This window comes from Rheinheimera gaetbuli, assembly GCF_054781935.1.
The window spans coordinates 343,912-401,582 of the sequence record NZ_BAAGTL010000001.1; the positions used below are offsets into that span (position 1 = coordinate 343,912).

The window sequence follows — 57,671 nt, forward strand, 5'->3', positions numbered from 1 at the left end:
CAAAAGTGACATACAAGCCGTCTTTTTTCGCTTCAACTGCAGTTACCTTGGTAGATAACATGATGTTGAAGTTTTTGCTGTTGTACTTGGTGTAGGCTTTGACCAGGTCGGCATCGGCCGCTGGTACTAACTGATCAGCAAATTCTACTACCGATACTTTAGAACCCAGTGCGCGGTATACGGTGCCCATTTCCAGGCCGATAATACCGCCACCTAATACCAGCATTTCGCCCGGAATGTCTTTTAATTCCAGCGCGCCGGTTGAATCGATAACGCGGTCGTCATCTTTTGGAATAAACGGCAGCGCTACCGGCTCTGAACCGGCGGCGATAATAGCGTGTTCAAAGGTAATTTTAGTGTCGCCAACCTGTAAGGTGTTAGCACCGGTAAATTTACCGAAGCCGTTAACAACCTTCACTTTACGCATTTTCGCCATACCGCCAAGACCATTGGTCAGCTGGCCAACTACTTTGTCTTTCCAGCTACGGATTTTGTCTAAATCAATTTTCGGCGCACCAAAGGTTACGCCGTGTGATGCCATATCGCGGGCATCGTCAATTACCTTAGCAACGTGTAATAAGGCTTTAGACGGAATACAACCTACGTTTAAACACACGCCACCCAGGGTGCTGCGCGCTTCAACCAGGGTAACTTCTAAACCTAAGTCTGCGGCACGAAATGCGGCAGAATAACCACCAGGGCCTGCGCCCACGACTACTACCTGAGTTTTGATATCGTTGCTCATCGTATTACCTTTTCATTGAGTCGGTGTTCTGACAGCGTCACTTTGTAGGGTACGGCTATCAGGCGAAAAAAGTGGCAGAATTTTAACATCCTGCCCAAGCGATGTCCCGTAACTTTTCAGCACGGGACGCAAAATTCGCTGCTGGTTAAACAGTTACATAATGATCTGACGAATATCCGCCAGATAGCTGGCCAGCGTGGCAGTAAAGCGGGCAGCCAGGGCGCCGTCAATTACCCTATGGTCGTAAGATACGCTAAGTGGCAACATCAGCTTAGGCTCAAACTCTTTACCATTCCATTTTGGTTTAATGTCTGATTTAGACACACCCAAAATCGCCACTTCCGGCGCGTTAACAATAGGCGTAAACGCCGTACCGCCAATGCCACCCAAGCTTGATATAGTAAAACAGCCGCCCTGCATATCGGCCGAGGTTAACTTACCCTCACGCGCTTTTACCGAAATGTCCTGCAGCTCGCGTGACAACTCGATAATGCCTTTTTTGTTTACGTCTTTTACTACCGGTACCACTAAGCCATTTGGTGTGTCTACCGCTATACCTAAGTGCACGTATTTTTTCAGGATCAGGCTTTGGCCATCCTCTGACAACGAGCTGCAAAAGGTTGGGAACTCTTCCAGTGCTTTAGCCACCGCTTTCATAATAAACACCAGCGGTGTGTATTTAACGCCGAGCTTTTTCTTCTCGGCTAAGCTGTTTTGCTCTTTGCGGAAGTCTTCCAGGCCGGTGATATCGGCTTCGTCAAACTGGGTAACATGCGGAATACGCACCCAGTTACGGTGTAAATTATTACCCGACAGCTTTTGAATACGTGACAGCGGCTTGGCTTCTACTTCACCAAACTTGGCAAAATCGACTTTTGGCCAGGCGATCAAGTCAAAACCCATACTGTTGCCGGCAGCAGAACCTGAGCTTACCGCACCAGATTCTACCTGTTTTACCAGCTGCTTCACGTAGTTTTGCACGTCTTCTTTAACCACACGGCCTTTACGGCCTGTGCCGTTAACTTTAGCCAGGTTAATGCCAAACTCACGCGCTAAGCGGCGGATAACCGGTGACGCATGCGCATAGGCACTGTTTTCCACAAAGCCTTCGTTGCTTGTAGCAGAAGCTGAGGCAGCCGGTGCCGCTTCAGCTTTAGCTTTAGCTGCCGGAGCGTCGGTTTTTGTTTCAGCTTTTGCTTCAGCTTTTGGCTCAGACGCTGCTGCTTCTGCTGCCGGCGCAGCTTCACCGTTACCCACGGCAGACTCAAACAGCATAATCAGGCTACCGGTTGATACCTTGTCGCCAACGCTGATTTTAATTTCTTTTACCTTACCGGCAAACGGCGCCGGTACTTCCATACTGGCTTTGTCGCCTTCCACACTCAGCAACGACTGCTCTTCGGTTACCGTATCACCTACTTTGACCATAATTTCGGTCACTTCAACCGCGTCGCCGCCAATATCCGGTACTTTAACTTCTTGTACGCTGCTTGCTGTTTTGCTTTCGGTTTTGGCTTCAGTTTTGCTGTCAGCTTTTGCCTCGGCTTTGGCTTCTTGCTTCGCGGGGGCTGCGCCTTCACCTTCAAAGGTCATAATCAGGCTACCGGTTTTTACCTTGTCGCCTACTTTTACGTTAATGCTTTTTACTACACCCGGCTCGCTGGCCGGCACTTCCATAGAAGCCTTATCGCCTTCTACGCTAAGCAGTGACTGATCAGCGGCTACCTTGTCGCCAACCTTTACCAGAACTTCGGTGACTTCAACTTCGTCCGCACCAATATCCGGAACATGAATTTCAATAGTCATGTGCAATCCTCTTATGCGTAAAGCGGGTTGGTTTTGCCAGCGTCGATGCCAAATTTCTTAATTGCATCTACCACTACCGCTTTTTTCAGTTCGCCTTGTTTTACCAGCTCACTCAGCGCGGCTACCACGATGTAGCCGGCATTCACTTCAAAGTGACGGCGCAGGTTTTCGCGGCTGTCCGAGCGGCCGTAACCGTCGGTACCCAGCACCTTGTAAGATGTGGCCGGAACAAAGGCCCGCACCTGGTCGGCATAGTTTTTCATATAGTCGGTCGCAGCAATTGCCGGCGCGCTGTTCATTACCGTAGCAATGTATGGCGTTTTCTCTTTTGCATCCGGATTAAGCATGTTAAAGCGCTCGCAATCCTGGCCATCGCGTGCCAGCTCGTTAAACGAGGTTACCGAGTACACATCAGACGCTACACCGTAATCTTTGCTCAGTATTTCTGCCGCTTTGCGCACTTCATTTAAGATAGTGCCCGAGCCCATCAGCTGTACCTTACCCCGGTCGCCGTTTAAGCTTTCCAGCTTATAAATACCACGGCGAATACCTTCTTCAGCGCCTTTTGGCATCGCCGGATGATGGTAGTTCTCGTTCATTACCGTAATGTAGTAATAGATGTTTTCCTGCGCTTCGCCGTACATGCGGTGAATACCGTCATGCAGAATAACCGCCAGCTCATAGGCATAGGTTGGGTCATAGGAAATACAGTTAGGCACAGTGCCGGCCAGAATATGGCTGTGGCCGTCTTCGTGCTGTAAACCTTCGCCGTTCAGCGTGGTACGTCCTGCAGTAGCGCCTAACAGGAAGCCGCGCGCTTGCTGGTCGCCAGCCATCCATGCCATATCGCCAACACGTTGGAAGCCGAACATAGAGTAGTAAATGTAGAACGGGATCATCGGCAAATCATTGGTGCTGTACGACGTAGCTGCCGCCACCCAGGACGACATAGCGCCCAGCTCGTTAATACCTTCCTGCAGTACCTGGCCGCCGATATCTTCTTTGTAGTAACTGACTACTGAACGGTCTTCCGGGGTATAGGTTTGGCCGCCCGGGTTATAAATACCAATTTGACGGAATAAGCCTTCCATACCAAAGGTACGGGCTTCGTCGGCAATAATCGGCACTATTTGCTTACCGATATGTGCATCTTTTAACAGAATGTTCAGCGCCCGCACATAGGCCATGGTGGTAGAGATATCACGCTTTTGCTCTTCCAGCAGGCCATCGAAGGCACTTAGCTCCGGCAGTTCAAGTTTCTCAGTAAAGTTAGGTAAGCGCACCGGGGTGTAACCGTTTAACGCGGCACGGCGGTCGTGCAGGTATTTCAGTTCCGGCGAGCCTTCCGGCAGCTTAATGTAGGGTAAGTCGGCTACTGCATCTTCGCTGATATAGTCTTCCAGGCCTAAACGCTTGCGCAGTTGCAGCACGTGCGTCATATCCATTTTCTTCACCTGGTGAGCAATGTTTTTGCCCTCTGCCGCTTCGCCCATGCCGTAACCTTTTACGGTTTTCGCCAGGATAACAGTAGGTTTGTCGGTGCATTCCTGCGCGGCTTTAAAAGCAGCATACAGTTTTGATGGTTCATGGCCGCCGCGTTTTAAATCGAAAATTTCTTCGTCGGTCATATCGGCAACTAAAGCTGCGGTTTCCGGGTAACGGCCGAAGAAATGCTTACGCACATAAGCACCGTCGTTAGCTTTGTAAGTTTGGTAATCGCCGTCTACCGTTTCGTTCATCAGTTGCAGCAATTTACCGGTGGTGTCTTTGGCCAGCAGTTTGTCCCAACCACGGCCCCACACCACTTTGATCACGTTCCAGCCGGCGCCGCGGAATAAGCCTTCCAGCTCCTGAATAATTTTACCGTTACCCATTACCGGGCCATCAAGCCGCTGCAGGTTACAGTTAATTAAATAACACAGGTTGCCCAGCTTCTCACGGGCAGCAAAGCTTACCGCACCGCGTGATTCCGGCTCGTCCATCTCGCCATCGCCTAAAAAGGCGTACACACGCTGCGCGCTGGTGTCTTTTAAGCCACGGCCGTGTAAATACTTTAAAAACCGTGCCTGATAAATAGAGGCAATCGGGCCTAAACCCATAGACACCGTAGGGAACTGCCAAAACTCTGGCATTAATTTCGGGTGCGGGTAGCTGGATAAACCTTTACCGTCTACTTCCTGACGGAAGCTGTCCAGTTGTTCTGCCGTTAAGCGGCCTTCAACAAAAGCACGGGCATAAATACCCGGTGAAATATGGCCCTGGTAGTACACCAAATCGCCACCGTCTTTTTCATTCGGCGCGCGGAAAAAGTGGTTAAAACAGGTTTCATAAAATGCTGCAGAAGACTGGTAAGACGCCATATGGCCGCCTAAATCCAGTTCTTTTTTCGAGCCGCGCAGCACGATCATAATGGCGTTCCAACGGATCACCGAACGAATACGCCGCTCCAGGTTAACATCGCCCGGATAAGCCGGTTCTTGCTGCGGTGGAATAGTATTAATGTAGTTGGTAGTAACACCGGTTGGCATATCTACGCCTTCCAACCGGGCTTCTTCCAGCACTTTTTCCAGCAGGAACTGCGCCCGCTCTACCCCTTCAGTGCGAACTACCGATTCCAGTGCTTCAAGCCACTCTTTGGTTTCCAGAGCGTCGATGTCAACTTTACTGACTTCAGACATATCGAGGTTTCCTTTGGTTATGCACGCCTGTGCTATACATGCCCATGTGCGTTAAAAATATTAGCCCTGCTGGGTGCGACGCAGCGAACGCTCAATACGCGAGCGTTCTTTGCCTACTTCCAACATCGCTTCTTCAATAAAAGCCAGGTGATCATTACTGGCCTGGCGTGCCTGTTCCGGCTCACCATTAATCACTGCCTGCATCAACCGCTGCCGATGCAAATTTAACTGGCCACCAATGCCTTCCTTCTGCTGCAGGGTTTCCAGGTTTACCCGGATATTCTGCTCCACCAATGGCGTTAAGCCGCGCACCAAATGCAGCAACACCACATTGTGCGACGCTTCGGCCACTGCTAAATAAAAATTGCCTACGGCTTTGGCTTCCTGCTCTAAGTCATTTAACTGCTGCGCCGCACAAATGGCCTGGTAATGGCCTTTTATTTGCTCAAAATCGGCACCGGTGCCGCGCAGTGCGGCGTAGTAGGCACAAATGCCCTCTAAGGCATGACGAAATTCCAGTAGATCAAACTGCGATTCAGGATGGCGGGCAATTAAGGCAAATAATGGGTCGGTTAGCCCCACGGCCAGGTTATCGCAAACATAAGTACCACCGCCCTGCCGCCGGCTTAGCAAGCCTTTGGCTTCCAGTTTTTGAATGGCCTCACGTAGCGATGGCCGCGATACGGCAAACATTTGCGCTAAATCACGCTCTGGCGGCAGCTTTTGCCCCGGCGCAAAACTGCCCTCCAGCAACATATTTTCCAGTTGCTCGACAATGCGATCAGAGAGTTTCGCCGGTTTAATTTTAAAATCTGCCATGCCGCGTTGCGATATCCCGTTGGCTTAAGCGGTCATTTTAGCCGCTTGCGCTCTTTGTAAATTGGTATTACCAATTTAATTTTAGTGGCGATAAGGTAGCAGTTTCTGCCCAGCATGTAAATAAAGCAGAGATCCGTAGCAAAGGCAAAAGCGGAAAATAGTTAGAGTAATAACTCAACATTGCCAAGGTGTGACAGGTAGAGAAAGAATTGGTCTGACCACTAATCCTCCCCTAGCCATCAAATCCTCCCTTGGCCCCTCCTTTACAAAAGGAGGGGTATATTGCCCCCTCTTTAGCAAAGAGGGGGTTGGGGGAGATTTGGCGGTTGGGGAGATTTGGCGGTTGGGGAGATTTGGCGTTATCCCAACCAGCCAGTAAGGGTTAGCACCGCCGTAAAGGCCAAAAAAAACAGCATATTGCGCTTAGCCAACTGTACCATGCCGCTGCTATCATCCAGCGTATTTAAACTCTCGTCCGGTACGGTTTCAGCCGCTGTCGCCACTTCTACCACAACCTGCTCGTTGTCGGCGGTAAAATCCAAAAAGTAACTTAGCAACACATTAGACGCGCGCGAAAAATGCCCTACCAACGCAAAGCCTAAACCAAATAACCGCGCCGGAAACCACAGCGCCCAGTGCGCCATACAATTTACCTTGCTGTTATTGCCCAGCACAGTGGCGTAGTCGCTGGCCTCTTTTTCATCTACCGCTTCCTGTAAATGCCGCACCAACACATAACTCATCACGCCAAAGGCCCCCAAACCAAGCGGGCTTAGTACTAAAAACCAAAACACTACCGCGGCGTAATAACGAAAGTTAAGCCACAACAACAGCTGGCCATAACTGTGCTGTTGCGTACTGCCCATTTGCGTAGCAATTTGTTGCATGCTGATAAAGGCGGCCTCTTCGTCGCCTCTGTCCATGGCATTTAAATACTGTTTGTACAATTGGCGGTAATGCCAGGCGCCAATACCCAGCAACAACACCAGTGTATTCACTACCAGGGTAATTAAATGGCTATCCAGCAAACATAACAGCAAGGTTACCACTGCCCCCGGCAACGCCAGCCACAGGTATTGGCCCAGGCTGTGTGACGACAAACGGCCAAGTACAGACCCGGCACTAAAGCGCACATAAGCACGGCAGTATCCCGCGGCCTGCCATGTGTCGCTGCGCACGGCTAAACGCTCAATAATTAATGCCAGCAACATACTAATTAACGTCATGCAGAAAACTCCTTCGTGGCACTTTTTATCCCACTTTGTATCGCGCTGCGATAGCGCATCCAATCAAACGCGATGCCGGGGTCGGTTTTGCGCCCCGGCGCAATATCACTATGTCCGGTTATACGGTCCGGCGTGATAGCCGGATACTGCTGGCACAAAAAACAAGTAAGTTGAATAAGGCTTTGATATTGCTGCTCAGTATACGGCAAATTATCAGTGCCTTCTAACTCGATACCTATAGAAAAATCGTTACAACGCTCGCGCCCGGCAAACTGGCTAACCCCGGCATGCCAGGCACGTTTGGCAAAAGGCACATACTGAAAAATGCGGCCATCGCGCCAGATCACACAATGCGCCGACACCCGCACGCCCTGTAAACCGGCAAAGCTAATGTCTGCAGTGCAGTCAAGCGTACCCATAAACAGCGCATCTACGTAGCTGTGCTCTGGCTGGTGGGCAAATTCACCGGCGGGTAAGCTGATGTTATGGATCACCAACAAGCTAATGCGCTCGCCAGCTGGGCGTTCGTCGCAATGAGGGCTTGGGCGTTGGGTAATGGCAGGTGCAATCATCAGAAGTTTTGCCTTTAACCGTCATGGTTAGTAAGCTATAGCGCTATTGTCACTGCCGGAGCAGCGTAATGCAAGCATCACCACCGACAAACCGCTATGGTAAGACCTTTGCCATTATTGCCTGGCTAATCGTAATGGTAATGCTGTATTTGTTTTTCCAGGACACAATAGATAAACAGCTTAACCCTAATCAGCAACTTAATAGTGTACAAGGCAGCCTGGGCGAAACCCGCACTGTGCTGATACGCAATAAAAGCGGCCACTATGTTGGTACAGCACTTATAAACAACCAACCGGCCGATTTTATGCTGGATACCGGCGCCACCACCGTGGCAATTGCCCAAAGCAGCGCCGAAAAACTTGGCCTGCCGTTTGGCGCAGCTATTCAGGTGAATACCGCCAATGGCTTATCTACCGCCTGGCGCAGCCGCATCGACCGTTTGCAACTGGGTGATATAGTGCTAACCAACATCCCTGCCAGCATAGTACCCAACCTTAGTGGTACCGAGATATTGCTGGGCATGAGTGCGTTAAAGCAGTTAGAATTCCACCAACAAGGCAACCAACTCACCCTGATCCAACACCAATAATTATGCATACTGACTACCTTGATTTGCTGCAACACGAAATACAACGCGCCGTCACCAGTGCGCTGGCTGAAGATCTCGGCTTTTTGCCCGTAAACGAAGGCGACATTACTGCGTCTTTAATCCCTGCAACCCAGCTTGCCAATGCCAACATTATCACTCGCGAAGATTGTGTTATCTGTGGCACTGCCTTTGTTAATGAGGTATTTAAGCAACTGGGCAACGAGGTTAGCGTTGTTTGGCAAGTAAAAGATGGCGACACAGTAACCGCCAATGCCACGCTTTGCACCTTACAAGGCCCGGCGCGTATATTGCTTACCGGAGAGCGCAGTGCGTTAAACTTTTTACAGCTGTTAAGCGCCACCGCCACTACCACGGCGCATTATGTGCAGTTTTTGCAAGGCACTAACACCCGCCTGCTGGATACCCGTAAAACCATTCCGGGTTTACGCTTCGCACAAAAATATGCAGTCTTTGTTGGCGGTGGCAAAAACCACCGTATCGGCTTGTTTGATGCATTTTTAATTAAAGAAAACCATATTGCGGCGGCAGGCTCTATTGCCAATGCCGTGGCCACAGCGCGGCAAAACTTCCCCGGCAAACCGGTAGAGGTAGAAACCGAAAACCTGGCCGAATTACAACAAGCGCTGGACGCCGGCGCCGACATTATTATGTTGGATAATTTTTCACTGGCCGACATCAACCAGGCGGTAGCACTTAACAGCGGCAAAGCCAAGCTTGAAGTGTCAGGCAATATTACCAGCGAGCGCTTAACCGAACTGGCCGCCACCGGCGTAGATTACATATCCAGCGGCGCGCTAACCAAGCATGTGCAGGCAATAGACTTATCCATGCGCCTGACAATACAGGCCTGAATAACAAAAAATAACAACGCTTAAATCTGCAGCGGCAAAACTTCTGTATAGTAACTCAATCTCAAGGACGAGGCAGCAATACAGGAACATATAATGCAACTTAGCGGTACCGTAGTATTCTGGCGTGACGACAAAGGCTTTGGCTTTGTAAAGTGCGACCAAACCCAGCAGCAGCTGTTTTTTCATATCCGCGACCAGGCCGGCGGCAGCAACCGGCCCGAACCCGGTGATACGCTGCAATTTACTCAGGGCAGCGACAAACGTGGCCGGCCCATTGCCAGCCACTGGCAATTAGCCGCCAGCAGCAAAACCGGCCGCAACAAAACCCAAGCGCCGGCCAGCATCAGCAGCGCCGCCGATATTCAGCAAGCCAGCCAGCTTTCATTACTGTTTCGCATCACTTTTTTAATCGCCGTAGTGCTGGCCCTGCTGTTTGGCAAACTACTCTATGTGTTGCCATTGCTGTATATCGAAGCCAGCCTGATGACCTACTGGCTGTACAAAACCGACAAAGAGGCCGCCATAGCACGCCACGGCAACCGCCTGGCCGAACAAAGCCTGCAACTATACGCCCTTATCGGCGGTTGGCCCGGTGCTTACATAGCCCAGCAGCAACTGGCACACAAGCGTAGCAAGTTATCTTTCCGGCGTGAATTTGGCTTTGTTATTCTGGGTAATACCCTGTTGGTAGGCTGGTTACTGTCGCCCTGGGGCCAGGCGTTTTTGGCCCGCATGGCCTTGTGGGCGGCTTAGGCTCCGCCAGATGCGTTTAAGCACACAACAAGCCGACACTATCAGCTAGCTAACCAAGGCACTTAGCCAGCGGGGTTTATTATAGTGCTGCTACTTTTTTAATTTATCGTATGGCGCAGGTTCAGCCTCAGCCACTTTGTCCATAGCCTGCAAAAAGGCTTGCTCGCTGCCTTGTTGTTGCCGTGTTATTAAATACTCTTCAGTCAATAGCGCAGTCATTTTTTCAGCCACCGCAGATGACACAAACTGATTTATCGACACACCGTCTTTTTTCGCCAGCGCCTTAACTTGTTTATGCAAAGAATCGGGCAAACGTAAACTCAAAGTACTCATTTTTCACTCCGGTTTAGTGCTAAAAACTGTTGCGGCGTTATTGCTGTAATCCCAAACAACGCGCTTTTACTGAAATCACGAACGTTAAACGTAACAATAAACTGGCTTTGCGATTGCACAGCAAGTTCTAACACCATATCGTCTTGCGGATCTTTCAGGCATGGCCGCCATAAATAGTAAATCTGACATAATGTCGCTTTACTAACCAAATAATTCAAAATGTTATCAATATCGTCAACCTTAAGGTTAGGGATCAATCCCGGACGTTTTAACACCGCTTCATACTCGAAAAACAACGGGACAGAAACCGCTGGCTTACACCAATTATTTGTAAGCTCTGATAAAAGCTTATACGAGGCTCCCTGCTTAGACCGCAGTCCCGCAACGAGAATATTGGTATCGAGCACGATTTTTTTCATTAAGCAGTATTATAGGTGATACCATTAAAACCGCAAATAGGCTAACCAGCTGCACTATCATTAGATTTATGACTAACGGCAAACCTCCTTTCATCCCCCTCCTCTAGCAAAGGAGGGGCCAGGGGAGGATTCAAAGGCAAAACCGCTGTTGTAATCGGCGTAAAATAGCGCTAACAACCCGAAAAGTGATACGCCAGACAACCCTAAAATAGCGACAAACAGACTGGCATTAGCCGCCTAGCGGTTATTAGAGCAAAAAAACTAGTACTTTAATACTATACAGCTTGCTTAATGAACAGACGCAAATTTAAAATAAATAGTTAAATTTCAGCATTTTATGCAATATCAGAAAATTATTTAACATTTAGCTTGCGGCTTGCGTAGAAATTGCCAAAATAGCCCTTAGCCCAAGCGGCTAATTAAACATCAGGAGAAGTAAATTATGAAACGTACACAAAAAGGTTTTACCTTAATTGAATTAATGATCGTTGTAGCGATCATTGGTATTTTGGCTGCTATTGCTATTCCACAGTATCGCAACTACACAATCACTACGGCAGAAAATTCATGTTTAGCTGAAACAAGAGCTCTTGCCAGCGCCCTTGCCGTTTGGTTACACAATGGTTCACCGACAGCTGCGCCAGGCGGTCCAATGCCTACTGCTCCAACTGGTGGCGCTTGCACAAGCTTTACCGGCGTAACAGCTCCTGCCTTTGGCACTCCAGTAGTGGGTACTCCTCGGGCTCCGGGTGTTGCTACTCAATCGGTACCATTAGAGTAAGCTAATCCGCGGTCTAGCTAGGACCGAAATCAGCTCTGAAATTCAAAAGCCAGCTAGCAATGCTGGCTTTTTTCTGCACTGATACTTTGCATAGTTTTCTATTGAGACACATAATACTCACAACATTTAATTTGCAGCTAATGCAGAATTAGCCTAAAAAGGGATTTTATTCGGCATAATTAGCTTTTGGAGAAATCAAATAATGAATAAGACGAATACGAAGCTCCTTGGGTTTACCTTAGTCGAAATACTTATCGTCACAGCCATTATTGGTATTTTGTTCTCCATTGCTTTGCCTGCTTATCAAAATCACACAATTAGCTCAGCAGACAATGCTTGTTTTGCTGAAGTAAGGTTATATGTTCTTACAGCAATAACAGAATTAGAAAGTGGCAATACGCCAGCTGCAGCTACAACGTCTGCTTGTCTTACAATAGATACTGCTTTGAATATTGCAACTCCTATAACAGCATCACCAACCCCCCCAGGTACAGGCTCCATCACATGCAACTTAGCTAATAGTGGCTTTTGCGTATTAACACCAGGTACCTAAACCAATCTTCGGGGGCAGATCTAATTGGAACCTTCGGGGTCACCCATTTAACTATGGGGTCAGATCCAATTGTGGTGAATGACGACAATTGATGGTCGCACATGCCACAAGATTTTTTGCTTCACCTTTGATTCGCTCACTCGTTGCCGTAGATACCGGTACAACGGCGTTAACCAAGCTATATACTTGAATAACGCTGGTTTAGTGGCATAATCAACGGATTATGCAAAGTCTTATTAGCAAATTCAGGATGTTGTCGTTTAATGGCCGTTACCACCACCTCTACCCTGTTTAAACGCTTAGTGCAGCTGGGGCTGCTTAACGGCGAACAGGCCACTAAAATGGTTACCGACAAAGGTAGCCAGTACAAAAACCTGCCTGAGCTATTAATAAACGAAAAGCTGATAACCTCAGAAAAGCTGGCCCAGGCCGCCGCCGGCATTAGCCACGCTATTTGCCTGGATATAGAACAGTTTGATGTCGCCTACGTGCCAGAAGACCTACGCAACGAAAAACTGATCCGCAAAACCGATATGCTGCCGCTGGGTAAACGCGGCCGCAGCATGTACCTGGCGGTGGTAGACCCTACCAATATACAAACCATTGAAGACTTTGAATTTAACACCGGCTTAAACGCCGAAGTAATCGTGGTTGAGTACGACAAGCTGCATAAGCTGCTGGACAAGCTGTTTGACAGTAACTTAGGCGGTGACTTTAGCGACGGCGACTGGGATTTAGGCTCGCTGGGTATAGTGCAGGAAGAAGACGACGACGGCGCCGGCGTTCAGGCCGACAAAGAAGACCAGCCCATTATTGCTTTTATTAATAAAATGCTGCTGGACGCCATACGCAAGGGCGCGTCAGACTTACACTTTGAGCCTTACGAAAAAACCTACCGCATTCGCTTTCGTATCGACGGTATTTTGCATGAGGTGGCCAGCCCGCCGGTGGCATTGTCTACCCGCTTGTCGGCGCGGTTAAAGGTTATGTCACGGCTGGACATTGCCGAAAAACGCGTACCGCAAGATGGCCGCATAAAGCTAAAGCTGTCGGCAAAAAAATCTATCGATTTCCGCGTAAGTACCCTGCCTACGCTGTGGGGCGAGAAAATTGTAATGCGTATTCTCGACTCAGACAGCGCCATGCTGGGTATAGATGTACTAGGTTACGAAGACCACCAAAAACAACTGTATTTAGCCGCTTTGGCCCAGCCGCAGGGCATGATACTGGTAACCGGCCCTACCGGCTCGGGTAAAACAGTATCGTTGTATACCGGCCTGGCAATTTTAAATACCGAAGAAACCAATATTTCTACCGCCGAAGACCCGGTAGAAATAAACCTGGCCGGTATTAACCAGGTGCAGGTAAACCCGCGCGCCGGTTTAACCTTTGCCTCGGCGTTAAAAGCCTTTTTACGCCAGGACCCCGACGTAGTAATGGTGGGTGAAATACGTGATTTAGAAACCGCCGAAATTGCCATAAAAGCCGCACAAACCGGCCACTTGGTGTTATCTACCCTGCACACTAACTCGGCCCCGGAAACGCTAACCCGCTTACTAAATATGGGCGTACCGGCTTATAACGTGGCCAGCTCGGTGTCGTTAATTATTGCCCAGCGCCTGGCACGGCGCTTATGCAGCCATTGTAAACAGCCCGAAGTACTGCCCGAGGCCGAATTACTAAAACAAGGCTTTACCGGGCAGCAGCTGGCAACGGTAAAAATATTTAAGCCCGTAGGCTGCGACCATTGCACTAATGGCTACAAAGGCCGGGTAGGTATTTACGAAGTAATGCCGGTAAGTGGCGCCATGGCCGATATTATTATGCAGGGCGGCAACTCGCTGGATATTGCCACCCAGGCACAAAAAGAAGGCATAAATAACCTGCGCCAGTCTGGCCTGGTAAAGGCCGCGGCCGGCCTGACCAGCCTGGCCGAAATTAACCGGGTAACCAAAGGCTAAACACCTTGCTTAGTGTTGCGTGTTTAATGCTTAGTAGTGATTTTTGAAGAATAACTTATATAACAATGTAAATATTGCGCGACAGCGCAGCAACAGGACATAACACATGGCTCAAACCCAAAAATTTAAAATAAAAGAGCTGGAAGCCTACCTATACAAGGGCGTTAACCGCCGCGGCAATAAAGTAGATGGCGAAGTAAAAGGCACCAGCATTGCCGAGGTAAAAGCCTTACTGCGCCAGCAGGGTATTACGCCGTCGGGCGTTAAGCGCAAGCCCAAATCGCTGTTTAGCGGTGAAAAGCGCATTACAGCCTTGGATATTGCCATTTTTACCCGCCAGATAGCCACCATGCTGGGCGCCGGCGTACCGCTGGTGCAGTCTATCGACTTAATTGCCAATGGTGCAGACAATAAAAGCCTGCGAACCTTAATGCAAAAAATATCGGTTAAAATACAGGCCGGTTTGCCGCTGTCAGAAACCCTGCGCGAGCACCCGAAATATTTTGATGATTTATACTGCGACTTAGTAAAATCTGGCGAGGCATCTGGCAGCCTGGATGCTATTTTCGACCGGCTGGCCACTTATAAAGAAAAGGCCGAGGCGCTTAAATCTAAAATTAAAAAAGCCATGTTTTACCCTATAGCGGTATTGGTAGTGGCAGCCATTGTTACCTCTATTTTGCTGATTTTTGTGGTACCGCAATTTGCCGAAATTTTTTCCGGCTTTGGCGCCGAGCTACCGGCCTTTACCTTATTTGTTTTGGGCATATCCGAGCTGATGCAACAATATTGGTGGGTTGTACTTGCTGCAATAGCAGCTTTATTTTATGTAATCAGAAAAACCTATGCCAATAATTTGGCTTTTCGAACCTGGGCCGATGGCCGCATTATCCGCCTGCCGGTTATTGGTAATATATTAAATAAAGCCGCGGTTGCCCGCTATGCCCGTACGCTGTCTACCACCTTTGCCGCCGGCGTACCGCTGATAGAGGCGCTGGAATCCGCCGCAGGCGCCGCTGGCAACGAGGTGTACAAAAACGCCATTTTATTTATCCGCGAAGAGGTGTCGTCCGGTAACCAGATGTACCTGGCCATGAAGCAAACCGACCAGTTTCCTGAGATGGTAGTGCAAATGGTGTCTATTGGTGAAGAGTCAGGCGCGCTCGACTCCATGCTGTCTAAGGTCGCCAATATTTACGAGCAGGAAGTAGACGACGCCGTAGATGGCTTAACCGCCCTGCTCGAGCCAATGATTATGGCGGTGCTGGGGGTGGTTATAGGTGGCTTAATTATTGCCATGTACCTGCCTATTTTCCAGCTCGGCCAAATTGTTGGTTAACTTGATGACAGACTTAATCAGTTTATTACAACACTACCCGCCGCTGTTTATTGCTGCCGTATTGTTGCTTAGTTTAGTGGTGGGCAGTTTTTTAAATGTGGTTATTTACCGCCTGCCCAAAATGATGGAAAACGAGTGGCAGCAAGAGTATCAGGCCTATTTTAGCCCTGATACAGCTGATACTGCCGCGCCGGCACGCTTTAACCTGGCTGTGCCGCGTTCGGCCTGCCCGGCCTGTAACAGCCCGATACAGGCACGCGACAATATACCACTGTTAAGCTGGCTGCTGTTAAAAGGCAAATGCCGCCACTGCAGCGCGCCTATAAGTGCACGTTACCCGCTGGTAGAGCTGTTAACCGGGGTGTTGTCGGCCACAGCAGCCTGGCAACTGGGTTTTGGCCCTGCCGCTGCCGTTGTGATTGTGGTTACCTGGCTGCTCGTGGCACTTACCTTTATTGATATTGATAAAATGCTGCTGCCCGACCAGCTAACTCTGCCGCTGTTATGGCTGGCACTGCTGTTTAGCCTGAGCGATTCAGCCATGGTTAACCCGGCACAGGCCATTATTGGCGCCGCTGCCGGGTATCTTAGCCTGTGGAGCGTATACTGGCTGTTTAAGCTGTTAACCGGCAAAGAAGGCATGGGCTATGGCGACTTTAAGCTGCTGGCGGTGTTTGGTGCCTTACTGGGCTGGCAACAACTGCCACTGATTATTTTGCTGTCGTCTTGTGTTGGTGCCGTGGTGGGTATTACGCTGTTAACTGTACAGGGCAAAGATAAAGCCACGCCTATTCCGTTTGGGCCCTATATTGCTGCCGCCGGCTGGATAGCCTTGCTGTGGGGCGAGCAGCTAACTGATGCTTATTTGCGGTATCTTGGCTTGTAATGGTTAACTGTAATGACTAACTATAGTGTCTAACTATATTGTTGGCGTAACCGGCGGCATTGGCTGCGGCAAAACCACGGTAATGCAATGCTTTGCTGCGCTGGGTATAGCAGCGGTAGATGCTGATATTGTCGCGCGCGAAGTGGTATTGCCAGGCACGCCCTGCCTTAGTGCGATACAGCAGCACTTTGGCAGCGCTATATTGCTGCCAAACGGCGAACTTAACCGCCCGGTATTACGGCAACGCATATTTAGCCACAGCACAGACAAAGCCTGGCTGGAACAATTGCTACACCCGGCAATACGCGCGCAATTGCTACAACAGCTGGCGCAGCTAACATCGCCCTACGCCTTACTGGTAGCGCCGCTGTTACTGGAAAACGCACTGGATAACTATGTAAACCGGGTACTAGTAGTCGACTTACCGGAAGCGCTGCAACGGCAACGCAGCATGGCACGCGATAATGCCAGCGAACAGCAGATAAAAGCGATCATGGCAGCGCAATTATCACGCCAAGAGCGGCTGGCACGCGCCGATGATATTGTTAATAACGACGGCAGTATAGCCGCATTGCAGGCACAGGTTGAGCGCTTGCACACATTTTACCTGCAGCAGGCAGGCTTAAGCTAAATAAGCCCGGTGTGCTGCTATAACAGGATAATTAGCCCACACTAATGACACAGCTAACTTACGAGCACCCGCTAAACGAAAAGCTGCGCACCTATTTGCGCCTAGAGTACCTGTTAAACCAGTTGCAGCAGCTTACGCCGTTGCAAACAGAATGGCAGCAGCAAAGCTTTTTTAATACCCTGTTCGACCTGGTTGAGGTGCTGGATCGCAACGACATTCGCCCCGATTTAATCAAAGACTGCGAGCGCAGTGAAACGGCTTTAGTAAAATGGGCCAGCCACCCATCCGTTGCTGACGACAAACTACAGGCGTTGTTACAACAAGCGGTAAGGCTGCAAACCGAACTGCTACGCAGCGGTAAATTTGTTGCCAGCTTAAAAGATGATAAGTTTTTAGCACCGCTACGCCAGCGCTTTGCCGTACCCGGTGGCACCTGCTATTTTGATCTGCCGCAATTGCAATACTGGTTTAACCTGCCGGCAGAACAACGCCAACAAGCCGCCAGCCACTGGTGTAATGAATTTAACCTGCTGCAACAGGCATTACAGCTGGTACTGCAGTTTTGTCGCGGTAAAGGCCAGTTTAGCAACGTAACCGCCGACAACGGCTTTTATCAAAGTAATACCGAACAACACGAGTTGCTGCGCATCCGCTATCAGCCACAACACGGCGCCTACCCAACAGTAAGTGGCAATAAATACCGCTACGCCATCCGCTTTATGCTGTTATCCGACGACAGCGGCCGCTGCAGCAGCGAAAAAACCATCAGCTTCGAGCTAGCCTGTTGTTAATTTCAAGCGCTATGCCAGCGTAAAACTTTAACGGCAGAAAGCTATTAGCGCTACTACAGATGACTGGTAGAATAGCGCCCCAGAAGGAGAGTTAACGCATGAAAGTAAAATGCCCAACCTGTGACATAGATGTAGTGTGGACAACTGAATCGGCTTACCGGCCGTTTTGCTCGGAGCGCTGTAAACTAATTGACCTGGGTGACTGGGCGGCAGAGAACCACCGCATACCAGATAAAGCACCTATTAACGCCGCGTTGTCAGAAGAGTATCTGGCCGAACTGGAGCAGGAGTTTATCGCGCAGGATAATAACTTTTTTAAACACTGATGTGGTTAGCATCAGTGTAAACTTTTCAAGTGTTCTGACCGCTTGAAAAATGCTGTTGGATGCGCGCCACAATAGGCTGATTGGCATCGGGAAAGTCTAGCTTGCTAAGCTCTGCTACGCTGGCCCAGCGCAGTGGCTGGCCTTCACGGCCGTGTGGCTCGCCGCTGAAGCCGGTTACTAAATGGATGTCTAGCAACACGGTTTTTTCCGGGTAGGCGTATTGTAATTGCATAAAGGCACTGCTTTGGCTTACCTGTATTGCTACCTCTTCCTGAAGCTCGCGGCTAAGGGCCTGCTGCACGGTTTCACCAGCCTCAACTTTACCGCCGGGAAACTCCCATTTACCGCCCTGATGTTGCTTACTACTGCGAAGCGCCAGCAATATGTGCTGATCGCGCAGAATAACCCCCACCGCGACATGAATAACTTTGGCTGTCATTGTTAACTCCTACAGAAACAACAAAGCCAGCCGCAGCTGACTTTGTATTAACCTATGTCCAAGGTTATACCAACTTACCGTGGCACTGCTTATACTTTTTACCTGAACCACAAGGGCAAGGGTCGTTGCGGCCTACTTTGTCTTGCTCGCGGAACACCGGGCCACGCGGCATATCATCCGGTAATTCGCCACCAACATGTTCTGCTTCGGCGTGCTGATAATTGTGCGGCACGGCGTCTGCTTTACGGCGTTGCTCTTCTACAGCTTCAACGTCTTCTGCAGCTCGAACCTGCACCCGGCTAAGCACACCAATAACATCGGTTTTCAGGTTTTCCAGCATCGTAGAGAACAGTTCAAAGGCTTCACGCTTGTACTCTTGTTTTGGATTTTTTTGCGCATAGCCACGCAGGTTTATACCCTGACGCAGGTGGTCCATTGCAGCCAGGTGCTCTTTCCAGTGTGTATCCAGGCTTTGCAGCATAATGGCTTTCTCAAACTGGCGCAGTACCTGCTCGCCAACCATTTGCTCTTTGTGCGCGTAGGCGTTGTCTACTTCTTGCACGATGCGCTCGCGCAGCTTTTCTTCAAACAGTTTTTTGTCGTCGGCAAGCCACTGACTGATTGGCAAGTCCAGTGCGTAGTCGGCTTTTAACCGTTGCTCAAGGCCTGGAATATCCCACATTTCGTCCAGCGATTGTGGTGGAATATATTCGCTTATGACGTTGTCTACCACGTCTGAGCGGATAGCATTGATGGTTTCGCTGATGTCGGTAGCGTCCAGCAGCTCGTTGCGCTGCTCGTACACCACTTTACGCTGGTCGTTAGCAACGTCGTCAAATTCAAGCAGTTGTTTGCGCACATCAAAGTTACGCGCCTCTACTTTACGCTGAGCGTTTTCAATGGCACGGCTAACCCAGGGGTGTTCAATGGCTTCGCCTTTTTCCATGCCCAGTTTACGCATCATACCGGCCATGCGGTCTGAGGCGAAAATACGCATCAGGGCATCGTCCAGCGACAGATAAAAACGGCTGGAACCCGGGTCACCCTGACGGCCTGAACGGCCACGTAACTGGTTGTCAATACGGCGTGACTCATGCCGCTCTGTACCAATAATATGTAAACCACCGGCGGCGATAACCGCATCGTGGCGCAATTGCCAGTCGGCTTTTATTTTGTCTTTTTGCGTGTCGGTTGCCTCTGCACCCAATGCCGCCAGTTCTGACTGCAAACTACCACCCAGCACGATGTCAGTACCACGGCCTGCCATGTTGGTGGCAATAGTTACTGTGCCCGGCTGGCCGGCCTGAGCAATAATTTGTGCTTCATTGGCGTGAAACTTAGCGTTTAACACCTGGTGCTTAATTTTGGCTTTGTTAAGCAGGTTAGATAAGTACTCTGAGCTTTCGATAGACGCGGTACCCACCAGCACAGGCCGCGCTGCATCACGGTTTTTGACAACGTCGTCGATAATAGCCTGATATTTGTCTTCGGCATTTAAGTACACCAAGTCGGCCATATCGTTACGAACCATGGGCCGGTTGGTGGGGACTACGATAGTTTCTAAACCATAAATTTGCTGAAATTCAAAGGCTTCAGTATCTGCTGTACCTGTCATACCGGCAAGCTTGTCGTACAGGCGGAAATAGTTCTGGAAGGTAATAGATGCCAGAGTCTGATTTTCGTTTTGAATACGCACACCTTCTTTAGCTTCAACAGCCTGGTGCAAGCCTTCAGACCAGCGTCGGCCTTCCATAGTACGGCCAGTGTGTTCGTCGACGATAATAATTTCGCCGTCTTTTACTACGTAGTCTACATCACGTTTAAATAACTGATGCGCACGCAGCGCAGCATAGACATGGTGCAACAAGGTAATATTGGCAGCAGAAAACAGCGTGTCATGTTCGCCAATCATACCTTTTTCGCGCAGCATCTCTTCTACTTTGATCTGACCTTGCTCGGTTAGATACACCTGACGCGCTTTTTCGTCAACGGTAAAGTGGCCGTCACCATGTGCGCCCTCTTCGTCTTCTTTTTCCTGTTTCTCCAGGGTTGGCACCAGTACGTTTATCTGCTTGTACAGCTCCGAACTGTCTTCAGCCGGGCCAGAGATAATTAACGGAGTACGGGCTTCATCAATTAAAATCGAGTCAACTTCATCGATAATGGCAAAAGCCTGATCGCGCTGCACGCGGTCTTGCGGCGAAAACGCCATATTGTCACGCAGGTAGTCAAAACCAAATTCGTTGTTGGTGCCATAAGTGATATCAGCCTGATACGCTTGCTGTTTTTCAGGGTGCGCCATGCCAGGCACATTTACACCTACAGTTAGACCAAGAAAGCTGAACAACGGCGCGTTGGTTTGGGCATCGCGCTTTGCCAGATAATCGTTGACGGTAATAACATGCACGCCCTTGCCACTTAGCGCATTTAAATACGCAGGCAGGGTTGCCGTAAGGGTTTTACCTTCACCGGTACGCATTTCAGAAATTTTGCCCTGATGCAGCACAATGCCGCCCATAAGCTGTACGTCAAAATGCCGCATTGCAAATACGCGCTTACTGGCTTCACGCACAGTAGCAAAGGCCTGTGGCAAAATATCATCCAGCGTGCTGCCATTAGCAAGCGATTGCTTGAATTCGTTAGTTTTTTGTTTCAGCTGGTCGTCGGATAAGGCGCTAAACTCTGCCTCTAACGCATTGATCTGCTGGACTTGTTTTTCTAATTTTTTTAAGAAGCGGTCGTTGCGGCTACCAAATACTTTGGTAAAGAGTTTTCCAAACATTATCCAAATACCATGTTAAGTTAAAACTGCATTGCAGTCCCGGCTGCAGGTTAATACACCGGTAAATCAGAGCATAAGCCCAACATATTACGCCAGATATGGTGGCCGATGCTAATGCTTTCAAGGGGCCACATTCTCTGCTGCGACAGAAGCTGCTACACTGCGCGTTATTATTTACCGCTGCAGGCACCCAGGCACATGGCCCGCTATACGCAAAAACCTCAAGACATTAGCAAACTGCTGGCGGGCAGTAGCCTGGCATCACAGCAACAGCAGGTTACGTTGTTGCAGCAACTGAACAAGGTATTAGCTGAGGTATTGCAGCTAGAGCAACTCAGTTTTTGCCAGGTTAGCACCATCCGTGATGGCAGAGCCGTTATTCTGTGTGCCTCGGCGCCCTGGCTAACCCGGTTGAAATTGCAGCGCGACGCCATTCTAGACAATTTTCGCCGAAAAATCTTGCCTGATTTAGCCGGATTAGAAATTGAAGCCTCACCTAGTGGCCAGATAAACAAGCCACAACTGAGCATACCGCAAAAAAATAGCCACCAGTTGTCAGACAATGCTGCAGCGGCACTGCGCGCTGCAGCGGATAGCAGCGGCGGCGCATTAAAGCAGGCATTATTGAAGCTGGCAGAGAACGCCGCTTCAAAGGGTCAGGACACTTGAACTGTGTTGTTGTTTCAAGTGCTATGACCCCTTGAACGACAAAACCCGGTTTATGCCGGGTTTTGTTGCTGTTTTATGTTGTTAAGCCAGTTGTGGTGCCAGATAAGAGATGGGCATCTCGGCCTTATCTTCAAAGGTGACGAATTCCCAGTTTTCCTGGTTAGCCAGCACGGCGCACAACAGTTGATTGTTTAATGCATGGCCGGTTTTGAAGGCTTTAAACTCGCCCAAAATGCTGTAACCCGCCATATACAGGTCACCGACGGCATCGAGGATTTTGTGTTTTATAAATTCGTCTTCGTAACGTAAACCGTCTTGGTTTAACACCCTAAACTCATCTAACACCACGGCGTTGTCGAAGCTGCCGCCCAATGCCAGGTTGTTCGCTCGCAGGTATTCTACTTCGTGTAAAAAACCAAAGGTGCGGGCGCGGCTGATGTCTTTTATAAAACCTGCCGCAGAGAAGTCCATTTGCATGTGCTGAGTAGTTTCAGCTATTACCGGATGGTTAAACTCAATAGCAAAGTCGATTTTAAAACCATGGTGTGGTTTAAACTCTGCCCATTTGTCGCCATCTTCTACCCGCACTGTTTTTTTAATGCGAATAAATTTCTTCGCCAGGCGTTGTTCGGCAACACCGGCTTCCAGTAGCAGATAAACAAAGGGGTTGGCGCTGCCATCCATAATCGGAATTTCTGCAGCGTCAACTTCAACAACCAGGTTGTCGATACCCAGGCCGGCTATGGCCGCCATCAGGTGTTCAGTGGTAGATAACCGCACGCCGTTGTCATCGATTAAACAAGTACACATCACGGTATCGCCGACTAATTCTGGCGCTACTTTGAAGTCAACCACCGGGTGAAGATCAACACGACGGAACACAATGCCCGTGTTGTCCGGCGCAGGTCGGAGAGTAAGCGTAACCTTTTCGCCTTTGTGCAATCCTACCCCAATGGAGCTGACTGTTTTGCCGATGGTACGTTGTCTAATCATATTTTGTTCCTGCTCAAATAATAAGCAATCATAAAATGGCGGCGAAGCATAGCATAACGTGGCAATTATGCCAAATTTCACTGAACCGCAGCTTAAGCCTGCGGCGGGCTTGCCGGCGACTAAGTATAGCTTTAGTCAGCTTGTTTGCGTAAAAATGCCGGAATATCAAAGATATCGATATTAGCTTTGCTCTCTGGCTGTGCCTTGGCATTTAGCGCTGTTTGCTCATGTTTTGCTGGCTGCACATCGTGTTGCGGCATTAATGCTGCGCCACCATGGGTGCCATACACCGGTTTTTGTACTTCAACAGGGCGGCTGCCTGGCACCAGACTGATGTCTGGCCGACGGTCGGCACCAATGCCGGTGGCTACTACGGTAACGCGCAGTTCATCCTGCATATTCGGGTCGATAACCGCACCCACTACCACAGTAGCATTTTCTGAGGCGAACGCTTTAACCGCATTACCAACGATTTCAAACTCTTCAATGCTGATATCCAGACCGGCAGTAATGTTAACCAGAATACCCTTAGCACCCGACAGGTCAATATCTTCCAGCAACGGGCTGGAGATAGCCTGCTCTGCGGCTTCTTCTGCACGATCTGGCCCGGTGGCGCGGCCACTGCCCATCATCGCGGTGCCCATTTCTGACATTACGGTACGTACGTCGGCAAAGTCGACGTTAATTAAACCAGGACGGGTAATCAGCTCCGCAATGCCTTGTACCGCGCCCAGCAGCACATTGTTAGCCGCTTTAAAGGCGTCCAGCAAGCTGGTGCCCTTGCCCAGTACTTTTAATAGTTTGTCGTTAGGAATAGTGATCAGTGAGTCAACATGTTTAGCCAGCTCCAAAATACCTTCGTCAGCAAAAGCGGTACGCTTTTTACCTTCGAACGGGAATGGCTTAGTGACAACTGCAACAGTTAGAATACCCAGTTCACGCGCCACTTCGGCCACGATTGGCGCTGCACCGGTACCCGTACCACCGCCCATGCCGGCAGCGATAAACACCATGTCAGCACCTTGCAGGGTTTTCTTGATGGTTTCACGATCTTCTTCCGCTGAACGGCGGCCAATTTCCGGGTTTGCGCCGGCTCCCAAGCCCTTAGTCACGTGCGCGCCTAACTGCAGGGTAACATTGGCTGACGAGTTACGCAGCGCCTGGGCATCGGTATTTGCTGCAACAAACTCAACACCTTCAATATTGCTGGCAACCATATATTCAACGGCGTTACCGCCGCCGCCGCCAACACCTATTACTTTAATTACAGCTTCTTCGCTGTGGTTTTCCATTAACTCAAACATAGGTCTCTCTCCGTTTTTACGCTTACTAAATTGTTAAAACTCGCCTTTGAACCAACTGCTGATCCGTTTGACGAAACTGCCTACTGAATCACGCACATCGGCCACTTTTTTCTGCTGGTTGCGCGCGTCTTTGCCGTACAGCAACAGGCCAACGACACTGGCATAGGCGGGGTCTTGCACATATTCTTTCAAGCCACTGATATGCATTGGCTGACCTACACGCACCGGCATCTGGAAAATGTCTTCAGCAAATTCGACTGCCCCTTCCATTTTTGCCGTACCACCGGTAAGCACGACTCCGGCGGCGATTTGCTCTTCTAAGCCTGAGCTTTTAATTTCTTCCATTACCAGCTCAAACAGTTCCTGATAGCGCGGCTCAACCACTTCGGCCAGGGTATGACGCGACATAGACCGCGCAGGCCGCCCGCCAACGCTGGGCACTTCAATGCTTTCTTCTTTACCCACCATGCTGCGCAGGGCACAGGCATACTGCACTTTGATCTCTTCTGCGTGGCTTATAGGCGTGCGGAAGATTTTCGCGATATCGCTGGTTACCTGATTACCCGCCACCGGAATAACGGCGGTATGACGCAAAGCGCCATTGGTATAAATAGCAATATCGATAGTGCCGCCTCCCATATCTACTACACAGACACCCAGTTCTTTTTCGTCATCTGTCAGCACCGCAAAGCTGGAAGCCAGCGCGGTAAAAATTAGCTGATCTACCTGCAAGCCGCAGCGCTCAACACATTTTTCGATATTCTTTGCCATGTCATTAGCGCAGGTTACGATATGGGCTCTAGCTTCCATCCGCACACCGGACATGCCAACCGGGCTTTTTATGCCCTCTTGCATATCAACCGAAAACTCTTGCGGCAGCACATGCAACATGCGCCGCTCGGCTGAGATAGGCACCGACTTAGCTGCATGTATTACGCTGGCGACATCTTCAGCTGTCACTTCCGTATCGTTAATAGGTACCATGCCACTTTCATTTTGACAGCGGATATGTTTACCAGTGATGCCCAAATACACCGACGATACCCGGCAGTCTGCCATTAATTCTGCTTCGTCTATGGCCCGTTGTACTGCCTGCACTACCAGGTTAAGGTCGTTCACGCCGCCTTTGTCCATACCGCGTGACACGTGAGTACCGACACCAACAATGCTTAAGCGATCGTCTGGCGTAATTTCGCCCACCACCGCTTTTATTTGTGCGGTGCCGATATCCAGGCCTACTATCAGATCTCTATCCAACGACTTTGTCATGCTTTTCTCTTTTGTTCACTACTGTAACGCACGGCGATACCGGTGTCGTAGCGCAAATCTACTTCGGCGACAGCGTCGGCTTTATGTTCGGTTATTACCGGGTACAACTCAATAAAACGCTGCACCCGCTTTAACGTATCTTCGCGGCCCAGCTTCAGCTTTACGCCATTACTCAGACTAAGTTGCCAGGAAAACCGTTCGGTTAGCCCCAGCGACACGGCATTAAATTTATGCAGGGCTAACAAGCCCTGCATATGGCGGTACATGGTCAGTGCGTCCTGCTGGCTGCCTTGCGGGCCGGTTAGCATCGGCAGTTCCGTTTTCAGCTGCTGTAGTGGCGCGTCGAATATTTCGGCGCGGTCATTTAGTAATTGCAGTTGATTCCAGATCGCTACCGGCTGTTGTTCTGTAACAACCACAACCAGGGCGTCAGGCCATTGTTTGCGCACGGCCACCTGATACACCCAGGGTTGCTGTAACAGAAACGCTTGTACCTGATCCACGTTCACGCTAAAAAAGTTACCTACATATTGCTGCGCCAGCGTCTGGTGCAGCGCTTCGGCATTAATATGATGGAAATCACCATACAGCCTTATTTGTTTCACCGGCGCACTTTGCTGGCTATGCAGCCAGTGGCTTGCTGCTATAACGCCCCAGCTGAGCGCAGCCACAGCACAGAGGAAAAACAACACTCCGGCATAAAAAGCCGGCCGCTGTTTAAACACTATGTTGGGCAAGCGCCAGTTCATGCTGTCAGCCCTCACAGGTCTGCGTTGACGTTGTCTGGCTTAAAATAGCCAGCACCAGTTGCTGAAAACTCAGGCCTGCTGCCTTCGCTGCCATTGGCACTAAGGATTTCTCCGTCATACCCGGCACGGTGTTCACCTCCAGCAAGTAATGCTGGCCACTATGATCCAGCATAATATCTACCCGGCCCCAACCACTGGCGCCTACGGCATTAAACGCTTTTAACGCGCTGTTCTGCATAGCCGCAGCAAGCTCTGCGTCAAGCGGCGCCGGACATAAATACTCGGTACTGTTGGCCTGGTATTTCGCTTCGTAATCATAAAAAGCCCTTGGCGTGCGCATTTCAACTACCGGCAACACCTGGCCATTTAAGATGGCAATGGTAAACTCGCGACCATTAATCCAGCGCTCTACCAAAATTTCGCTGTCGTACTTTAACGCGGCCTTTATTGCCTGCTCCAGCTCTGCGGCACTGCTGGCGGCACTCATGCCGATGCTGGAACCTTCGTTGGCAGGTTTTACCATTACTTTGCCACCTAAAGCGGCCAGTAAGCCGGCAAAATCGGTATCATTACTGTGTACTACAGCAAACGGTGCTGTGGGCAGATTTTGGGCCTGAAATAACCACTTACAGCGAATTTTATCCATCGCCAGTGCTGAACCCAGCACACCGCTGCCGGTATAGGGTAAGCCCAATTGCTGCAGGGCACCCTGCATACTGCCATCTTCGCCACCGCGACCATGCAGCACAATAAATACCCGCTGTGCGCCAAGCTGCGCCAGCTGAGTCAGGCTTTGCGCTTTCGGATCAAAGGCAAAAGCATCGACACCGGCCTGTTGCAGCGCTGTTAGTACCGCGGTGCCAGAGCGCAACGAGACTTCACGCTCTGCCGATACACCGCCAAACATCACTGCAACTTTACCAAAGGCCTGCACATTACTACTCATGCTTGTTCTCCTGCACTGGCTTTTAACTGGTTAATATTCAATTGCATGGCAGCCAACTTTTTAACCAGCGCGCCTATATTGCCAGCACCTTGTGTCAGTACCACGTCGCCTTGCTGCAGAACGGCTGCCAGGCTGGGCGCCAGATCTTGTGGTGTGGCAACATATATAGGGTCTAGCGCACCACGGTTACGGATAGAGCGACATAAACTGCGGCTATCTGCACCGGCTATTGGCGCTTCACCGGCGGCATACACTTCCAGCAGCAATAAGCTGTCTACGCTGGATAACACTTTGGCGAAGTCTTCGTACAAATCGCGGGTGCGGGTATAACGATGTGGCTGATACGCCATCACCAACCGGCGCTCTGGCCAGGCAGCCCGCACTGCAGCTATAGTCGCCGCCACTTCTGTCGGGTGATGGCCATAGTCGTCCAGCAACAGTACCTTGCCATTGCCGGTATCGAACTCGCCGTATTGCTGAAACCGGCGGCCAATACCTTCAAACTGGCTTAATGCCGTTAATATTGCCTGCTCGCTAATCCCCTCATCGCGCGCCAGTGCAAAAGCAGCAGTAGCATTGAGCGCATTGTGCTTGCCCGGCAGGTTTAATATGACTTCGCGCTGGTTACCCTCGGGGTCGGTAATAGTAAAGCGGCTTTGAGTGCCATGCTGGTTAAATTCGCTGATGACAAAGTCGGCATCGTCGCTAAAACCGTAGGTAAGCACGGTGCGGCCAATTTGGCTGAGCAAACCACGCACTACCGGATCATCAATACATACCACTGCTACACCATAAAACGGCAGGTTGTGGCAAAACTCAAGATAGGTGGCTTTTAGCTTTTCAAAGTCACCCTGATAGGTGTCCATGTGATCCGCTTCAATATTGGTAATCACAGTGGCTAAGGGCTGCAGGTGCAAAAAAGACGCGTCACTCTCGTCGGCTTCTGCAATTAAGTAGCGCCCGGCACCAAGCCTGGCATTTGAGCCAGCCGAGTTAAGCAGCCCGCCAATTACAAAGGTGGGGTCGGTACCGGCCTGAGCAAAAATAGATGCCAGCAAACTGGTAGTGGTGGTTTTGCCATGGGTGCCGGCTACGGCAATACCATGACGAAAGCGCATTAACTCTCCTAGCATCTCAGCTCGGCGCACCACCGGAATACGCAGTTCTCGTGCCGCAGCTATTTCCGGGTTTGCCGGGTTAATCGCGCTGGAAACCACGATTACGCTGGCCCCGGTTACATGCTCGGCTGCATGGCCAAAGCTGACTTTAGCGCCCAACGTAATAAGACGTTCGGTAACGGCGTTGGGTGCAATATCAGAACCGGATACGTTATAGCCTTCGTTTACCAGCACTTCGGCAATACCGCCCATGCCGGCACCGCCTATACCAACGAAATGGATGCGGTCTACCCGGCGCATTGCCAGTTTTTTCTGTTGTGGTGTTGTAATCATAATGCGTGTCCTGTCTGGCCGGCCAACTGCTGACACTGCGCTACTACCTGTGCACTGGCGTTATCCAGCGCACAGGCACGCGCCCGGGCGGCCATCTGTTGTAATTCAGTTTTATCCTGCAACCAGCGGCTTAAAAGTGGTAATAGCCGCTGCTCATTCAATTCGGTTTGCGGCACTACTATTGCGCCCTGTTGCTGGCTCAGCCATTGTGCATTGGCACTTTGATGGTCATCTATAGCGCCGGGTAGCGGCACAAACAACGCGGCTACGCCGGCACAGGCCAACTCACTGACAGTTGACGCACCGGCGCGGCAAATAACCACATCGGCCCAGCTGTATGCTTGCGCCATATCATCAATAAAGGCTGATACTTCGACCGTTAGGCCAGCATGATGCAATTGCTGATATGCCTGTTCGGTTTGCTGCTGCATTGCAACACCTGTCTGGTGTTTTACCTGCAATTGGCCCTGTTGTGCCGCCGCGGCAAACAAAGCAGGCAAGCGCGCGTTTAATGCCTTGGCTCCCAGGCTACCGCCGACTACCAGCACTTTTAAGCTGCCGCTAAAATCATGCTGTGCGCCGGCACCTATTACCGCCGCTCTTACCGGGTTGCCCACCAACACCTGCTTGCTATTGCCGGCAAAAGCCGTGGGAAATGCCACCAGTACTTTGCGTGCCACATGTGCCAGCAGCCGGTTAGTACTGCCGGCTATCGCATTTTGCTCGTGTATTAACAGCGGTAAGCGTTTTAACCAGGCCGCAACGCCACCAGGACCACTGGCATAACCACCAAAGCCCAGCACCAACTGAGGCTGCACTGTGTCTATTACTGCCCGGGCCTGCATTACCGAACGCCATAACATCAACGGCGCCTTTAAAAGCGACAATACGCCTTTGCCACGCAGACCCGAAACGCTAATAGCGTAAAACGGCCAGCCAAATTCTGGCACCAGCTTCGCTTCCATTCTGTCGGCACTGCCAAGCCAGTGGATCTGCCAGCCAGCATCTTGTAATGCTGTGGCCACTGCCTGGGCTGGGAATATATGCCCACCGGTACCACCGGCCATTATCAGCGCGCGCGGTTTAGTCATGCCGGCCTCCGCTAATAGCGTGCTTACCTTTTAACCGCACTTCAAAGTCGATGCGTATTAGCAACGCCGCTGCCATCAGCATAATAATCAGGCTACTGCCACCAGAGCTGACAAAAGGCAGCGTTAAGCCCTTGGTTGGCAAGGCGCCAGTGGCGACGCCAATATTCACTGCTGACTGGAAGCCAATCCAGATGGCCATGGCATAAGCCAGAAAACCGTGAAAACTCATTTGTTTCGCCAGCGCATGCTGGCCAATCCACAAAGCGCGATACACCAGCATAAACAGCAAACTCAGCAGCACGGCGACACCAACAAAACCGGTTTCCTCGGCAATGACCGCCAGAATAAAGTCGGTGTGTGCTTCAGGTAGATATTCCAGTTTCTGAATGCTATTGCCCAGCCCCTGGCCAAACCAACCGCCGCGGCCAAACGCCATTAGCGACTGCGTTAACTGGTAACCGCTACCAAAGGGATCAGCCCAGGGATCAAGAAATGCCGTTACCCGCTTCCAGCGATATTCGCTGTAGACAATTAATACGCCGATTGCCATTAGCCCAGTAAAGATCAGCCCGAAAAATTGCCACAAACGGGCGCCGGCCAGGAACAGCAACGCCACAGCAGTGGCAAACATTACGATTACTGTGCCTAAGTCGGGTTGCATCAAAAGCAGCACTGCAAAAGCAAACAGTACCAGCAAGGGCTTTAAAAAGCCTTTCAGGTTTTCACGAACTTCTTCATGTCGGCGCACCAGATAACTGGCCAGATAAACAAAGAAAAACAATTTAGCCGGCTCTGCTGCCTGAATATTTATCGGCCCCACTGCCAGCCAGCGTGTACTGCCGTTAACATTGCGACCAAAAATTAACACGGCCACCAATAGAGCCAACGCCGCCAGTAACAGCAGCATATTATTGTTATGCCACCATTGTACCGGCAGGTTCAGTACCAGTAAGGCTGCCGAGAAACCAATAGCCAAATAGATAAGATGGCGAATAGTAAAATGTAATTCATTGTCGAATAATCTGGCAGCTACCGGTACTGAGGCACTGGTCACCATTACCACGCCAATGGCCAGCACCAACAGCAATAACGTAACAAACAGCTTGTCATAAGCGCTGCCATCGTCGGCTTGCCACCAGCCACTTAGCCGTTGCAGTGGATTATGCAGCGGATTTTTTAGCAGCTTAAGTGCCAGCTGTTTCATAGCACCTCCGCCTTGACTGCTGCTGCAAATTGCTCACCACGTTCGGCATAGCTTTTAAACATGTCCAAACTGGCACAAGCAGGTGACAACAGCACCATATCGCCTCTTTGGGCCAGCTTTGCTGCTACTTTTACCGCGTCCTGCAGCGTTTTTACCTGCACAGCATCGGCTTTTAGCGCTGCAATGGCCGGGCCATCGCGGCCCAGCGTTATCAGCGCATCTACCTGCGTATCCAATACCGGTTGTAGCTCAGACATATCAGCGCCTTTGCCATCTCCGCCGGCAATCAGGATCAGCTTGCCACTGACGCCGGGTTTTAAACCGGCAATAGCCGCCAGCGTGGCGCCGATATTGGTGGCTTTTGAGTCGTTGATCCAGCGCACGCCGCGGTTTTCTGCTACCAAAGTGCAGCGATGCGGCAACGATTGGAAACGGGTGAGCGCACTGACCAGACCATCGCGATTTGCACCCGCGGCCAGTGCCAGCGCGCAGGCGACCAGCGCATTAAATTCATTATGGGCGCCAAACAGACTCATCTGCGCTACAGGCAACAGCGGTAAGCCGGCCACGTTTAACCAACGCTCGCCATTGCACAAGCAGATACCATAGCCGGCATCAGCCAGCTTAATGCCAATACTGTGCTCGGCCTGCTGCGGAATAGTTGCCACGTCGTCCAGATTAAACACCGCCAGCGCGGTATGCTGATATACCCGCTGTTTAGCCGCTGCATAGGCCGCCATACCTTGGTAGCGGTCAAGATGATCAGCACTGACATTTAAAATAGTGCTGGCGACGCTATGCAGGCTGTGCAGTGTATCCAGTTGAAAACTTGACAATTCTAATACGTAAACCGCAACATCCTGCTGCATAACCGCATCCAGTACTGGCAAACCAATATTACCCGCCGCAAGTGCTTTTACACCACTGGCATTAAGCATGGCTTCGACCAGTTTGGTCACCGTGGACTTGCCATTTGAGCCGGTAATTGCCACCACAGGCCGGGTGTTGTAACGGGCAAACAGTTCGACATCGCCCATCAGCTCAGCGCCCTGGGCTACCGCAAAACGAATAGCCGGGTGCTGCGGTGATAAGCCTGGGCTCAGCACAATAATGTCCATTTGTGCCAGCCGGTTAGCGTCAAACTCACCGAGATAAATGCCATCGACTTTTTCTGTTGCAATCTGTTCAATACCCGCCGGTTTGATGCGGCTGTCCATCAGTACCGGCTTGACGCCCTGGTTCAGCAAAAAGCGCACCGTGGCCAGACCCGACAGGCCCAGCCCCACGACAGCAATGCGTTTTTTGTTTAAACTCAGTGTCATAAATTATCTCAGTTTCAGGGTTGCTAAACCCACCAGTACAAAAATGATGGATAAAATCCAAAACCGCACAATGACACGCGGTTCGGGCCAGCCTTTTAGTTCGTAATGATGGTGAATAGGCGCCATGCGGAAAATACGCTGGCCGCGCAATTTGTAAGAGCCCACCTGCAAAATGACCGACAGCGTTTCCATCACAAAGATGCCGCCCATAATAAACAGTACTATTTCCTGGCGAACCAGTATCGCCACTACGCCCAGCACAGCACCCAGTGCCAGCGAGCCGACGTCGCCCATAAACACTTGCGCCGGGTAGGTGTTAAACCATAAAAATCCCAGCCCCGCGCCAATCAGTGCGGCCAAAAACACCACTAGTTCACTGGCATGAGGTAAATAAGGAATGTTCAGATAGGCCGAGAAATTAACATTGCCGCTGACATAGGCAATAATGGCAAAAGCGCCGGCAACCATAATGGTAGGGACTATTGCCAGGCCATCCAGACCGTCGGTTAGGTTTACGGCATTGCTGGTACCGACGATGACAAAATAACTTAACGCCAGAAATAACAAGCCAAGCTGTGGCATCACGTCTTTCAGGAAAGGCACCAGTAAGGCCGTTTCAGCTGGTCGCTCAGCGGTTAAATATAAAAATGCCGCGGTAATAATGGCAAACAACGATTGCCAGAAATACTTCCAGCGCGCAATTAAGCCTTTTGGGTCTTTGCGCACTACTTTGCGATAGTCGTCGACAAAGCCTATCCAGCCAAAGCTGACCAACACGAATAACACAACCCATACGTACTTGTTTTCCAGGTTAGCCCACAGCAGAGTACTTATCAGTACTGCACCGAGGATCAGTAACCCGCCCATCGTCGGAGTGCCTTTTTTAGAGAAATGGCTTTCAGGGCCATCGCCGCGCACTACCTGGCCTATTTGCATGCGCTGTAAGCGGGCAATAAGCTTAGGCCCCAAATACAGGCTCAGTAGTAATGAGGTTAAAATGCCCAAAATAGAGCGGAAAGTTAAATAACTAAATACATTAAAAAAGCTGAAGTATTGGGTTAAATACTCCGCTAACCAAACTAGCATGGGCTATTCTCCTGCTGACATCTTTCTAGCAAGTCCTGCACGACTAATTCCATTTTCGCGCTGCGCGAGCCTTTCACTAGTAGGGTGACATCCTGCTGCTCTGACACTATCGGCATCAGGCGTTGCATTAACGCTTGGCGCGAACTGAAATGTGCCCCCTGACCATTAAACAAGTCACTGGCGCTCTGTGATAACACGCCAAGGGTGAACAACAGATTAATACCGGATTTTTTTGCGTATAAACCAATTTCTTCGTGATATAAACGGGCATTTTCACCCAGCTCAGCCATATCTCCCAGTAACATTACCCGGTAGCCATTGTAAGACGCCAACAGGTCAATGGCCGCTTTTACCGATTCAACATTAGCATTGTAAGTGTCGTCAATTAACCGCATGGCGCTGCTAAGCCGCTTCACATTAGTGCGGCCTTTAACTGGCTGCATTTGTGACAGCCCAAGCTGCACATCTTCAAGGCTGGCACCAACAGCAACACAGGCAGCAGCGGCGGCTAACGCATTGCTGACGTTGTGTTTGCCAGGTATGGTCAGTTGAATAAAACGGCGACCGGCTGCACAGATAAGCTCGAACCCGGCGCAGCCCTGCTCATCAAGCACAATGCCACTGGCATGATAATCGGCTGCTTGCCCGGCTGAAAACTGCACAATTTGTTTGCCTTCCAGACGGCGCAGCCAATAGTCACGGTATTCACTGTCGGCTGGAATAATAGCAACGCCCTGCGCAGACAAGCCGTTAAAAATTTCGCCTTTCGCACGCGCCACGCCATACACATCGCCAAACCCTTCCAGATGTGATGGTGCCACATTGGTGATAATGGCAACCTGAGGCAGTACCAGCGAGGTGGTGTAGGCAATTTCGCCCTGATGATTTGCGCCCAGTTCAAGCACGGCATACTCTTGCTTTGCGGTCAGGCGCAGCAAAGTGAGCGGTACACCAATATCGTTGTTAAAGTTACCCTGAGTAGCCAGCACTTCGCCACGACGGCTTAAAATAGCCGCTATCATCTCTTTTACCGTGGTTTTACCGGCACTGCCGGTTACCGCTATAGTTTTCGGTGCCAGCCGCTGCTTTATCGCTGCCGCCAACTGGCCTAAAGCCTGCCGGGTGTCGGCTACAATGATTTGCGTCACCGCTTCGTCAACCAGGTGATGCAGCAACAGCGCAACGGCGCCCTTGGCAACCACATCAGCGGCAAAGTGCGCACCGTCAAAGTTCGGCCCTTTAAGCGCGATAAACAAGGCACCGGCGCTAATATTACGGCTATCAGTGCTTACCACACTGACGTCAGCATCAGGCCCGGTCATTACACCACCCACCAACTGGCAAATTTCGCGGCAACTTAAGCTAATCATGCTGACATCTCCGTAACAAGTTGACGAAGATAGGCCCGCTCGTCGTACTCTCGTTGCTCGGTGCCTATTATCTGTATTGTTTCGTGTCCCTTACCGGCAATAAGCACGACATCGCCGGCCTGAGCACTGGACAAAGCCAGCTTGATTGCCGCTTTACGGTCTGGCTCTATCTGGTAGGCTGCATCCGGGCTCATCCCTGCGGCAATATCATTGCAAATACTCAAGACGTCTTCACTGCGTGGGTTGTCGGCAGTAATAATCACATGATCTGCTGTCAGTTCAGCCAACTGGCCCATTATCGGCCTTTTACCGCGGTCGCGGTCACCACCACAACCAAACACACACCACAGCCGGCCATAACAATGCGCCCGCAACGCCTGCAGCGCCAGTTGCAACGCATCAGGGGTGTGGGCGTAATCAATTACCGCACTAAAGTGCTGCGGAAAGTGAAATAGTTCCATCCGGCCTGGTACGGTACTAAGGTTATCCAGTACTGCCAGCACGTCTGCCAGGGCATAGCCAAGCACTAGCATGGAGCTAATCGCCGCCAGAACATTTTGAATATTAAATTCCCCCAGCAGGGGTAACGTTACCCGGTAGTCACCCTGTGGGCTATGCAGCATTAATGTATAACCATCAGGTCCGGCTGCAACGCCTGAGTAGCCCAGGTAACGGTTGAAACCACGGCAGTCTTCCATTTTGCCGTAAACCCACAGGGGTAATTCACTGCGCGCCGCCAGCTTGCTGCCAAATTCATCAGATACGTTAATTACCGCACAACGGCTAAATTGTGGCGTAAACAGTTGCGCTTTGGCGGCACCGTACTCGGCCATCGAACCGTGGTAATCCAGATGATCGCGCGTCAGGTTAGTAAATACCGCTACGTCAAATAATATACCGGCTATCCGCTGCTGCACCAGAGCGTGCGAAGACACCTCCATTGCTGTAACGGCAACGCCATCGCTGACAAAACCTGCCAAAATACGCTGAATATCAACATAGTGCGGCGTGGTGTTTGGTAATGGCGTTAATGAGCCGACAGCGCCATAACCCAGCGTGCCCACTACATTGGCTTTATAACCCAGCAGACTGGCCAGCTGGCTGATAAAAAATGTCGTGCTGGACTTACCATTAGTACCGGTAACGGCTACCAACTGCAGCTGACGGGCCGGTTTATGGTAAAACTCAGCAACTAATGCCGGTAATAATTGTACCAACTCAGGTATAACAACAACCCGTTCATCATCGTATTGACCTTCGTCGGTTAACACCAACGCGGCGCCTTGTGCCAACGCTTGGTTAATAAAGGCTTTACCATGCTGGTTTACCCCCGGCAATGCCAAAAACACCTGGCCCGGGCCAACTTTGCGGCTGTCCAGTTGTAATGCCGCTAAGTTAACGTCGGGTACTTTGCCGGCATACAACGCCAACCAGCTGTTACTGTTAACCATCATTCCGGCCTCCACTAATGGCAGACAGCCGGGCCTGATCAGCCGCATCTGGCGTCAGGTTCAGTAGCTGCATTGTTGCACTCATAATATTGGCAAATACCGGAGCGGCAATTTCACCGCCATGGTAAAAGTCACCGGCCGGTTCGTTTATTACCACAACACATGCCAGACGTGGGTTAGAAATTGGCCCAACACCGGCAAACGACGCGACATAATCTTCACCATAGCCACCGGCGATGGCTTTACGTGCAGTACCGGTTTTACCCCCTACACGATAGCCTTTTACCTGCGCCCGTGTTGCAGTGCCTCCGGGTAAAATATTCGCTTCCATCATGCGCAGCATGGCCGCGGCGTGCTCTGGTGCCAGCACCTGCTCGCCGGGATAGATGTCTGTGGTTTTCAAAATACTTAACGGCCGGCTAACCCCACCATTGGCTATCGTAGCGTAGACTTTTGCCAATTGTGCGGCGGTAGCCGACAGACCATAGCCAAACGACAAGGTTGCACGCTCATGATCTGACCAGCGCCGGCGATGACTTAACATACCGCTGCTCTCACCGTTCAGGGCTAAACCGGTATCACTGCCCAGCCCCATGTTGGCGTACAGGCTAATCACATGCTCTACCGGCATATCCAGTACCAGTTTACTTACACCAATATTGCTGGATTTCTGAATAATGCCGGTTAAGTCCAGGGTGTTGTAGTTAATGGCATCACGCACCCAGCTACCACCCACCCGCATATATCCGGGGTAAGTATCTACCTTACTGGCAAGATTGGCGCTGCCAAACTCCAGCGCACTAAGCACCGCCAGTGGTTTCATGGTGGAGCCAGGCTCAAAGGTGTCGGTAATGGCACGATTACGAAACAGATAGGCCGGCGCATTGCCCCGATTATTCGGATTAAATGACGGGCTGTTAACCATCGCCAGCACTTCGCCGCTGTGCACATCGACCACCACGGCCGAGCCTGACGTAGCACCATGCGATAACACCGCTTTTTTAAGCTCACGGTATGTCACGGCCTGAATACGCTGATCGATACTCAGTTGCAGGTTACCCGGCTGCTGCGCCTGAAAGCGCTCTAACACTTCTATTTCGCGGCCTTTAGCATCTTTACGAAACACCTTACGGCCGGCAGTACCGGTAAGTAATTCATCAAAGCGCTTTTCAATGCCCTCTACGCCCACATCATCCACATTGGTAAAGCCCAGCAGCTGCGCAGTCACTTCACCGGCGGGATAGTAACGGCGTGATTCCTGTCGAAAATAAATGCCCGGCACTTTTAGTTGTTTAACATAGTTAACCACTGCAGGGTTTACCTGGCGCTGCAAATAGACAAAACGTCGTTGCGGATTGTCGCCAATGCGCTGTAATAGCTGTGTCGGGCTAAGCTGTAAAATATCGGCCAGTGCATGCCAGCGGCGTTCATCTGCAGCAGCATGGCGCTCAAGTACCACTTTAGGGTCAGCCCAGATGGCTTCAACCGGGATACTGACCGCCAGCTCTTCACCATTGCGATCTGAAATCATGCCACGCAATACAGTGTCTGCCTCAATCCGCAATGAGCGTGCATCGCCCTGGCTAACCAGCATGTCTGGCTCGACTACCTGCAGCCAGGCAGCACGTGCCATTAGCGCAGCAAACACCGCACTTAGGCTAAATAGCACAAAGGCAAAACGCCAGCCAAGCACTGAGGGCACGGTTCTGGCTTTTGCCTGACGTTTAGGTTTATTGCTACTCATGGCACTGTTACCGCTATGTCCCGCTCGCCGGCAGGACGCACCATTTGCAGTTTATTGCGGGCAATATCTTCTACCCGGCTATGCTCTGCCAACGCCCGCTGTTCAAGCAGCAAATTACGCCATTCGATATCAAGTTGGTCGCGCTGCTGATACAGCACGTCCTGCGCTATGGTGGTTTGCCGGTTCAAGTGGGCAAAGTGCACCACAGTAAGTGCAGACACGATGCAGGCCAGCAATAACAAGGCTTGCCATTTACCAGCACGCCAATCGCGGGCAATTAAGCGGTGCAGGCTGATGTTAGTCATGGCGCTGCTTCTCTGCCACCCGTAACACGGCACTGCGCGAGCGCGGGTTTTCCTGCAACTCTTGTTCAGACGGCATAATGGCTTTGCCTACCAGGGTTAAATCGGTGCGTTTGGCCAATTGCGCCTGCGTTAGCGGAATACCACGCGGAATAGGTTCTCCCTTAGCGTGACGACGCATAAATTGCTTTACCAACCTGTCTTCGAGTGAGTGAAAGCTAATAACCACCAGACGCCCGCCCGGTTTTAACACTGCCAACGCAGCCTGCAATGCCTGATTAACCTGCTCCAGTTCGCTGTTAATATAAATGCGAATAGCCTGAAAGCTGCGCGTTGCCGGATGTTTTTTCTCTTTGTTGCTTTTGGGCACACTGGCGCTAATTAGCGCTGCCAGCTGTGACGTGCGCGTAATTGCGGTTTCGGCGCGCGCCGCAACAATGGCCTGGGCAATGCGCCAGGCAAACTTTTCTTCGCCATACTCGCGTAACACAAAGCTAATATCTTCGACATCGGCTTGTGCCAGCCAGTCGGCGGCACTGATACCCGAGCTGGGGTCCATGCGCATGTCCAGCGGGCCGTCACGCATAAAACTAAAGCCGCGGTCAGCGTCATCTAGCTGTGGTGACGATACGCCAAGATCAAGCAATATGCCGTCCAGCTTACCGCTGATATGTTGCTGTTGGGCAATGGTTGCCAGGGCGGCAAAGGGGCTATGGGTGATATGAAAACGCGGATCGCCAGCCAGTGGGGCGGCAGCAGCAATCGCGGCAGGGTCCCGGTCTATGGCATACAACCGGCCGGCAGGGCCAAGTTGTGCCAAAATAGCCCGGCTATGTCCACCACGGCCAAAAGTACCGTCGAGGTAACAACCGTCGGGTTTTATTGCTAGTCCGTCCAGTGTTTCTTGTAACAGGACAGAAATATGAGCCGGTGCATTCATGTTACAGTGCAAAGTCCTGTAAACGTTCTGATAACTCTACTTCGCCGGCCTGAGCCTGCTCCAGCGCGATATCGGCTGTAAGGCGGTCATGCCAGGCGGTTTCGTCCCAGATCTCGAATTTATTTAACTGACCCACCAACCGGATACCTTTACTCAGGCCGGCATGCTGGCGCAATGGAGCCGGCAGCAAAATGCGGCCGCTTTTATCCATATCGCAGTCAGTCGCGTTACCCAGCAGTACGCGCTGCAAACGGCGTTCCTGCGGGTTTAAACTGGATAAGCGTTTGAGTTTTTCTTCTATTTCTTCCCACTCAGCCAGCGGATACAACAATAAACAAGGGTCGTGCAAATCGATGGTACAAATTAAGTGGCCCTGACAGTCAGACAGCAGAAATTCGCGGTAACGCGCTGGAAGCGCTAACCGTCCTTTCTCGTCCAATGTCAACGTAAATGAGCCACGAAACATAAGCTTCCTGTGCGATTAATTTTTCGTCTAGTACTGTAGGCAAGCCAAAATGATCCACTTTTACCCACAAATCCCCACAACGATACAGTTTAGGGTGCAGGTTTGACCATTGTCAAGGTAAAAACAGAGCTATTGATCGATTGCGATCACAGTAAAAATAAGCTCTGCAGCAAAGGTGATGATTTTGGTGGGAAAAAGTGGAGACAGATCAAAAGCGACGATAAATAGGCCTGTTTTTATGTACAGCCAGTACGATTGTGTTGCTTTTTTCTACGTTAACTTGCCAATGCAGAATAAATTATTCAATACTGAACAGGTATACTAATAACAAATTCCAACACCTCGTTTAAGCAACACAAGGAACCGGCTTTATGGTGTGTTTACTGAAAATCCGCGGCATGCTGGAGCAGATGTCGATTATAGAGCGCAAACTGGCGGATTTTATTCTGGATAACGCCCATTTGCTACGGGATTATTCTTCACAGCAACTGGCTGATGCTGTTGGCACCAGCCAATCCAGTGTAGTGAAGTTTTGTCAAAAGCTGGGTTATAAAGGCTACCCAGACTTAAAACTGGCCGTAAACGAAGCGGTGATCACCGCCTCTACATTGCAACGCAGTGATAACAATGAGCAGAAACACCAACAAAGCAATGTAAAAACCCTGGTAGAGCAATTGCAATTTAGCCTGCACAGCCATTTAAGGGGGATTTTAGAAATTAATGACGAAAAAGCGTTACGGGACGCCACAGATTGCCTGTTGCACACCGACAAAGTGCTGATTGCCGGTTTTGGCCAATCTGGCATCGTGGCGCACGATATGCAGTTTCGGCTGCTGCAACTGGGCAAGCTGGCATTGCTGCATACTGACCCGGCGATAGTGCTGCAACTGGCCAGCACGTTAAACAAGCACAGCGTGTTACTGCTTATTTCAGAGTCAGGCCAGAATGCCGACTTACTTAAACTGGCCCGTTATGCCCGCCAACGCCAGATCCGTATTATCAGCCTGACCAGCTTTAAAACCAATGCGCTAAGCCTGGCTGCTGATATAGCATTATATGCACTTAGCGGTGATGAAAACGTGCGGGTTAATGCCTTGCTGGTGCAACTGGCGCAACAGCATCTGTGTCATATTCTGTATTTGCTGCTTTGCCAGCAACAAAACAATGACCACGTGCTGGAAGAAAGCAGCAAACTGCTGGATTTACTCGAACAGCGCTGATTAGTCTGGCAACAACTCAAGGCCGTCAATGGCAGTAATACCCAGGCCGGGTGCATCGTCAATGGTAATGTCGGCATTATTAAAGGTTACGCTGCTTTTTACCGGATCAAACAAGCACAATGACGGGCCATCCAAATCTATTTTAGTAATAACGTCAGACTTGGCCACTGCAACATGCACCGCTGCCGCAACACTGATACTGCCTTCAAGCATACAACCTATCATGCATTGCATATCATAGAACGAGCAGATATCGGCTATTTTAATGGCGTTGGCAATGCCGCCGGTTTTCATCAGTTTTATATTGATAATATCGGCAGCACGCATTTTAATCAGCTCGATAACTTCCCGCGGGCCGAAACTGCTTTCATCAGCCATTACCGGGGTATGTACACGCTCGGTAATATATTTCAGCCCTTCTAAATCGTAAGCTTTTACCGGTTGCTCAACCAATTCCAGCCGCACCCCGGCATCTTCCAGTTTACGCAGTGCATAAACGGCTTCTTTTGCAGTCCAGCCCTGATTAGCGTCCAACCGGATCAGTGCCTTGCCCTCTACCGCAGAGTAAATGGCTTTTACCCTTTCAATGTCGACGCCGATATCTTTGCCTACTTTTACTTTCAGAGTTTCAAACCCCAACTCAACCGCATTTAATGAGTCGGCTACCATTTTGTCGATATAATCAACGCTGATGGTAATATCCGTAGTGATATTAGGCACGCCACCACCAAGAATTTTATACAGCGGAGCCTGGTATAACTGCGCAAACAGGTCATACACGGCAATTTCTACTGCAGCTTTAGCGCTGTAGTTTTTCACAATACAATTTTGGATCAGACGAATAATATGGTTTAGATCGGCAATATCCTGCCCCACTAGCTTCGGTTTGATTACCGTACGTATGGCACCAATAATAGAACCGTGAATATCACCGGTGATCACTGCTGTCGCCGGCGCTTCGCCATAGCCTATGTGGCCGGTGTCGGTTTCAACCATCACCACTATATCTTCAATGGTGTTAACCGTACGCAGTGCCGTTTTAAAAGGGGTTTTCAGTGGTATACGTAACATACCCAACTTAATATCGGTGATTTTCATAGTATGCTCCGGTTACCTAAGTGATTTAATGGCATAAAGCGCCTGCAGATACGACTGCTGGGCGTTGGCATACAGCGGTTGCAACGGAGTCACCGCCACACCGTTTAAGCTGCTGTGGTACATGCCGCTCTGTACAGGATATATCAGGGTATTAACATCATGGATCATAAAAACCTCTTTGTTGCTATGGCCCAGGTATAAAGCAACATGACCGGGAAAATACAGCAGATCGCCAATTTGTAACTGCGCCAGCGCGGCCAATTTGTCGGTGGCACTGCTGTCGTCGTTGGTAAACCGGATATTACGCCCGAAGCTGCCATTGCCCTGTTGCCCCGAGTTACGTGGCATCAGCAGGCCAAAACTGCGGAACACTTCCGAAATAAACCCGGTGCAATCGCGGCCGTTGTAGTCATGGCCCCAGCCGTAACGCTCGCCAAGAAATTTAAACGCTTGTGTAACAATATTGCGCTCAGTAAATGGCAGATAACCCAGGCTTACGTCAGCACTGCGTGGGATCAATGCCGGGATCAGCCGCAAGCTACCATCATCCAGCCGCTGTGGTAATTGCACTATGTAACTCGCTGCCGGGTTTTGCCCATAAAGCCTATGGCCAGTTTCACTGGCATTTAGCAGCGGCAATCGCACGCCCATATCCAGCTGCAGCTCAGAGATAGCGGCAACCTCCGGATTAAAAGCCGTGTTAACTTTAGCGCCGCTCACAACGATAAATGGCTCGCGCTGGCTATAGGCCAGAATTTGCGCTTTGTCACCGATGGCAAGGTCGTCTCTGTGCACCCAACCGGTATAGTTGTAGCTTTGCACCAATAACCAGTTATCGTCCTGGCTTTTGTGCAACACCGCCACTGGCTCGGCAGGAAACAGCGCGGTTTCACTAAAACGATCTAAATCAAGGTTCATCTGTTGGTTAAAAACCCGATCACGGGTGGGAAAAGCGCGCACAGCCGTGCGCTTTACCACTAAAGCAAACTGCAGCGGGTTGGCTTCCTGCAGCATGTCAAGCGCCAGCAATGCACGGTATCGCTGCCAGGCCGCACTATCCAGCTCTGTACCATCGGCATAGAAGCGGCTGCTACGCGGTATTGCACTAACCTGATCTATTTTTGCCGCCAGCTCGGTTTTACTGAGCGCCAGTGGCAGGCTTTGTAGGGTTTGCAACTCGGGTTGTAGAGCAAATGTATCGCTATTGCGCTGGGTTATTTGCTGCGGGCTAAGCAATACCTTGTCGTGCTGCGCGCCAGGCAACCAGTATTTGCTGTGCAGATGGTCGGCAGATAACAGAGGAACATCTGAGCTAAAGGGTAAGGTTGCTGCCTCAAGCATTAAAGCGCTAAGACAACACAGTAGCCCAAATATTTTTCGCATGCAGTATTCCTTTTATACCATTGTTTTTTACTAGTTTAGTTGTAAACAGCTGGTATTGATTTTTGCAGAAGGAATGAAATATTCCAATAAATTACAAAATTAAGCATAATTTATTTTCCAAAGGAAAGAAATATTGCTATGTTAATTTTGTGCAGAAATTAAACATCTTGCACTTCAGCATAAACAGCGGGCAGCAGAACCCGAAACTGATGGATAGCGATAATAAGACATACCTGCAAATCCAGGAGAGAACGCGATGAAGTTAAATAAGCTAATTCAGGCTTTAGCACTTGCCGGCTTGAGTACACATATCTATGCCCAGGACGTTGAACCGCAAACCGACAATACCGATGCCAAAGTAGAACGCATCCGTGTTACCGGCTCCAGTATTAAACGCACTGCTTTGGAAGGCGCGTTGCCTATCACCGTATTTAGCCGCGCCGATATTGATGCTGCCGGTATTACCTCGGCGGAGCAGTTATTACTGCAAATGAATATTGCCGGTAACTCATCTGATAACCTGGCCAGTAATGGCGGCATCGTGTCCGAAGAGCAACGCGGTAATAATGGCGTGTCGGGCGCTAACCTGCGTGGTCAGGGCGCCGATGCGACTCTGGTTCTGCTCAATGGCCGCCGGGTAGCAACCCATGGCTTAAAAGGCCGTGCAGTTGATTTAAACTCTATTCCGTTTGCGGCGCTGGAGCGGGTTGAAGTGCTGCGTGACGGCGCCTCAGCGGTATACGGTACCGATGCCATTGGCGGTGTTATTAACTTTATTACCAAAAAAGATTATACCGGTGCTGAAGCGTCGGCCTTTGTCGATCATACCGAGGCCGGTGGCGGTAATATTTATCGCACTAACCTGCTATTTGGTACCGGAGATATTAATAAAGACGGCTGGAATGTATTCGGTACCTTGTCATACAAGAAAAATGAAGTACTGGCTGGCAATGACCGAGACTTCTCAAATACGTTCCAGCCAGAGCGTGGTTTGTCGCCCGATACCCGCGGCACACCTTTTGCCACCGTGTTTAACCGTGGTGCCAGCCAACCTAACCTTATCGGTACAGGCTTAACTGACCCACTGGATGGCCAGTCTGTGATTGCGGTAAATATTCTCGATTTACCAGGCGCTGCAGGCTGTGAAAGCGGCGGTGACATGATGGGGCCTTACGATCAAAAATTGTGGAGCTCAGAATCATCACGTTATGCCTGTGCCTGGGACTACCCGGCGGCGGCACGTATTCAGCAACCGCAAGAAAGCGTCGACTTTATTGGTCGTGCCAGCTTTAAACTGGCCGAAGAGCATATGGCCAGTATCGAATTTGTTGCCTCACAGGTGGATGTCAGTAAAGCTTTTGAGCCTTATCAGATATCACCAAGTGGTACTTTTGGCCCAAACACCTGGTACCCCAGCACCGGCGCATCTTATGATGCGGTGTACAACGCGCTGGCCGATTACTTTGGCGCCGATCAGCTAAATTACGGCGAGCGTATTGCCTATCGCTGGCGTTGTATGGATTGTGGTGGCAGGGAGATCGACACGACAACCAAAGCCTATCGTTTTTTGGCAGCGTTTGAAGGTGTGGTTGCTGACTGGGACTACAATATTGGTATATCCCGCGCCTCCAGCGAGTCCGATTCTCAGTTGGGTGGCGGGTACTACTTTACCGACGCCTTGCAACAAGTGTTGGGCAGCGGCGACCTTAACCCGTTCCTGCTGCCGGGTCAAAGTCAAACTGCCGCAGGCATAAATGCGTTGCAGGCCGCATCAGCACGTGGTGTTGTGTTATACGGCGGCGAGTCTATCATGACACAAATTGACGCCACCTTCTCTGGTGAGCTGCCATTGGAGCTGCCGGGTGGCAATATTATGATGGCGGTTGGCACCGACTTACGCCGTGAAGAATTTAAATTTAACGGTGATGAACGCGCCGAAATGCGGCCGGTATTTTTGGCACCGTTTGATAATGCCAACGTACTGGAAAAAGTCAGCCGTGATATCAAAGCGGTATTTGCTGAAGTTTACCTGCCGGTGCTGGACAATCTGGACGTAACATTAGCCGGCCGATACGACAAATACGACGGCTTTGGTAGTACGACCAACCCTAAAGTGGCCTTTAGCTACCGGCCGCTGGAGCAACTGCTGATCCGCGGTGCGTTCAGTACCGGTTTTAAAGTGCCATCATTTAACCAGCTGTTTAACGGCATTACCGAGTCACAATACACCGGCCTGGACTTAGCCGACCCGGCAAGCTGCCCGGGCGGTGTAGCCGACGAAACAGTACCCGGCTGTGAACGTATTCAACCGGTAGAACTGTTTGGCGGCAAGCCAGATCTGGCACCGGAGGAGTCTGAGCAAAAAAGCTTAGGTTTTGTGGTAGTACCGACCGACAACTTCAATTTCAGCCTCGACTGGTGGGAAATTGAGCGTACAGATACCATTCGCTCTGCACCGCGCGACGTGCTGATTGAAAACTATAACTTGTTCACCAGCAACTGGATACGTAATGCCAGTGGCGATATCGTAGCCATAGACCGGCGCTATATTAACTCTGGCGGCACCCTGACTCAGGGTATCGAGCTGGACGTTAACCTAACCGGTGAGCTGGCCGGTGGTGCCTGGAAAGTTAACTTAAATGGCAGTTACATCGACACCTTTAAGAGCAAGGGTATCGACAGCCTGCCGTATAGCGAAAATCGGGTTGGTGAATATGTGCGCTACTACAACCTGCCCATTAAATGGAAGCACACGCTTAACTTCAGCTATGTGCTTGGTGACTGGAGCCACAGTTTAACCCAGCTGTATCGTGATGGTTATAAAGACGAGTTGCCGGTTAGCGTACGCAACGGTACCTATGTACCAGCGCAATGGGATCCTAATGTCGATGCGTACATTACCTACAACTACAGCGTTACCTACGGCGGCATAGATAATATGAAGCTGACGTTGGGCATCAAAAACCTGTTTGACGAAGATCCGCCGTTTACCGCGCACCAAAACGACTTTGCTGCCGGTGCCGCCTGGGAGCCGCGTATTGCCGACCCACGAGGCCGCGCTTATACCCTGCTACTGGAATATAAGTTTATGTAAGTTTGCTCGGCACCTTAGCTAACGTTAGGGTGCTGAACTTTTGTCATGGAAGACAGCTATGTTACGCCGTACCTCGTGACATAGCATCCCAGTTGTTCCTGGAATTTTTGCCCGCCTTGTGCGGGCTTTTTTACTGGCAATAAAAAGCAAAAAAACCGCAGCCTGAATAGCTGCGGTTTCTCTTTGAAGTGGTGTGAGCCGGCCATTAAGCCGGGTTTTGTGCTCTGTTGCCAGAGTGACAATCATTCCTCTAGGACTTAAGTCACCTTAAGCCTCAAGCAATCTACCCGCCCCCAACGCGGGCCGCGCCAAAGGGGGCCTATTTGATCTTGCTCCGGGTGGAGTTTACCGTGCCACGAACTGTTACCAGCCGCGCGGTGCGCTCTTACCGCACCCTTTCACCCTTACCTGATCCCACTTGCGTGGGCCATCGGCGGTTTGCTCTCTGTTGCACTGGTCGTAGGCTCGCGCCCCCCAGGCGTTACCTGGCACCCTGCCCTGTGGAGCCCGGACTTTCCTCCCCCTGCTTGCGCAGGCAGCGATTGTCTTGGCCAACTCACGGGCGCAATTATACCGGTTTTATTCTGTTTCACCAGACAATTGCAGTGCCACTTTGTACAAGGTGTTTTTCTTACCACCATGAATTTGCGCCGTTAACGCCGCCGCCTTTTTAAGGGGCAACTCTGCCAGCAGCAATTTCAGGGTGTTAAGTTCCGCTTCACTCACTTCGGTATCAGCTTTTGGCGTTGGCGCTATCATCAGTACCATCTCGCCCTGACAGCGCTGTGGATCTTGTTCCAGCCAGGCGGTGATCTGTGCCGCTGTACCGTACTCCAGATGTTCAAAGGTTTTGGTTAGCTCTTTGGCCAACACCAGCTCACGTTCGGCACCAAATACTGCTGTTACATCTTGCAAGCTATCTTTTATCCGTCTGGCGGTGTCATAACAAATAATAGTGCCGACCCCAGCCGGCACATCGGCCAGCTGGTTTTGTCGCTGCTGACTTTTTGGCAGCAAAAAGCCAATAAAATGGAATTTGTCGGTGGGTAAACCCGCTGCGCACAACGCGGTTATCAATGCGCAAGGACCTGGGATAGGGATAACCCGTACACCCGCATCACGGCACTGGCGCACTAAGCTGTACCCAGGGTCACTTATCAGCGGCGTGCCGGCATCAGACACCAGCGCCACACTCTCACCGGCCAGACATTTTTGAATAATACTGGCGGCACGTTGTTTTTCATTATGATCATGCAGTGCAATGGTTTTAGCGCTGATACCAAGGTGCGACAATAGGCGCCCGGTGTGACGGGTATCCTCTGCGGCTATCCAGTCAACCTGCTGCAAGGTGCTGATGCCACGTTGACTAATATCGTCCAGATTACCAATCGGCGTAGCCACTACATATAAAAAACCGTTTTCTTTTGCCATTATTTAATTTAAACACGCTATTTGTTTGAGCTTAACCTGCAGTCTCAGTAAGATAAGACCATTGTTTCGCTATGGTACTGCGCATTGTGACTTCCAGCAAATTAAAGCCCCTGTTATTTATCTGTATCAGCAGCCTGTTGCTAAGTTGCGCTTCGGGGCCCCAACAGACATCTACAGCTACCCCACAGCAAACCAAGCCCGGCGGCGCTAAAACCGAACAACAGCTGTCGGCCCGTGCGCTGTATGCCCAGGCCAGCCGCTATGAAGGCGAAGCACAGCACTATCATTTGCTTAAAGCAGCCCGCCAGGCGTTAGTTGAGCAAGATAACAAGCTGGCACTGGCCATAACAGAAAGCTTGCGGTTGACGGCGTACCCTTTGATACAGCGCCAGCTAAAACTACCGCTGTTACAAGCCTATATAGCAACAGAGCAACATAGCCATATTGCGCAATTAATTGATAATACTCAGATAACGTTGGTAGAGGCGGCAGATCAACAGCAGTTTATCTGGTTATCTGCGCAGTATCTGTCATCACAGCAGCGTTATTTGCAGGCAGCAAAGTTGCTGTTACAACTGACGCAAAACCCGGCAGAAAATACCCTGGCTAACACCAGTCTGGCACAGCAACAGGCTTTATTGTGGCAAAACCTGGCGGCATTAAGTGACAGCCAACTAGACGCGCTGCGCACCGGCGCCGGCCAATACAGCCTTGGCTGGTTAAACCTGGCACAGCTAACCCGGCGCTATATTGGCCAGCCGGCGCAACTGCAACAGGCATTTGAAGAGTGGCAAAAACGCTACCCGATGTTAACTGCCGGCCAGCCACTGCCCGAGGCTGCACTACAGCTATTAAACCTGACACCTTATCAGCCGCAGCGAATTGCCGTGTTACTGCCGTTAACCGGCCAGTTTAGCCAGCATGCCCAGGCGGTGCAGTACGGTATTTTGGCAGCAGCCAGTTTGCAAAACAGCGCAGAGCTCACCTTTATTGACAGCCAGCAAACTGCCGACGCGCTGGCGCAGCAGGTTAATCAAAGCCAGGCCGACTTTGTCATTGGCCCACTGCTTAAAGAGCAGGTAGATAGCATCAACCAAGCCACAGATTGGCCTTGGCCAACCTTGTTTCTTAACAGTAAAGACAGCAGCACACCCGCCAAAGCAGAGCGCTATTACTTTGCCCTGAGCATGGAAGACGAAGCGACCCAAATGGCGCAGCTGTTTCAGCAAAAAAACTACCGCCGGCCTGTAATTATTAGTGCCGCCAGCAATATCAACTTGCGGATGCAGCAACGGTTTATCAGTCAGTGGCGCCAGTTTGGCCACGACGCGCCAGAGCATTATCAGTTTAATGCCAAGGCCGATTTGGAAAGCCTGATTAATAAATTACTCGAAACAGACCGCAGCCGCGAACGGGTGAAAAGTATCAGCAATATGATCAGCAGCAAAGTGGAAGCCGAGCCACACAGCCGGTTGGACATAGATGCCATTTACCTGATTGCCGATCCGGTGCAGACCCGGCTGTTTAAACCTTTTGTTGATGTTTCGGTAAGCCCAACGGCGCCTAAACTGCCGGTGTATGCCAGCTCGCGTAGCCACAGCACACGGGTAGACAGCACTGACGTGCGCGACTTAAACGGCCTGACATTTACAGAAATGCCCTGGTTATTGGGCGAGCAAAACAGCGTTAAGTTACGCCAGCAATACCAGCAGATATTTGGCGAGCAGGACGAAACCCTGCAACGCTTATTTGCTATGGGCTTTGATGCCTATAAACTGCTTGGCAGCCTGCGACAGCAGCAACAGTTACCAGCGGCGGTATTTTCCGGCCTTACCGGACAGTTACGGCTAGACAATGACGGCAGCCTGGTGCGGCAATTAAGCTGGGCCACTTACCGTAATAACCGGCTACGCCCCATACAGGAACCCTAAGCCAGGATGAATAATCTGGGCAAAGAATACGAGCAACTGGCGCTGAGCTACCTGCAGCAACAGGGGCTTGTACTGGTGCAGCAAAACTATCAATGTAAGGCCGGTGAAATAGACCTGGTGATGCGCGATGGGGCCACGCTGGTGTTTATTGAAGTAAAATATCGTGCCAGCAGTGCCTTTGGCGGCGCCCTTGCAGCAGTGAGTTTTAGTAAGCAGCAAAAGCTGTTACGCAGCTGCCGCTGGTATTTGCAGCAACACCGTTTAAGCGACCAGCCGTGCCGGTTAGACGTACTGGCAATTGAGGGTGCAGCCCCCTATCAGTATCAATGGCTGAAAAACGCAATTTCACAGTAGTACTATTGGCAGGAACCAGGCATGCAGGAACACATTCGTCAGTTATTCAGTGAAAATATTCAAACCATGATAGCCGCAGGTGAAAGCCTGTCGGGCTCGCTGGAAAACGCTGCACTGGTTATAGTGCATAATCTGGTCAGTGGCGGTAAGGTGATATGCTGCGGTGATGGCGCTACCGCCGGTTTGGCAACCCATTTCGCTCAATTGTTGCTGGATAAGTTTGAAACCGAACGGCCCTGTCTGCCAGCACTGGCATTACAGCAGTACAGTAACAGCTTGCAACAGCATCAGCAGCAGGACTACCTGGCCAGGCAAATTAAAGCGTTAGGCCAAAATAATGATGTATTACTGGTGGTGTCTGCCAGCGGCAGTGAACCGAGCTTAATCAAAGCGGTCGAAGCAGCACTAACCAACGACATGAAGATAGTAGCACTTACTGTAGATGGCAGTTCCGAACTGTCGGGTTTGCTAAACCAGCAAGACGTTGAATTAAAAGTGCCGGCGCACCGTCCGGCACGTATATTTGAATGCTTTACCTTTGTACTGCACAGCTTGTGCGAAGTAATAGAGCTAACCTTATTTCCACAACAAGGAGATGTATGAACCGGCTTAAATTAATATCGGCCCTGGCATTACTGGCGTTATTGCAAGGCTGTGCCGCAGCCGTAGTGGCCGGCGGCGCAGGCGCGGTAACCGCAGCCAATGACAGGCGCACACTGGGCGCTCAGATAGACGATAAAAATGTGGTATTAAAAGCCCAACGAGCCCTGGCCGACAACTCAGTTACCGCTGAAGGCAGCAATATCAATGTCACCAGCTATAACGGCGTGATCCTGCTAACCGGCCAAACCCGCAATGAGCAAATCCGCCAGCAGGCGCAGGCACTGGTGCGCCAGCTCGATGGCGTGCGCGATGTGCAAAACCAAATACGTCTGGGTAATAACACCGCCCTTACTACCCGCACCCGCGACAGCTGGATCTCAACCAAAGTAAAAACCCAGCTGCTGGCCGATGAACAAGTAAGCGGCTTAAATATTAAGGTGGTTACCGAAAACGCCGAGGTGTTTTTAATGGGCCTGGTCAGTGAACAGGAAGCGGCCAAAGCCGTAGAAATAACCCGCCATGTAGAAGGCGTAGCGCGCGTGATACGCGCTTTTGAAATCCGTTAGCAACACCATGCAACAGGTTTGGCTTGCTATTCCTGTTGCAACTCAATCTTTCTACCCCCATCTCTGCATGCACTTTTGCTCACACACATCTAAATACCAACATCATTTACTTACTGTTTTCATATTGCTAATATCAGTGCCGATATTAAACCCATACATCCACAATTGGATTGCACTTCAAGTCAATGATGGTAGTACTGACTCGCAAATCTAACCGGCCTCTAAGCTTAAGATCAGGAAGATAAACGCATGCGAACTGTTTTACTTACCGGCTTTTTATTAGCAACACTACCCGTAACTGCTGAACAACTGTCAACCCCGCTGTATAACGCTGAACTTAGCCAACCAATATACGAATACCTCAACGAGGGAATTACATTACAAACTGCAGCAACCTTGAACGAGGGCATACTGGCCTATGCCGACCAGGTGGCGCAGGGTAATAAAGTTACGGTTGTCAGTAGTAACCTCGGCTTAGCTATTTATGTACTGGAAAACAACCAATACCGGTTAGCCCGCGAGATCAGAAAACCCGAGCTTGGCTTAAACAATAATGACACTATTGGGTTTATCAAAGTCTCAGAAACGGACGCCTGGTTAATCTACGGTGTTAACGGTAAAGCCGTATCTATTGAATTAGACGCACAATATCAACCATTACTCAGTAGCCGCAGCACAACCGAAGTCGGCTCGCTCAACTTAGCATCACTAAACAAGAATGTTGCTGTGTTTGCCGGCGGAACAACGCTAAAAACGTTTATTATTAGCAGCACCGACGGCAGCTTATCTGGACTTAGCACCGTGCAGCTTAACAAGGCGCCGTCAAATATTGCTATTGCTAACGGCACTCTGGCGGTTACTCAAGATTACTTCAATGACCCGCAAGAAAACCTAAAGCTATACCGCCAAACGCCAGATAATCAGTGGCAATATGTTAGCGGCCACACCATGAACATAGCCGGGGGCAATCATCTTGTTAAGTTCCTCACAGTAAGCCCTAATGGTCGATACCTTGTATACGGCAACAACACACAAGTTTACAGCCTGACCTTTACCCCTGAGACGGCACAACTAGAGCAATCCCAAACAGGGGTGCTGCCTGACGGTGAGTACTCTGCTATCAGCTTTGTCGATGACAGCAATTTTATCGCCAGCAACTATGACAAACTGTCACTAATTGGCAGCCAGAGCATGCAAAAGATGGCCAGCTTAAGTTTTCCTCTGCTTGAAAACCGGTTAAGAGACTTAGAATCAGGAGTCTCAACTATTACATTGTTAAACGAAGCCGGTTTAAGGCAATTAACCAAAACCGACCTGACACAACTGGCACATCTAAAACCAGGAGAGCAGGATCTGGTATTTAACCTTTCAATTCCGCCCTATCTGGCCAAACTTAACGATGATTTTTTACTTCAACGTACCCCCCGCAGCTGGAATCTATTCAGGCTAGACGATACAAGACTGCCAAAATTAAACCAGAGCGCGACCAATGAGCAGTTACTTGGCTTCGAGAGCAATGAGATTAGTTTCACCAGCCTCAGCCTTGGTAATGACATGTTTGCCATTTTGCAAGGTAGTCGCTATTCAGTGTTAAAGTTAGATAACGCTGCAGGGCAGTTGCAGCTGTTAAAGCACGGTACACTGAGCTTTCCTGACGCACAGCCAAGCTTTATTAGTGGAAAAAACATCGCCAACATTGGTAACAATTTACTTATCGCTGTCGGCAACAGTTTGAACCTGTTTCAATTAACGCCGGATAATTCGCTGCAATTTGTCTATCAAGCAGTAAATGGCGCTTCCGGTGTAACAGGCATCGCAGCTGTGCAAATGGTGTTTATCGCCAATGACCATATCTACACTGCAGACCAGATAAACCAATCAATCAGCCATTTTGTGTTACAAAATAATCGCTTACAGCAGCAAAACCAATACAACACTTATAGCTTTCCGACACTGCTTGGCTATTCATTACACGGCGACATTATTACGCTGCGTAGTAACACGTATTTGCAAATACTACGCCAGGCCACCGATGGCAGTTTAACCTTGATGACCAACCAATTTATGCGCATCAACGTTACTGAATGGTCCTTGTTTGGAAAGCGCTTTGTGGCGTCGAGGAACTTTCAGGATTTGCATATCTTAGAGCTTGATACCAATAGCGGCGCCTGGTTACCAGCATTGAGCATGGATAGCGCTTCAATAAGGCAAGAATTTGATGTGACCGCATCACAGTTTGTGTCGCTCGATGACGATCTGGCCATTTACGATAGTGACAACAAAAGGCTGGTAAGGCTGTCGCATAACAGTGCGCCCGCGGTATCAACACAATCAAAGTTGCAGCTAAGCCTCGATCAAGGCAAACCTTACCAGCTTGCGTTAACCTCTGTATTTACCGACGATGAAGCCGATGTAATGTCTTTTGGCTTGCAAAATGCAGCTAACAGCTTTGCTTTAACAGATGCTGGCGTTCTGACCTTTGACGGCCAGCTAGCCAGTGCTGGCAGCCTGGATATCACCGCTACCGACACCGCAGGCTTAGCTTCCATTGCCACAGTAAACTACCAGATTAACCTGGCACCAGTTGCTAAAACTGCGGTCCCGGTCATTACTGTTGCACAAAGCGATACGCTGCAGTTTGAACTGGCCCCCTACTACACCGATCCTGAGGGTCAGGCATTGCAGTTTACACTGACCTCAGCACAAAGCGGTGTTAATTTGTCAGCTGCCGGCTTACTAACTGGCAGGTTAGACACTGCCGGTACGGTAGATTTAAGCTTTAACATCAGTGATTCTGCCGGTGCTATTTCAAGCCATAGCGTGCAAATTAACGTTACAGCCAAAGCAAATACCGGCACAGGAACTGCTACCGGAGCTACAAAAAGCTCAGGCGGTAGCCTGCACTGGCTGTTGCTAAGCCTGCTTGCTGCGCTTGCCTTACCGCGCATCCTGCGTAAACACTAACAACGTCTAACCGGCTCAGAGCATTACAGCTCTGAGCCTTTCTAATTCCTCCAGGAAAAAGCGGGCTACGCTAATTTGCTTTAGCCAGCACTATCAGTACCACAGCCAAAGCGGCCAGCTGCTAAGCCGCAGCTACCCGAATGGCCTGAAGCTGGCTTATGAGTACAATGACTACGGTTATGTCGAGTGGGAGAAAAACGCTGCCAGTGGCTATGTGTATCGTCAGCATATTGCGCAAGATGCCTTTGGTAATATTACCCAGGCTAACCTGGGTAACGGTGTCACCGAGTATCGTGACTACGACAGCGCTACCGGCTGGGTACAAAGCCTGGAAGGCCGGGTTGGCGGCGTGGCGGTACATCAGCTTAACTACACCGGCTATGATAACTTCGGTAATCTGCTGGGCTACAGTAATGGCGCCACCGGGGTTAGTGAAAGCTATATCTACGATAACCTGCACCGGTTAGAAAGCCAAACCACCAGCGCTGCCGGCGTATCGGCTGCGGTGTCCTTTAGTTATGATGCCGTGGGTAACCTGCTAAGCAAGTCAGATTATGGCAGTAACTATCTGTACGGTAACCGGGCGAAAAGCCTGGGCGGTAATGCCGGAGCCAATGCGGTGCGCCGTGTCACTAAAACGGATGGCAGTACCGTTAATTTCAATTACGACAATGAAGGCAACCTGATAAGCGGTGATGGTTTAACCATTAGCTATAACAGCTTTAAACAGCCGACACAGATAAGCCGCGGCAGCAGCACCTTCAGCTTTACCTATGGTGCCAACCTTGAGCGACTTAAAGAAGTTCGCGATGGTTTAACCACCTATGAAATAGACAAAGCTTACGAGCAAAGCAGTGACGGCAGCTGGAAGGTGTATCTGGATGAGGTAGCCATAATTAGTCATAACAGCGAAGATGGCCATCGTATTGCCTACAGCCATAAAGACCGCTTAGGCAGCAGCATTACCTTTACCGACCATAATGGCCAGGTAACCGGACGCCGCCATTACGATGCCTTTGGTAAGCCACGAGCCATCAGCGGTGCGTTAATGGAACCGGCCCACCGGCCACGGCAGATAAACTTTACCGACATCGCCGGTATCAGCAATGCAGGCATAACCCGCCGCGGCTTTACCGACCACCGGCACTTAGATGAAGCCGAGTTAATTCATATGAACGGCCGGGCGTATGATTACAACCTCGGCAGGTTTTTGAGTGTTGACCCGGTAATTCAAAGTCCGGGAAACAGCCAGTCACTTAACCCCTATTCATACATAATGAATAATCCATTGGCTGGGACAGACCCGACGGGATATTTCGCAAATCATATTTCGGGTTGTGGGGCAATGTGCGACAAGTATGGTGGCGGTGGTAATATCGTTAATCATCAATGTATGGCTCTTTGCGTCGCAGCGGGAGCGTCTTCATCAGAAGATAAGCCAGATAATGGTGCTGACAAAGATATAACTGCATCTAAAGGGGCAGGCCAAGCAATAACAGATATAGGGACCCAACAGAAATTATCAGGGACAGGTTCTGTTGGTCAAAATGCTAATCAGGAAGATGGAGGTTATCTCAGCACCGCGAGTGGATTTGTTAAAGGTCTGGCTCAATCATTTTTAGACAGTCAAGCACAAGCTTTCGCTGGTGGTATAGGTATTCAAGATACGGATAGTATCCAATCTTCAATTCAAATATCTACTACAGAATCAGAGTCAGGGGGGGTTGAACTGGCAGAATCTGCTGAAAATAACGCAGGTATGCTGTCCTCTACTGTTGGCATGTTAGCAAACTTGCGTACCGCTGATTTCACTCCTGACCAAAACATTATAAGAGGATCTCTGTCATTACTGGTAACTGATGGGAAAATTGATGCAACAATGTTAAGAACCTTTGTTCCTGAACATATTCGAAACACGTTTGGTCCAACTGACGATATTCCTGCTGGCCAAAAATACAAATTCAATATTGGTGATACCAGAGTTGTAATTAAATGGCACTCTCCTCAAGGAATAGCAAAAATGAACTTTCCCAACCCCAACTCAGGCAATATGTGGACGGCACAAGTGCAAGTAGGAAATAAATTCTTAACTACGGACGGAAAATGGGTTAGGCAAGCTAAACGTGATGATACTCACATACCAGTTATAAGGTAATAAAATGAAAAAAATAAACTTTTATGAGAGTCTCCCTGAAACTGTGAGCCAAGTGCGAGTAGAGAGCGAACTAAGCGAGCTATTGGAAAATGTTGAGAGCTATAACTCTAGCCTTTTTTTGGATTGCTTATACGAATTATCAGTTCGACAAGTTCTTAATTATTGCTTGATTGACGTCCAGCTTAGAGAGCGGCTCAATATTGAGGTTATAAATAGATGGGACAGTTCTTCGGTTAATAACACGCAGATCTGTCTGAGCATCATTATTAACCTAGGATTGCAGGGCGCATATGACGAAATATTACGCCAAAAAGCGTCAATTGAAACTGTTGAAGTAAAAAATGAAATTCAAGAGGTGCTTCAGGAGGTTGGGCCATCTGTTGAGAATGTGGACGATATTGGTTGAACTTATAAGCTGTCCCGTTCATACCGTCCGCATGCTTTGGTTAGATAAAAACAACCGGATTTTGTTTGAGACTGAATCAATCTCCGGTTGTCAGCAAAAGCTGAAATTTGGCAGGAGTATCCGTCCAGCTAGGCTTCGGTGAAGCTGGACTGTAAACAACGGTGTTATTCGCGAGCGCCTTATTTACCAAATTTTTATATCAGGCATTGCAAGAGCTAAACGTTCGGGGTCAGATCCAATTGTTAACAAATACCATGACTACGATGCATTAGATGTCCATCTAGAGATAAGAGCTAGCGAGTTATTTTTCTAAAAATTATTTTTGTTTCTAAAGGACATAAAAGTGTACTTTTAAGAGTCCTTTATGTCGATTTATGTCCTTTACAGGTGCTGGGAAAAAGGTGGGAAAAAGGGGCGGAGCTAATTAGCGTTCAAGTGCTCTGCCCCTTGAACGCCGCTGAATAACTGTTGTTAACACTCTTGCAGTGCTTTTAGCACTTTAGAGTGAAACTCGCGGTGCTTCATAACCAGCATAACCACGACTGATGTCACCATAAACAGCACCGGATCGATAAACCAGGTTAATGCCGACAATGAAAAGTAAATAGAGCGCAGGCCATAGTTAAATGAATGGCCAGCCTGATCAATGACTTTGGACGCGCGGTTAGCATACAGCTGTTGATCTTCGGTTGTCATGCCGCGGCCATCGGGTGCGGCGCCAATTAACACGCCACAAAAGCCATACTGGCGCAGTGACCAGGTAAACTGAAAAAACGCGAACACAAAGATAAAGGTCAGTAGCAGTAG

The 57,671-nt window shown here is 50.1% G+C and carries 50 protein-coding genes, 1 other RNA gene and 1 pseudogene (2 of these 52 only partly in view); 21 read left to right on the forward strand and 31 right to left on the reverse strand.

Annotated features, from left to right (window positions below; translation table 11 throughout):
* The 6 genes from lpdA to ampD all read right to left on the reverse strand — a co-directional run.
* Nucleotides 1–745, reverse strand: partial view of a dihydrolipoyl dehydrogenase gene (gene lpdA, locus ACYVIC_RS01665; protein ID WP_460856686.1) — the 5' portion only. 668 nt of this gene lie to the left of the window's left edge; the window shows 745 of its 1,413 coding nt (coding positions 1–745); it begins with the start codon at nucleotides 743–745; its stop codon lies off the left edge, out of view.
* A 153-nt stretch (nucleotides 746–898) separates the two neighbouring features.
* Nucleotides 899–2,551, reverse strand: a complete 1,653-nt coding sequence (aceF, locus tag ACYVIC_RS01670) for a pyruvate dehydrogenase complex dihydrolipoyllysine-residue acetyltransferase (protein ID WP_460856688.1) — start codon at nucleotides 2,549–2,551, stop codon at nucleotides 899–901.
* A gap of 11 nt (nucleotides 2,552–2,562) precedes the next feature.
* Nucleotides 2,563–5,229 (reverse strand): pyruvate dehydrogenase (acetyl-transferring), homodimeric type, encoded by a 2,667-nt coding sequence (gene aceE / locus ACYVIC_RS01675; RefSeq protein ID WP_460856690.1) that lies wholly within the window; start codon nucleotides 5,227–5,229, stop codon nucleotides 2,563–2,565.
* A gap of 60 nt (nucleotides 5,230–5,289) precedes the next feature.
* Complete coding sequence (gene pdhR, locus ACYVIC_RS01680; protein ID WP_460856692.1) at nucleotides 5,290–6,048, reverse strand: pyruvate dehydrogenase complex transcriptional repressor PdhR; 759 nt, start codon at nucleotides 6,046–6,048, stop codon at nucleotides 5,290–5,292.
* 359 nt (nucleotides 6,049–6,407) lie between these two features.
* Nucleotides 6,408–7,274, reverse strand: a complete 867-nt coding sequence (gene ampE, locus ACYVIC_RS01685; RefSeq protein WP_460856694.1) for a regulatory signaling modulator protein AmpE — start codon at nucleotides 7,272–7,274, stop codon at nucleotides 6,408–6,410.
* Nucleotides 7,271–7,846 carry a 1,6-anhydro-N-acetylmuramyl-L-alanine amidase AmpD gene (gene ampD / locus ACYVIC_RS01690; protein WP_460856696.1) on the reverse strand — a complete coding sequence of 192 codons (576 nt, stop codon included), beginning with the start codon at nucleotides 7,844–7,846 and terminating at the stop codon, nucleotides 7,271–7,273. Before ampD ends, ampE begins: the two co-directional genes overlap by 4 nt.
* Before the next feature lie 68 nt (nucleotides 7,847–7,914).
* On the opposite strand from ampD, the gene ACYVIC_RS01695 reads away from it, so the two are divergent.
* The 3 genes from ACYVIC_RS01695 (at nucleotide 7,915) to ACYVIC_RS01705 (ending at nucleotide 10,061) form a co-directional block, all read left to right on the forward strand.
* The gene (locus tag ACYVIC_RS01695; protein ID WP_460856698.1) at nucleotides 7,915–8,436 is read left to right on the forward strand and encodes a retropepsin-like aspartic protease family protein; all 522 of its coding nucleotides are present in this window, start codon (nucleotides 7,915–7,917) and stop codon (nucleotides 8,434–8,436) included.
* 2 nt (nucleotides 8,437–8,438) lie between these two features.
* Nucleotides 8,439–9,308 (forward strand): carboxylating nicotinate-nucleotide diphosphorylase, encoded by an 870-nt coding sequence (gene nadC / locus ACYVIC_RS01700; protein ID WP_460856700.1) that lies wholly within the window; start codon nucleotides 8,439–8,441, stop codon nucleotides 9,306–9,308.
* A 93-nt stretch (nucleotides 9,309–9,401) separates the two neighbouring features.
* Nucleotides 9,402–10,061 carry a DUF1294 domain-containing protein gene (locus ACYVIC_RS01705; RefSeq protein WP_460856701.1) on the forward strand — a complete coding sequence of 220 codons (660 nt, stop codon included), beginning with the start codon at nucleotides 9,402–9,404 and terminating at the stop codon, nucleotides 10,059–10,061.
* A 90-nt stretch (nucleotides 10,062–10,151) separates the two neighbouring features.
* Here the strand turns inward: ACYVIC_RS01705 and ACYVIC_RS01710 are convergent, their stop codons facing one another.
* Nucleotides 10,152–10,394: a YlcI/YnfO family protein gene (locus tag ACYVIC_RS01710; RefSeq protein WP_460856703.1), complete on the reverse strand. Its 243-nt coding sequence runs from the start codon at nucleotides 10,392–10,394 to the stop codon at nucleotides 10,152–10,154.
* Nucleotides 10,391–10,813, reverse strand: coding sequence for a putative toxin-antitoxin system toxin component, PIN family (locus ACYVIC_RS01715; RefSeq protein WP_460856705.1), 423 nt, complete (start codon nucleotides 10,811–10,813; stop codon nucleotides 10,391–10,393). Before ACYVIC_RS01715 ends, ACYVIC_RS01710 begins: the two co-directional genes overlap by 4 nt.
* Nucleotides 10,814–11,255: 442 nt before the next feature.
* On the opposite strand from ACYVIC_RS01715, the pseudogene ACYVIC_RS01720 reads away from it, so the two are divergent.
* The 8 genes and pseudogenes from ACYVIC_RS01720 to yacG form a co-directional block, all read left to right on the forward strand.
* Nucleotides 11,256–11,358, forward strand: a pseudogene (locus tag ACYVIC_RS01720) (prepilin-type N-terminal cleavage/methylation domain-containing protein); the annotation flags it as partial.
* A gap of 438 nt (nucleotides 11,359–11,796) precedes the next feature.
* Nucleotides 11,797–12,147 carry a pilin gene (locus ACYVIC_RS01725; RefSeq protein WP_460856706.1) on the forward strand — a complete coding sequence of 117 codons (351 nt, stop codon included), beginning with the start codon at nucleotides 11,797–11,799 and terminating at the stop codon, nucleotides 12,145–12,147.
* 263 nt (nucleotides 12,148–12,410) lie between these two features.
* Nucleotides 12,411–14,108 (forward strand): type IV-A pilus assembly ATPase PilB, encoded by a 1,698-nt coding sequence (pilB, locus tag ACYVIC_RS01730; RefSeq protein ID WP_460856708.1) that lies wholly within the window; start codon nucleotides 12,411–12,413, stop codon nucleotides 14,106–14,108.
* Between the two features lie 106 nt (nucleotides 14,109–14,214).
* A complete protein-coding gene (locus ACYVIC_RS01735; RefSeq protein ID WP_460856710.1) occupies nucleotides 14,215–15,447 on the forward strand; it encodes a type II secretion system F family protein in 1,233 nt (410 codons plus the stop codon).
* Between the two features lie 4 nt (nucleotides 15,448–15,451).
* Nucleotides 15,452–16,333, forward strand: a complete 882-nt coding sequence (locus ACYVIC_RS01740; RefSeq protein WP_460856712.1) for a prepilin peptidase — start codon at nucleotides 15,452–15,454, stop codon at nucleotides 16,331–16,333.
* Between the two features lie 25 nt (nucleotides 16,334–16,358).
* A complete protein-coding gene (coaE, locus tag ACYVIC_RS01745) occupies nucleotides 16,359–16,964 on the forward strand; it encodes a dephospho-CoA kinase (RefSeq protein WP_460856713.1) in 606 nt (201 codons plus the stop codon).
* 44 nt (nucleotides 16,965–17,008) lie between these two features.
* Nucleotides 17,009–17,755 carry a cell division protein ZapD gene (zapD, locus tag ACYVIC_RS01750; RefSeq protein WP_460856715.1) on the forward strand — a complete coding sequence of 249 codons (747 nt, stop codon included), beginning with the start codon at nucleotides 17,009–17,011 and terminating at the stop codon, nucleotides 17,753–17,755.
* Nucleotides 17,756–17,853: 98 nt separating this feature from the next.
* Complete coding sequence (yacG, locus tag ACYVIC_RS01755; RefSeq protein WP_460856717.1) at nucleotides 17,854–18,081, forward strand: DNA gyrase inhibitor YacG; 228 nt, start codon at nucleotides 17,854–17,856, stop codon at nucleotides 18,079–18,081.
* A 25-nt stretch (nucleotides 18,082–18,106) separates the two neighbouring features.
* Here the strand turns inward: yacG and mutT are convergent, their stop codons facing one another.
* Nucleotides 18,107–18,520, reverse strand: a complete 414-nt coding sequence (gene mutT / locus ACYVIC_RS01760) for an 8-oxo-dGTP diphosphatase MutT (protein WP_460856719.1) — start codon at nucleotides 18,518–18,520, stop codon at nucleotides 18,107–18,109.
* 64 nt (nucleotides 18,521–18,584) lie between these two features.
* The gene (secA, locus tag ACYVIC_RS01765) at nucleotides 18,585–21,302 is read right to left on the reverse strand and encodes a preprotein translocase subunit SecA (protein ID WP_460856720.1); all 2,718 of its coding nucleotides are present in this window, start codon (nucleotides 21,300–21,302) and stop codon (nucleotides 18,585–18,587) included.
* Between the two features lie 198 nt (nucleotides 21,303–21,500).
* Between secA and ACYVIC_RS01770 the strand changes: the two genes are divergently transcribed.
* Nucleotides 21,501–21,971, forward strand: coding sequence for a DciA family protein (locus tag ACYVIC_RS01770; RefSeq protein WP_460856722.1), 471 nt, complete (start codon nucleotides 21,501–21,503; stop codon nucleotides 21,969–21,971).
* Nucleotides 21,972–22,052: 81 nt separating this feature from the next.
* Here ACYVIC_RS01770 and lpxC read toward each other — a convergent pair whose 3' ends face one another.
* The 16 genes from lpxC to mraZ form a co-directional block, all read right to left on the reverse strand.
* On the reverse strand, nucleotides 22,053–22,964 hold the full coding sequence (gene lpxC / locus ACYVIC_RS01775; RefSeq protein WP_460856723.1) for a UDP-3-O-acyl-N-acetylglucosamine deacetylase: 912 nt from the start codon (nucleotides 22,962–22,964) through the stop codon (nucleotides 22,053–22,055).
* A 131-nt stretch (nucleotides 22,965–23,095) separates the two neighbouring features.
* Nucleotides 23,096–24,268, reverse strand: a complete 1,173-nt coding sequence (gene ftsZ / locus ACYVIC_RS01780; RefSeq protein WP_460856725.1) for a cell division protein FtsZ — start codon at nucleotides 24,266–24,268, stop codon at nucleotides 23,096–23,098.
* 33 nt (nucleotides 24,269–24,301) lie between these two features.
* Nucleotides 24,302–25,537, reverse strand: a complete 1,236-nt coding sequence (ftsA, locus tag ACYVIC_RS01785; RefSeq protein ID WP_460856726.1) for a cell division protein FtsA — start codon at nucleotides 25,535–25,537, stop codon at nucleotides 24,302–24,304.
* Nucleotides 25,534–26,286 carry a cell division protein FtsQ/DivIB gene (locus ACYVIC_RS01790; protein ID WP_460856728.1) on the reverse strand — a complete coding sequence of 251 codons (753 nt, stop codon included), beginning with the start codon at nucleotides 26,284–26,286 and terminating at the stop codon, nucleotides 25,534–25,536. The genes ftsA and ACYVIC_RS01790 overlap by 4 nt, the downstream gene beginning before the upstream one ends.
* A 4-nt stretch (nucleotides 26,287–26,290) precedes the next feature.
* Nucleotides 26,291–27,232, reverse strand: a complete 942-nt coding sequence (locus tag ACYVIC_RS01795; protein WP_460856729.1) for a D-alanine--D-alanine ligase — start codon at nucleotides 27,230–27,232, stop codon at nucleotides 26,291–26,293.
* The gene (gene murC, locus ACYVIC_RS01800) at nucleotides 27,229–28,683 is read right to left on the reverse strand and encodes a UDP-N-acetylmuramate--L-alanine ligase (protein WP_460856731.1); all 1,455 of its coding nucleotides are present in this window, start codon (nucleotides 28,681–28,683) and stop codon (nucleotides 27,229–27,231) included. The genes ACYVIC_RS01795 and murC overlap by 4 nt, the downstream gene beginning before the upstream one ends.
* A complete protein-coding gene (gene murG / locus ACYVIC_RS01805) occupies nucleotides 28,680–29,774 on the reverse strand; it encodes an undecaprenyldiphospho-muramoylpentapeptide beta-N-acetylglucosaminyltransferase (protein WP_460856732.1) in 1,095 nt (364 codons plus the stop codon). Before murG ends, murC begins: the two co-directional genes overlap by 4 nt.
* Nucleotides 29,767–30,978 carry a putative lipid II flippase FtsW gene (gene ftsW, locus ACYVIC_RS01810; RefSeq protein WP_460856734.1) on the reverse strand — a complete coding sequence of 404 codons (1,212 nt, stop codon included), beginning with the start codon at nucleotides 30,976–30,978 and terminating at the stop codon, nucleotides 29,767–29,769. The genes murG and ftsW overlap by 8 nt, the downstream gene beginning before the upstream one ends.
* Nucleotides 30,975–32,300, reverse strand: a complete 1,326-nt coding sequence (murD, locus tag ACYVIC_RS01815) for a UDP-N-acetylmuramoyl-L-alanine--D-glutamate ligase (RefSeq protein ID WP_460856736.1) — start codon at nucleotides 32,298–32,300, stop codon at nucleotides 30,975–30,977. The genes ftsW and murD overlap by 4 nt, the downstream gene beginning before the upstream one ends.
* Before the next feature lie 3 nt (nucleotides 32,301–32,303).
* Nucleotides 32,304–33,386 (reverse strand): phospho-N-acetylmuramoyl-pentapeptide-transferase, encoded by a 1,083-nt coding sequence (gene mraY / locus ACYVIC_RS01820; protein ID WP_460856737.1) that lies wholly within the window; start codon nucleotides 33,384–33,386, stop codon nucleotides 32,304–32,306.
* Nucleotides 33,380–34,756 (reverse strand): UDP-N-acetylmuramoyl-tripeptide--D-alanyl-D-alanine ligase, encoded by a 1,377-nt coding sequence (locus ACYVIC_RS01825; protein WP_460856739.1) that lies wholly within the window; start codon nucleotides 34,754–34,756, stop codon nucleotides 33,380–33,382. Before ACYVIC_RS01825 ends, mraY begins: the two co-directional genes overlap by 7 nt.
* Nucleotides 34,753–36,210: a UDP-N-acetylmuramoyl-L-alanyl-D-glutamate--2,6-diaminopimelate ligase gene (locus tag ACYVIC_RS01830; RefSeq protein ID WP_460856741.1), complete on the reverse strand. Its 1,458-nt coding sequence runs from the start codon at nucleotides 36,208–36,210 to the stop codon at nucleotides 34,753–34,755. The genes ACYVIC_RS01825 and ACYVIC_RS01830 overlap by 4 nt, the downstream gene beginning before the upstream one ends.
* Nucleotides 36,200–37,951, reverse strand: a complete 1,752-nt coding sequence (locus ACYVIC_RS01835; RefSeq protein WP_460856742.1) for a penicillin-binding transpeptidase domain-containing protein — start codon at nucleotides 37,949–37,951, stop codon at nucleotides 36,200–36,202. Before ACYVIC_RS01835 ends, ACYVIC_RS01830 begins: the two co-directional genes overlap by 11 nt.
* Nucleotides 37,948–38,256: a cell division protein FtsL gene (ftsL, locus tag ACYVIC_RS01840; RefSeq protein WP_460856744.1), complete on the reverse strand. Its 309-nt coding sequence runs from the start codon at nucleotides 38,254–38,256 to the stop codon at nucleotides 37,948–37,950. Before ftsL ends, ACYVIC_RS01835 begins: the two co-directional genes overlap by 4 nt.
* The gene (rsmH, locus tag ACYVIC_RS01845) at nucleotides 38,249–39,193 is read right to left on the reverse strand and encodes a 16S rRNA (cytosine(1402)-N(4))-methyltransferase RsmH (RefSeq protein ID WP_460856746.1); all 945 of its coding nucleotides are present in this window, start codon (nucleotides 39,191–39,193) and stop codon (nucleotides 38,249–38,251) included. The genes ftsL and rsmH overlap by 8 nt, the downstream gene beginning before the upstream one ends.
* Before the next feature lies 1 nt (nucleotide 39,194).
* Nucleotides 39,195–39,659 carry a division/cell wall cluster transcriptional repressor MraZ gene (mraZ, locus tag ACYVIC_RS01850; protein ID WP_460856748.1) on the reverse strand — a complete coding sequence of 155 codons (465 nt, stop codon included), beginning with the start codon at nucleotides 39,657–39,659 and terminating at the stop codon, nucleotides 39,195–39,197.
* A 371-nt stretch (nucleotides 39,660–40,030) separates the two neighbouring features.
* On the opposite strand from mraZ, the gene ACYVIC_RS01855 reads away from it, so the two are divergent.
* Nucleotides 40,031–40,879, forward strand: coding sequence for a MurR/RpiR family transcriptional regulator (locus tag ACYVIC_RS01855; RefSeq protein ID WP_460856750.1), 849 nt, complete (start codon nucleotides 40,031–40,033; stop codon nucleotides 40,877–40,879).
* Here the strand turns inward: ACYVIC_RS01855 and ACYVIC_RS01860 are convergent, their stop codons facing one another.
* Together ACYVIC_RS01860 and ACYVIC_RS01865 are read right to left on the reverse strand one after the other, a co-directional pair.
* Nucleotides 40,880–41,977: a dipeptide epimerase gene (locus ACYVIC_RS01860; protein WP_460856752.1), complete on the reverse strand. Its 1,098-nt coding sequence runs from the start codon at nucleotides 41,975–41,977 to the stop codon at nucleotides 40,880–40,882.
* Nucleotides 41,978–41,989: 12 nt separating this feature from the next.
* Nucleotides 41,990–43,360: an SH3 domain-containing protein gene (locus tag ACYVIC_RS01865; RefSeq protein WP_460856754.1), complete on the reverse strand. Its 1,371-nt coding sequence runs from the start codon at nucleotides 43,358–43,360 to the stop codon at nucleotides 41,990–41,992.
* Nucleotides 43,361–43,616: 256 nt separating this feature from the next.
* Here ACYVIC_RS01865 and ACYVIC_RS01870 point away from each other — a divergent pair, with 256 nt between their 5' ends.
* The gene (locus tag ACYVIC_RS01870; RefSeq protein ID WP_460856757.1) at nucleotides 43,617–46,454 is read left to right on the forward strand and encodes a TonB-dependent receptor; all 2,838 of its coding nucleotides are present in this window, start codon (nucleotides 43,617–43,619) and stop codon (nucleotides 46,452–46,454) included.
* A 190-nt stretch (nucleotides 46,455–46,644) separates the two neighbouring features.
* Here ACYVIC_RS01870 and rnpB read toward each other — a convergent pair.
* Nucleotides 46,645–47,013: RNase P RNA component class A (rnpB, locus tag ACYVIC_RS01875), an RNA gene on the reverse strand.
* 20 nt (nucleotides 47,014–47,033) lie between these two features.
* Nucleotides 47,034–47,885 carry a 16S rRNA (cytidine(1402)-2'-O)-methyltransferase gene (gene rsmI, locus ACYVIC_RS01880; protein ID WP_460856759.1) on the reverse strand — a complete coding sequence of 284 codons (852 nt, stop codon included), beginning with the start codon at nucleotides 47,883–47,885 and terminating at the stop codon, nucleotides 47,034–47,036.
* A gap of 86 nt (nucleotides 47,886–47,971) precedes the next feature.
* Between rsmI and ACYVIC_RS01885 the strand changes: the two genes are divergently transcribed.
* The 7 genes from ACYVIC_RS01885 to ACYVIC_RS01915 all read left to right on the forward strand — a co-directional run bounded on the left by ACYVIC_RS01885 (nucleotide 47,972) and on the right by ACYVIC_RS01915 (nucleotide 56,864).
* The gene (locus ACYVIC_RS01885) at nucleotides 47,972–49,816 is read left to right on the forward strand and encodes a penicillin-binding protein activator (RefSeq protein WP_460856760.1); all 1,845 of its coding nucleotides are present in this window, start codon (nucleotides 47,972–47,974) and stop codon (nucleotides 49,814–49,816) included.
* Nucleotides 49,817–49,822: 6 nt separating this feature from the next.
* The gene (locus ACYVIC_RS01890; protein WP_460856762.1) at nucleotides 49,823–50,170 is read left to right on the forward strand and encodes a YraN family protein; all 348 of its coding nucleotides are present in this window, start codon (nucleotides 49,823–49,825) and stop codon (nucleotides 50,168–50,170) included.
* Between the two features lie 21 nt (nucleotides 50,171–50,191).
* Nucleotides 50,192–50,773: an SIS domain-containing protein gene (locus ACYVIC_RS01895; RefSeq protein ID WP_460856764.1), complete on the forward strand. Its 582-nt coding sequence runs from the start codon at nucleotides 50,192–50,194 to the stop codon at nucleotides 50,771–50,773.
* Nucleotides 50,770–51,339, forward strand: a complete 570-nt coding sequence (locus ACYVIC_RS01900) for a BON domain-containing protein (protein WP_460856766.1) — start codon at nucleotides 50,770–50,772, stop codon at nucleotides 51,337–51,339. Before ACYVIC_RS01895 ends, ACYVIC_RS01900 begins: the two co-directional genes overlap by 4 nt.
* Nucleotides 51,340–51,588: 249 nt before the next feature.
* Nucleotides 51,589–54,303, forward strand: coding sequence for an Ig-like domain-containing protein (locus ACYVIC_RS01905; protein WP_460856768.1), 2,715 nt, complete (start codon nucleotides 51,589–51,591; stop codon nucleotides 54,301–54,303).
* A gap of 214 nt (nucleotides 54,304–54,517) precedes the next feature.
* Entirely contained in the window at nucleotides 54,518–56,458 is a 1,941-nt protein-coding gene (locus tag ACYVIC_RS01910; protein ID WP_460856770.1) for an RHS repeat domain-containing protein, read from the forward strand.
* 4 nt (nucleotides 56,459–56,462) lie between these two features.
* Nucleotides 56,463–56,864, forward strand: a complete 402-nt coding sequence (locus ACYVIC_RS01915) for a hypothetical protein (RefSeq protein WP_460856772.1) — start codon at nucleotides 56,463–56,465, stop codon at nucleotides 56,862–56,864.
* A 471-nt stretch (nucleotides 56,865–57,335) separates the two neighbouring features.
* Here the strand turns inward: ACYVIC_RS01915 and ACYVIC_RS01920 are convergent, their stop codons facing one another.
* Nucleotides 57,336–57,671, reverse strand: the 3' portion of a protein-coding gene (locus tag ACYVIC_RS01920; RefSeq protein WP_460856773.1) for a DUF599 domain-containing protein. 339 nt of this gene lie beyond the right edge of the window; 336 of the gene's 675 nt are visible here — the last part of the coding sequence; its start codon lies off the right edge, out of view — the gene reads right to left on this strand; the stop codon is at nucleotides 57,336–57,338.

Bases quoted from the DNA above. Each gene is read 5' to 3' on its own strand.
- aceF (WP_460856688.1), bottom strand. From the start codon at position 2,551: ATGACTATTGAAATTCATGTTCCGGATATTGGTGCGGACGAAGTTGAA.
- aceE (WP_460856690.1), bottom strand. From the start codon at position 5,229: ATGTCTGAAGTCAGTAAAGTTGACATCGACGCTCTGGAAACCAAAGAG.
- pdhR (WP_460856692.1), bottom strand. From the start codon at position 6,048: ATGGCAGATTTTAAAATTAAACCGGCGAAACTCTCTGATCGCATTGTC.
- ampE (WP_460856694.1), bottom strand. From the start codon at position 7,274: ATGACGTTAATTAGTATGTTGCTGGCATTAATTATTGAGCGTTTAGCC.
- ampD (WP_460856696.1), bottom strand. From the start codon at position 7,846: ATGATTGCACCTGCCATTACCCAACGCCCAAGCCCTCATTGCGACGAA.
- ACYVIC_RS01695 (WP_460856698.1), top strand. From the start codon at position 7,915: ATGCAAGCATCACCACCGACAAACCGCTATGGTAAGACCTTTGCCATT.
- nadC (WP_460856700.1), top strand. From the start codon at position 8,439: ATGCATACTGACTACCTTGATTTGCTGCAACACGAAATACAACGCGCC.
- ACYVIC_RS01705 (WP_460856701.1), top strand. From the start codon at position 9,402: ATGCAACTTAGCGGTACCGTAGTATTCTGGCGTGACGACAAAGGCTTT.
- ACYVIC_RS01710 (WP_460856703.1), bottom strand. From the start codon at position 10,394: ATGAGTACTTTGAGTTTACGTTTGCCCGATTCTTTGCATAAACAAGTT.
- ACYVIC_RS01715 (WP_460856705.1), bottom strand. From the start codon at position 10,813: ATGAAAAAAATCGTGCTCGATACCAATATTCTCGTTGCGGGACTGCGG.
- ACYVIC_RS01725 (WP_460856706.1), top strand. From the start codon at position 11,797: ATGAATAAGACGAATACGAAGCTCCTTGGGTTTACCTTAGTCGAAATA.
- pilB (WP_460856708.1), top strand. From the start codon at position 12,411: ATGGCCGTTACCACCACCTCTACCCTGTTTAAACGCTTAGTGCAGCTG.
- ACYVIC_RS01735 (WP_460856710.1), top strand. From the start codon at position 14,215: ATGGCTCAAACCCAAAAATTTAAAATAAAAGAGCTGGAAGCCTACCTA.
- ACYVIC_RS01740 (WP_460856712.1), top strand. From the start codon at position 15,452: ATGACAGACTTAATCAGTTTATTACAACACTACCCGCCGCTGTTTATT.
- zapD (WP_460856715.1), top strand. From the start codon at position 17,009: ATGACACAGCTAACTTACGAGCACCCGCTAAACGAAAAGCTGCGCACC.
- yacG (WP_460856717.1), top strand. From the start codon at position 17,854: ATGAAAGTAAAATGCCCAACCTGTGACATAGATGTAGTGTGGACAACT.
- mutT (WP_460856719.1), bottom strand. From the start codon at position 18,520: ATGACAGCCAAAGTTATTCATGTCGCGGTGGGGGTTATTCTGCGCGAT.
- secA (WP_460856720.1), bottom strand. From the start codon at position 21,302: ATGTTTGGAAAACTCTTTACCAAAGTATTTGGTAGCCGCAACGACCGC.
- ACYVIC_RS01770 (WP_460856722.1), top strand. From the start codon at position 21,501: ATGGCCCGCTATACGCAAAAACCTCAAGACATTAGCAAACTGCTGGCG.
- lpxC (WP_460856723.1), bottom strand. From the start codon at position 22,964: ATGATTAGACAACGTACCATCGGCAAAACAGTCAGCTCCATTGGGGTA.
- ftsZ (WP_460856725.1), bottom strand. From the start codon at position 24,268: ATGTTTGAGTTAATGGAAAACCACAGCGAAGAAGCTGTAATTAAAGTA.
- ftsA (WP_460856726.1), bottom strand. From the start codon at position 25,537: ATGACAAAGTCGTTGGATAGAGATCTGATAGTAGGCCTGGATATCGGC.
- ACYVIC_RS01790 (WP_460856728.1), bottom strand. From the start codon at position 26,286: ATGAACTGGCGCTTGCCCAACATAGTGTTTAAACAGCGGCCGGCTTTT.
- ACYVIC_RS01795 (WP_460856729.1), bottom strand. From the start codon at position 27,232: ATGAGTAGTAATGTGCAGGCCTTTGGTAAAGTTGCAGTGATGTTTGGC.
- murC (WP_460856731.1), bottom strand. From the start codon at position 28,683: ATGATTACAACACCACAACAGAAAAAACTGGCAATGCGCCGGGTAGAC.
- murG (WP_460856732.1), bottom strand. From the start codon at position 29,774: ATGACTAAACCGCGCGCGCTGATAATGGCCGGTGGTACCGGTGGGCAT.
- ftsW (WP_460856734.1), bottom strand. From the start codon at position 30,978: ATGAAACAGCTGGCACTTAAGCTGCTAAAAAATCCGCTGCATAATCCA.
- murD (WP_460856736.1), bottom strand. From the start codon at position 32,300: ATGACACTGAGTTTAAACAAAAAACGCATTGCTGTCGTGGGGCTGGGC.
- mraY (WP_460856737.1), bottom strand. From the start codon at position 33,386: ATGCTAGTTTGGTTAGCGGAGTATTTAACCCAATACTTCAGCTTTTTT.
- ACYVIC_RS01825 (WP_460856739.1), bottom strand. From the start codon at position 34,756: ATGATTAGCTTAAGTTGCCGCGAAATTTGCCAGTTGGTGGGTGGTGTA.
- ACYVIC_RS01830 (WP_460856741.1), bottom strand. From the start codon at position 36,210: ATGATGGTTAACAGTAACAGCTGGTTGGCGTTGTATGCCGGCAAAGTA.
- ACYVIC_RS01835 (WP_460856742.1), bottom strand. From the start codon at position 37,951: ATGAGTAGCAATAAACCTAAACGTCAGGCAAAAGCCAGAACCGTGCCC.
- ftsL (WP_460856744.1), bottom strand. From the start codon at position 38,256: ATGACTAACATCAGCCTGCACCGCTTAATTGCCCGCGATTGGCGTGCT.
- rsmH (WP_460856746.1), bottom strand. From the start codon at position 39,193: ATGAATGCACCGGCTCATATTTCTGTCCTGTTACAAGAAACACTGGAC.
- mraZ (WP_460856748.1), bottom strand. From the start codon at position 39,659: ATGTTTCGTGGCTCATTTACGTTGACATTGGACGAGAAAGGACGGTTA.
- ACYVIC_RS01855 (WP_460856750.1), top strand. From the start codon at position 40,031: ATGGTGTGTTTACTGAAAATCCGCGGCATGCTGGAGCAGATGTCGATT.
- ACYVIC_RS01860 (WP_460856752.1), bottom strand. From the start codon at position 41,977: ATGAAAATCACCGATATTAAGTTGGGTATGTTACGTATACCACTGAAA.
- ACYVIC_RS01865 (WP_460856754.1), bottom strand. From the start codon at position 43,360: ATGCGAAAAATATTTGGGCTACTGTGTTGTCTTAGCGCTTTAATGCTT.
- ACYVIC_RS01870 (WP_460856757.1), top strand. From the start codon at position 43,617: ATGAAGTTAAATAAGCTAATTCAGGCTTTAGCACTTGCCGGCTTGAGT.
- rsmI (WP_460856759.1), bottom strand. From the start codon at position 47,885: ATGGCAAAAGAAAACGGTTTTTTATATGTAGTGGCTACGCCGATTGGT.
- ACYVIC_RS01890 (WP_460856762.1), top strand. From the start codon at position 49,823: ATGAATAATCTGGGCAAAGAATACGAGCAACTGGCGCTGAGCTACCTG.
- ACYVIC_RS01895 (WP_460856764.1), top strand. From the start codon at position 50,192: ATGCAGGAACACATTCGTCAGTTATTCAGTGAAAATATTCAAACCATG.
- ACYVIC_RS01900 (WP_460856766.1), top strand. From the start codon at position 50,770: ATGAACCGGCTTAAATTAATATCGGCCCTGGCATTACTGGCGTTATTG.
- ACYVIC_RS01905 (WP_460856768.1), top strand. From the start codon at position 51,589: ATGCGAACTGTTTTACTTACCGGCTTTTTATTAGCAACACTACCCGTA.
- ACYVIC_RS01915 (WP_460856772.1), top strand. From the start codon at position 56,463: ATGAAAAAAATAAACTTTTATGAGAGTCTCCCTGAAACTGTGAGCCAA.